Source organism: Streptomyces sp. SP18CS02 (genome assembly GCF_036322365.1).
Classification (GTDB): Bacteria; Actinomycetota; Actinomycetes; order Streptomycetales; family Streptomycetaceae; genus Streptomyces.
Genome location: NZ_JAQYXC010000156.1, coordinates 1 through 40,516, shown reverse-complemented (window position 1 = coordinate 40,516; position 40,516 = coordinate 1). Strand labels below are relative to the sequence as shown.

The 40,516-nt window shown below is 68.0% G+C and carries 25 protein-coding genes and 3 pseudogenes; 17 read left to right on the top strand and 11 right to left on the bottom strand.

Translation table 11 applies throughout. From position 1 onward, the window contains the following. Positions 1-401 (top strand): annotated as a pseudogene (locus tag PUR26_RS01430) (transposase); the annotation flags it as partial. A 317-nt stretch (positions 402-718) separates the two neighbouring features. Here PUR26_RS01430 and PUR26_RS01425 read toward each other — a convergent pair. Together PUR26_RS01425 and PUR26_RS01420 are read right to left on the bottom strand one after the other, a co-directional pair. Continuing rightward, complete coding sequence (locus PUR26_RS01425) at positions 719-1,426, bottom strand: tectonin domain-containing protein (RefSeq protein WP_329868383.1); 708 nt, start codon at positions 1,424-1,426, stop codon at positions 719-721. Between the two features lie 1,845 nt (positions 1,427-3,271). After that, a complete protein-coding gene (locus PUR26_RS01420) occupies positions 3,272-3,868 on the bottom strand; it encodes a hypothetical protein (protein ID WP_329868382.1) in 597 nt (198 codons plus the stop codon). Between the two features lie 1,305 nt (positions 3,869-5,173). Between PUR26_RS01420 and PUR26_RS01415 the strand changes: the two genes are divergently transcribed. Both PUR26_RS01415 and PUR26_RS01410 read left to right on the top strand, forming a co-directional pair. After that, entirely contained in the window at positions 5,174-5,320 is a 147-nt protein-coding gene (locus tag PUR26_RS01415) for a hypothetical protein (protein ID WP_329868380.1), read from the top strand. 197 nt (positions 5,321-5,517) lie between these two features. Then, the gene (locus PUR26_RS01410; protein ID WP_329868379.1) at positions 5,518-5,664 is read left to right on the top strand and encodes a hypothetical protein; all 147 of its coding nucleotides are present in this window, start codon (positions 5,518-5,520) and stop codon (positions 5,662-5,664) included. 65 nt (positions 5,665-5,729) lie between these two features. On the opposite strand, the gene PUR26_RS01405 is transcribed toward PUR26_RS01410, so the two are convergent. Beyond that, the gene (locus PUR26_RS01405) at positions 5,730-6,185 is read right to left on the bottom strand and encodes a hypothetical protein (RefSeq protein ID WP_329868377.1); all 456 of its coding nucleotides are present in this window, start codon (positions 6,183-6,185) and stop codon (positions 5,730-5,732) included. A 208-nt stretch (positions 6,186-6,393) separates the two neighbouring features. Continuing rightward, entirely contained in the window at positions 6,394-7,002 is a 609-nt protein-coding gene (locus PUR26_RS01400; protein ID WP_329868375.1) for a hypothetical protein, read from the bottom strand. 359 nt (positions 7,003-7,361) lie between these two features. Here PUR26_RS01400 and PUR26_RS01395 point away from each other — a divergent pair, with 359 nt between their 5' ends. Beyond that, positions 7,362-7,706, top strand: coding sequence for a CU044_2847 family protein (locus PUR26_RS01395; protein WP_329868385.1), 345 nt, complete (start codon positions 7,362-7,364; stop codon positions 7,704-7,706). Further along, positions 7,684-11,928, top strand: coding sequence for an nSTAND1 domain-containing NTPase (locus PUR26_RS01390; protein ID WP_329868373.1), 4,245 nt, complete (start codon positions 7,684-7,686; stop codon positions 11,926-11,928). The genes PUR26_RS01395 and PUR26_RS01390 overlap by 23 nt, the downstream gene beginning before the upstream one ends. Here PUR26_RS01390 and PUR26_RS01385 read toward each other — a convergent pair. Continuing rightward, positions 11,915-12,037 (bottom strand): annotated as a pseudogene (locus PUR26_RS01385) (IS5/IS1182 family transposase); the annotation flags it as partial. The gene PUR26_RS01390 and the pseudogene PUR26_RS01385 overlap by 14 nt on opposite strands. Positions 12,038-12,281: 244 nt before the next feature. Between PUR26_RS01385 and PUR26_RS01380 the strand changes: the two are divergent. The 5 genes from PUR26_RS01380 (at position 12,282) to PUR26_RS01360 (ending at position 19,176) form a co-directional block, all read left to right on the top strand. Beyond that, entirely contained in the window at positions 12,282-12,623 is a 342-nt protein-coding gene (locus PUR26_RS01380) for a hypothetical protein (RefSeq protein ID WP_329868372.1), read from the top strand. 399 nt (positions 12,624-13,022) lie between these two features. Then, positions 13,023-15,221 (top strand): dsDNA nuclease domain-containing protein, encoded by a 2,199-nt coding sequence (locus PUR26_RS01375; RefSeq protein ID WP_329868370.1) that lies wholly within the window; start codon positions 13,023-13,025, stop codon positions 15,219-15,221. Between the two features lie 307 nt (positions 15,222-15,528). Then, a complete protein-coding gene (locus tag PUR26_RS01370; protein ID WP_329868368.1) occupies positions 15,529-16,707 on the top strand; it encodes a dsDNA nuclease domain-containing protein in 1,179 nt (392 codons plus the stop codon). Beyond that, positions 16,691-17,260: a hypothetical protein gene (locus PUR26_RS01365; protein WP_191889232.1), complete on the top strand. Its 570-nt coding sequence runs from the start codon at positions 16,691-16,693 to the stop codon at positions 17,258-17,260. Before PUR26_RS01370 ends, PUR26_RS01365 begins: the two co-directional genes overlap by 17 nt. Further along, complete coding sequence (locus PUR26_RS01360) at positions 17,257-19,176, top strand: hypothetical protein (RefSeq protein ID WP_329868365.1); 1,920 nt, start codon at positions 17,257-17,259, stop codon at positions 19,174-19,176. Before PUR26_RS01365 ends, PUR26_RS01360 begins: the two co-directional genes overlap by 4 nt. A 101-nt stretch (positions 19,177-19,277) precedes the next feature. Here PUR26_RS01360 and PUR26_RS01355 read toward each other — a convergent pair. Beyond that, positions 19,278-21,921 (bottom strand): annotated as a pseudogene (locus tag PUR26_RS01355) (Helicase associated domain protein). Positions 21,922-22,723: 802 nt separating this feature from the next. On the opposite strand from PUR26_RS01355, the gene PUR26_RS01350 reads away from it, so the two are divergent. The 7 genes from PUR26_RS01350 (at position 22,724) to PUR26_RS01320 (ending at position 32,169) form a co-directional block, all read left to right on the top strand. Next, entirely contained in the window at positions 22,724-24,319 is a 1,596-nt protein-coding gene (locus PUR26_RS01350; RefSeq protein ID WP_443076927.1) for a transposase, read from the top strand. A gap of 7 nt (positions 24,320-24,326) precedes the next feature. Then, positions 24,327-25,109 carry an ATP-binding protein gene (locus tag PUR26_RS01345; RefSeq protein ID WP_329868361.1) on the top strand — a complete coding sequence of 261 codons (783 nt, stop codon included), beginning with the start codon at positions 24,327-24,329 and terminating at the stop codon, positions 25,107-25,109. A 2-nt stretch (positions 25,110-25,111) separates the two neighbouring features. Then, a complete protein-coding gene (locus PUR26_RS01340; RefSeq protein ID WP_329868359.1) occupies positions 25,112-26,326 on the top strand; it encodes a hypothetical protein in 1,215 nt (404 codons plus the stop codon). A 479-nt stretch (positions 26,327-26,805) separates the two neighbouring features. After that, a complete protein-coding gene (locus PUR26_RS01335) occupies positions 26,806-27,945 on the top strand; it encodes a nucleoid-associated protein (protein ID WP_329868357.1) in 1,140 nt (379 codons plus the stop codon). Further along, positions 27,926-28,927, top strand: coding sequence for a RelA/SpoT domain-containing protein (locus PUR26_RS01330; RefSeq protein WP_329868356.1), 1,002 nt, complete (start codon positions 27,926-27,928; stop codon positions 28,925-28,927). Before PUR26_RS01335 ends, PUR26_RS01330 begins: the two co-directional genes overlap by 20 nt. Next, entirely contained in the window at positions 28,924-29,553 is a 630-nt protein-coding gene (locus PUR26_RS01325) for a hypothetical protein (protein WP_329868354.1), read from the top strand. The genes PUR26_RS01330 and PUR26_RS01325 overlap by 4 nt, the downstream gene beginning before the upstream one ends. Positions 29,554-29,709: 156 nt before the next feature. After that, positions 29,710-32,169, top strand: coding sequence for a Helicase associated domain protein (locus PUR26_RS01320; RefSeq protein ID WP_443076928.1), 2,460 nt, complete (start codon positions 29,710-29,712; stop codon positions 32,167-32,169). Between the two features lie 229 nt (positions 32,170-32,398). Here the strand turns inward: PUR26_RS01320 and PUR26_RS01315 are convergent, their stop codons facing one another. From PUR26_RS01315 to PUR26_RS01295, 5 genes are all read right to left on the bottom strand, one after another. Then, entirely contained in the window at positions 32,399-33,676 is a 1,278-nt protein-coding gene (locus PUR26_RS01315; protein WP_329868353.1) for a Wadjet anti-phage system protein JetD domain-containing protein, read from the bottom strand. Positions 33,677-33,845: 169 nt separating this feature from the next. After that, positions 33,846-36,953 carry a hypothetical protein gene (locus tag PUR26_RS01310; RefSeq protein ID WP_329868351.1) on the bottom strand — a complete coding sequence of 1,036 codons (3,108 nt, stop codon included), beginning with the start codon at positions 36,951-36,953 and terminating at the stop codon, positions 33,846-33,848. Beyond that, positions 36,950-37,594: a hypothetical protein gene (locus PUR26_RS01305; protein ID WP_329868350.1), complete on the bottom strand. Its 645-nt coding sequence runs from the start codon at positions 37,592-37,594 to the stop codon at positions 36,950-36,952. The genes PUR26_RS01310 and PUR26_RS01305 overlap by 4 nt, the downstream gene beginning before the upstream one ends. Positions 37,595-37,597: 3 nt before the next feature. After that, positions 37,598-38,158 (bottom strand): hypothetical protein, encoded by a 561-nt coding sequence (locus PUR26_RS01300; protein ID WP_329868347.1) that lies wholly within the window; start codon positions 38,156-38,158, stop codon positions 37,598-37,600. Then, positions 38,155-39,435, bottom strand: a complete 1,281-nt coding sequence (locus PUR26_RS01295; RefSeq protein WP_329868345.1) for a hypothetical protein — start codon at positions 39,433-39,435, stop codon at positions 38,155-38,157. The genes PUR26_RS01300 and PUR26_RS01295 overlap by 4 nt, the downstream gene beginning before the upstream one ends. Positions 39,436-40,516 lie beyond the last annotated feature (1,081 nt).

Below are 40,516 nucleotides of genomic sequence, written 5' to 3'. Positions count from 1 at the left end.
GACGCCGGCAAGAAAATCAACGGCCGCAAGCGGCACCTGGTCGTGGACACCAAGGGTTTGCCGCTGTTCGTCATGGTCACCCCGGCCGACATGACCGACCGCAACGCGGCCAAGGAAGTGCTGTTCCGGCTTCGGCTGATGCACCCCGAGATCACCGTCGTCTGGGCCGACAGCTCGTGACCTGGGCGAAGACATACCTGAACCTGACGATTAAGACCGTCAGCCGCCCGAAGGATGCCTCCGGGTTCGTCGTTCTGCCCCGACGTTGGGTCGTCGAACGCTCACACGCCTGGATCATGCACGCCCGTCGGCATGCGCGGTACTACGAACGGCTCATCCAGCACTCGGAATCGCTCATCACCTGGGCCGCGATCACCATCATGACCAGGCGCATCACCCGCCGAAGTTCCCGCAGAAGCGGTCAGGCGAACTCTCGCGAAGCGCAACGGGACTGACCAAGACGGCGGTCACGGTCACCACCGCCACCCAGAAGTCGCCCGGATCCTCGGGCCTGGGCCGAATCCTCCCATCGCCACCGGAAGGCCGTCAGCGGAACCGCTGATGCCGTCGCCGGAGCAACCCAAGCCCGTTCCCGTTCGAATCCTGAGCTTGGCAAACGCGCGGCTCAGGATTGAAAAGAGGGATGTCGTGCTGTGGGTAGCAGTGTGGGCTCCCGACCTGGACAGGTCGGGAGCCCACACTGCTGGTGGGGCTGGGGTCAGCTCGGCTGGTCGCCGGTGTAGCGGTAGATCTCGCCGGCCTTGTTGACGTGCCAGGCGTTCCCGTCGGCGCCGGCGGCGATGTCGGCCGCGGTGCTTCCGGGGATCTTGGTCCACGGACTGGCGTCGTTGTTGGTGTACCGGTAGATGCTGCCGGCGGTGTCGATGCCCCACACGTTCGTCCGGGAGCCCACCGCGATGCGTGTCAGGCTGCCGGTGATGCTCTCCCAGGGGTTGGCGGACCCCTGATCCCCGGTGTAGCGGAAGATCTGGTTGCCTGCGTTGACACCCCACACCGTGCCGTCCGCGCCCGCCCCGATGTCGCTCAGCGCTCCGGGGATCTTGACCCACGGCCTGGCATCGAGGTTCGTGTACCGGTAGATGGAGCTCGCGGAGTCGATGCCCCACACGTTCGTCCGGGACCCGGCGTCGATACGGACCAGGCTGCCCGTGATGTTCACCCACGGGTCCGGGGCACCCTGGTCCCCCACGTACCGGAAGATCTGGTTGCCGCCGTTGACACCCCACACCGTGCCGTCCGCGCCCGCCCCGATGTCGCTCAGCGCTCCGGGGACATTGACCCACGGAGCGCCGTCATAGTTGCTGTACGTGTAGATGGCAGCGCCGGCGTTCACGCCCCACACCGCCGTCCTGGACCCCGCCGAGATGGCACTCAGTCCGCCCGAGACCTTCACCCAGTCCGCCATGCCAAGACCCTTTCCTCGCACCGATGTCGGCATCATCCTCCAGGGCCAGGTGAGTCGAAAAACAGACTGAACTCCTCTTCTAATATCAAACAAGCCAGTAAATCAGTGTTTCAACCCTTACAACCTTATGGCGTGGTGGGCTTGAGCGGCTCGGTGGGAGGCGTTTCGGCTGGAAGTGCTGTCCCGCCCAGGAGGGATCGACATACGCGCCGATCTCTGCCTCTGCACCGCAACCGTTCAGGGAACGGTCACGGTAACCGGTCCCGCACATAGCTCTCATCACGGACTGATGGCTCTTGGCCTGCCGATACGAGGTTCAGGAACAGGCACTTACGATGCGCGCCCCGCCCTGTGGACAAGATCCGCGCTCCGGGACACGGTACGGCCGTGACGTCGGTCACGGACAAAATGGGACTGCAAAGGGTTGATTTGCCTATACAGGGCGCTGAATAGCGAGTCAGGACAGACGTTGGTCAAGGGGTGCTTCTTCACGGTGGCTCCGGCCCGTGCTCAGATCCGCGCGCGGGCCGGACGACCGCCGACCCGGCCGCATACGGCCGGAGATACCGAGGCACCGTGCCCACCGAACCCATGCCTGACCCCGCTCACGAGGATCGCGCGGCCCGCGACCGCCGGCCTTCCGACGACGTGGGCCAGGTCCCGCAGGCCCCCTCCACGGGCCCCTCCATCGCCCCCTCCACGGCCACTTCGCCCGCCCGGCGCGTCTCCGCAGGTCAGCCCCGGAAATCAGGGCCCCGCGAGGCGTTCGACAACCCTCCTAGGTCTACAGAGGCATGGAAGCCGACCGGAGTGCGAAGGCAGGAAGTGCTGAGGGCTCTGGGAATCTTCCAGAGGGCTACTGCTGAACACCTGTGGCGGATGCTGCGACCCGCAGACCAGCACGACCGGTGCACCAGGGACACCCTGAACGCGTTGAAGGAGACGGGCATGGTCGGGTGGAGAGGCGTCTGAAGTCGGGACACCAGCTGGGGGTGCTCACCGAGACGGGCCACAAGGAAGCCAAGGGGCTGCTGCCGAGGAACGTACGGATCTCCGCGCTGTGCAAGCAGAAGTACGACACCAAAGGCAGGCCCGTCCCGGGGCAGGGCTACGACGAGCACGCCGCCGCCGTCACCCTGACCGCCGCCGTCCTGACCGGCGCCGGGTTCGGCACTTCCTGGCAGACCGAGATCGCCCACCGCCTGCTGTACGGCTACACCCAGTACGCCGACCTGACGATGCGCGCCCCGGACGCCGGGGTGCCCGCGATGCTCCTGGGTCGACCGCGTCACCGAACCCGTCGACAACCTCGTGGACAAGCTGCGCCGCTACCACGACTGGTTCGAACTCCCGGCGCCGAAGACGGATGCGGCGAAGGCGAAGGCGGCCCGGGGAACGGCGGTGCACGCCCCCCCGGCTGTGGTCGCACCTCTACCCGGCGACCGGCCGCGAGGGCCACGTCCCGGTCGCGTTCGTTTTCACCGGCAAGACGGCCGCGCAGCGCGAAAGCCGGATCCGACGCCTGGAGCGGGCCGGCCGCCCGTACTTCGCCGGCACCCCTTACCCGGGCAGCGGGGCGGGGATCACGGCGGTCGACTATCACCAGGCGGTGCCCGTGGTCGTCACCGAGCTGGAGCGCATCCTCCGACCCGGCCGGGGCCGCGGGCAAGGTGTGGCGACGGCTCGGGCGGCAGGAGTGGCAAACCTTGTCCGAGGCGCTGGACAACCCCGACGGCGACCGGCTGCACGCCGTGCAGTTGAAGGAAGCCGACCGCCGGCGGGAGGAGCGTGAAGCTGTGGCGAAGGAGGCGCGCCGCCCGGTGTGTGCCCGGTGCGGGGCGAAGTTCACCGACGAGCGCTTGGAGTACCTGCTGAGTCGGGGAAGGGTCGGGGCAAACCGTACCGACAAGCTGTGCGGGCCGTGCCTGGACGAGCACTTCGCCCGGCTCGAGGCCGAGCGTGCCGCGCGGCGGCAGGCGGAGGAGGACGCCGCGCGGGAGGCGGCCGAGGCGGAGGAAAGGGCGAGGAAGGCTCCTCCGGCTGCTGCGCGGCCTCGGCCTGGCGCTGCCCGCGTCCGTACAGCATCCGCACGGACCCGGGCTCGCTGGCGCCGGCGGGCGCCTTCTGACCGAGCAGGCCCGCCAGGTGCGCCCGGTCGTCCTCCTGCGGCCCATCGGCCCGGTTCTCCTGCTGGCTGAGCTGGAGGTAGCCGTCCAGGGTCTCCGGGTCCACGCCGACCTGCTCGCAGTACGCGGCGATCAACATGGACACCATGTTCATGGTGTCCGCCGCGTCCGTAGCCCGGTACAGGGTCATCCGCTTCCAGTCGCGTGCGACGTCCGAGGCCGCGTAGCTCAGGACCTCCTGGCAGCGCTCGACCGCCTCGTACACCATCTGGCTGACCGCGCGGCGCATCGGCTCAGGCATCGGGGTGTGTTGCATGGCCGCACGCTAGAGGGCCGCGTGCCTGGAGTCCGCCGTCGCGGCCCCGTGCTCACCCGGACGGACCAGAAGCCGCCCAATCTGAGCGGGTCAAGGGGTGTGGTCAACTGCGACGCTTAGTCACATCGAACCGGGGCTCGCTCGTGTATCTGTGAGGAGTCGGATGGTCGTGCCCGCAGTGCCGCGCCTGCGCCTGACGGCGGACTACGCCGCCGACTGCGGCTGCTACAACTCTTCCCTGCGCGCCCGCGTACATAGAGGAGGGATTTACCCGTCCGGGCACCTCGGCTTTCCGGCGAAGCGCTTTGCCCTGGCCCGTGTTCTGGAAGGCTGCTTTCCGTGCGCGAGGACGTCGACGAGTACCTGGCCGCACCCGGCCCTGCTCACCACTGAGCGGGGCCTTTTCCATGCCCGCGCCCAGCCGCAGACCACCCCGAAAGGCACAGCCATGCCCGACCTCTCTCACGCCCACGTCTGCCTCTGGCTCACCGGCGCCCGCCCTACCACCGGGTCCGGCGCTCTCACCCCGGCAGACATGCTGTCCCGAAGGCCGGCACCGCTTCCGACATCGTTCGCCGCGAAGGCCTCGACCTCGGCGACCTCTCCCCTACCAGCGCCGCGATCGGCTGGGCCGCCGAGGCAGAACCGGTAAGCCCACCGTGATGGAAGCCGTGACTCGCTTCGCGACAACGGGGCTGGGCATCCCACGCGCGACGGCCGTCGCGCACGCACAGGGCTGGGCAGCCTCCCGCATCACCGAGCCGGACGAGGCCGTGGAATGGATCAGGCTGTTGGGCCTCGGCGGTCTCGACACAGCGCTGCGCCTGCGACGCAAGGGCGTCACACCCGCCCATGGAGAAGACCCTGAGAAAGCGAGGAACAAGCCCGGCGCGACGCCCGGGCCGCGGAAGACCGCGTCTGGTCCGAGATTGGGTCACCCGCAGGCAAGCCTGGGACAGGGGCCTGAGGACTGGTGGCCGGCGCCGACGTCGCGCCGGCCACCAGCCGGTCAGGGAGGAAGGGGTGAAGCTCCTTCGGGGTCCAGCCGTCGAGGCTGCTGCCGTGGCGGGTGTTGTTGGTAATCGCCTGTGCAGGTGGCGCACTGACATGAAACCGAGAGATCGCACGAAATGCCGACCGGAGCCCGTTACCGGATGCGGACATTTCCGTAACTGATGGCTGTATCGGACATCGACATGCGGCGGACGTGGCCCTGACATTCACTGACAGTTACACCCACCCGTTCGGCGGTCAACCACAAGCCCTTCCGCCCTTCGGTGGCTGCTGCCGGGCATCGTCGACCAGATGCGGGCACACGCGAGGGCAGCCCACATCGACCAGCCCCTGCCCGAGGCCCGCGCCCAGCAGGCGGCGCTGCAGGTGACCGCGCTGCTGCCGCATCTGCGGGAGCTCCTCGAGCTGCTCCTGGCCCTCGGTAACCGCGAGGCATGACCAGCGCGGGGCGGGTCGGGACCTGCGCGGTCCGTGACCCGCCCCCGCGCCGACCCGCAGGGCCTTGACTTGGCCTGACGGCCGCGCGACCAACTCCGGCGGGGGTGTCAGCCCGGCCCGGGACACACCAGGAGGCGTGAGCAGAGCGCCGATCGTCGTGCACCGGCCCTCCAGCTCGGGCGGCCGGAGAGTCACCGGTGCACAGTCACGGCCAGGACGAGATCCTTGGCACTGCCTACGGCGGCCACGACCTGGTCGTGGTCCTCGAGGGCGCCAGAGTCGCCGACCCGGAGGTCATCTGGGACGACCAGCGGTGGGTGGAGTGGCGCGGCGGCCCGGCCTAGTTCAGCGCGCCGCCTGACGTCCGTGCCACCGGGTCGGGCAGGGCCCTCCTGCCCGACCCCGCAGGTCAGTCGATCAGGCTGTGCAGCCCTACCGTGCAGCCCGCGGCAGCGATGAGACCGGCAAGCACTGCCTTGGGGTAGGACTTCTCGGCGAAAAAGGTGAGCACGCCGACGCCAATACCGATGCCGACGGCTATGAAGAGGATCAGCGCGGTGCGCTGCGACAAGAGCGCCGGCTTCACGGCGGGGGCGGGTTCAGGCGTGCTGGGTGGATCAGGATGTGCGGACGCGGGGGAGTGCTGGTCCCGAGCCATCGGGATTCTCCTAGAAGGCGGAGGAGCAGAAACGGCGGACACCTGCGTGGTGTCGTCCGCGGGGGTGTGCGCCGCGCGGTCGGCGATCCTGCTGCGGCTCTCTGCCTGAGAGCGTCCCTGTGAGGCGTGAGCCCGGGCCCAGGGTGGCGTTTCCAGCGTAGCGCCGGTCGGCTCGTCTGCTGCCCCGGATACCTGGTGGGTGGTCATGGGCTTGTCTCCTAAGGTGAGTTCGGTTGAGCGAGCGGGACAGTGACAGGTCTCAGGTGCTTGTGTCTCGGCCTGGAGCGGAGGGGCTTTTTCACCCCCTTGCGCCGCCAAGGAGCCCCAGGACAGCAACGGCCGGGAAGAGATTTCCCGAGGGCATGACGAAGGCCCGGACCATCTGGTCCGGGCCTTGCCGCTCCTCATGTACCTGTTAGTCAGTCGAATGCCTCACCGGCAGACGGTCGCGAGCCAGCATCCGGCTCATCCCGTCTGCGAGGACAGCAGCCTGGCCCTCGTCCGCCTGCGCACCGACCACGACGGTGGCGGGGAAGGCCAGCGTATGGCCATCGCGTCGGGTCGCCTCGGTCGGCGTGGGCGTCGCCAGGTTCTTACGGGTCCGCGCCGTCAGCTTGCCCACCCGCCGCCGCGCGGCCGTCTGCTCCGCGCGGCTGCGCCAGCCGGACCGCTCGATGGAACCGAGGACGGAGGCGGTGCAGGCCGAGATCGCCTCCTCGATGTCGCCGCCGGCGCGCGCCAGCCACATGCTCACCATCCGGTTGTTGCCGTCGCCCGCGGCCAGGTCCTCGCGATGCTCGCTGAGCGCTCCGGCCCGTTTGCCGACGCCGCCGAGCAGGTTCGGCGCGAGTCTGTCATCGGCGGACCCGATGACACCGAAGAGCTCCAGGCCCGCATCATCACCCCCGAACAGCAGGACATCGACCTTGAACTCAAACTCCAGGGCCGTGACGACGACCTCGCTGCCGCCCGCGCGGCCAACCGCGAGTTCATGACGCAGCTCAACCGCCATCACATCGATCAACCAGACGGTCCACCCTGAAAAGCCGCGCCGCGCCGCCGGGCACATCCGCCCCCAGACAATGACGATAGGGACGTCGTGAGACGAGGTCCCCTAACCTATGTCCGCGATGCCTGTCCCCACCACCGCTCTTCGCGGGCCGTCAACTCGCCGTTGACCTGCCACGGGAAAGCATGCTGAAGGCCACATCGATAGCACAACGGGGTGCCCAACGGCTCCTGCCCGGTTGGAATTCCCCTCGGCCGGGCGGCATTCAGCGAACCGGCTTGTGAACGCGGAGCCTCAGCGTCTGCACTATTCCGTATGCCTCATACGGGGCGAGACGGGCACGGAGGGGACGCACGGTGGCGTACGTGGGCGAGATGCTGCTGGATGACGGTCAGATCGTGCTGCTGGAGGTGGCCGGCAACGGCCAGGCCGGCGTGCAGCGCGTTTCCCGCGGCGGCGCCGTCGCAGGGGCGGCCGAGACCCTCCAGCAGGCCCTCGCCCGGGTACGCCCCGCGCTGGGCGCCGTCCTCGACGGTACCCGCACCCTGCCGAGACCGCCCGGATCGGTGACCGTCGAGTTCGGTATCACACTCAGCGCCGAGGCGGGCGTGGTAGTGGCGCGGGGGTCGACCGAGGCCCACTTCACGGTGAGCATGCAGTGGACCCATCCCGAAGAGTCCACCGTCCCGGGGCAGCATGATGCTGAACACCGCACCTGACGACGAACTTCCGCGGGCGATCGCAAGGATCTGGGGCGCGGACGGGCAGGTCGTCGGCTGCGGCTTCCTGGTCGCGGAGCGGACGCTGTGCACCTGCGCCCATGTCGTGGCCAGCGCATTGGGAACCGACGAGAGGGACCCGGTCGGTCCGTCCCTGCCGGTGATGGTCGACTTCCCCCTGCTGACCCCGGCCTCGGCGCGCTTACGAGCAACGGTCTGCCGGTGGCGGCCGGTAACCTCCGACGGCGGTGGCGACATCGCGCTGCTGAACCTGGAGGAGGCCGTCGAGGGGACCGCTCCGGTCCGCTTCGCGGGCGGGACGGCCGTCTGGGACCACGCCTTCCGTGTGCTGGGCTTCCCCTCGCCCAGGGATGACCACGGCGTGTGGGTGGACGGCCGGCTCCGCGCTCCCGTCGGCAAGGGCTGGACGTCGATGGAGGCCCGCCCAGCACCCGGCGGGCAGCCCGTCGGACATGGGTTCAGTGGCGGCCCGGTCTGGGACACCGACCAGGGCGGGGTGGTCGGAATGACGGTGGCGGCCGAGACCGGCACGGGCGCGACGACGGCCTACCTGATCTCGGCGGCGCTCCTGCTCGGCCTCGACCCGAGCCTGAGCCCCTCCCCTTTCCGGGGCCTGGAGCCCTTCCGGGAGCAGGACGCGGAGCTGTTCTTCGCGCGGCGGGAAGACAGCGAACGGATCGCGCGGGCGGTGCGCCGCCAGCCGTTCGTCCCGGTGGCGGGGGCTTCGGGGGTGGGGAAGTCCTCGCTGGTCCGCGCGGGGGTGCTGCCGCTGCTGAGGGCGGCGGGATACTCGGTGACCGACTTCGTCGGACAGCCGGGGGCCGAGCCGGTGGGAGTCCTGCTCGCTGCCCTGCGGCATCAGTTCCCGCAGGCCCGGCTGCCCGAGGAGACCGGAGCACGGCTCACCCCGCATACCGCGGTCCTGATCGGCGCACGCGTCCTGGACCACTGCGGGCCCGCCGGCCACGTCGTCGTCCTCGACCAGTTCGAAGAGACGGTCGGCGCGGAGCCGGTCCATGCCCGCGATCTCCTGGGCACGCTTCTCACCATGGCCACCGCACGACACCCAGAAGGCCGCCACGTCCGTATCCTGACCACCCTGCGCTCAGCCTCCCTGGAAGACCTGGCAGCGGACGGCGACGCAGAACGCCTCAGCGTCACCGTCCAGATGGTCGCGCCGATGACCCCGTCCCAGCTCGGCGAGATCGTCCGCCGACCGCTGGAGGCCGTCCCAGGCATCGACTTCGAGGCTGGTCTCGCCGACCGCATCGTCACGGACGCCGGAACCGGGCCGGGCGCCCTGCCCTTGGTGGAGTTCGCCCTGGCCCGGCTGTGGGAGAACCGTGAGCACGGCCGGCTCACACATGTCGCGTACCGCGAACTCGGGGGCGTGGAAGGGGCGCTGGCCGCGTATGCGGACCAGCAACTGGCGCAGGTGTGCAAGGCGCCCGACGGGCCGGGACAGGGGGTGGCGCGCCGGCTGTTCGAACAACTCACGCTGCCCGACGGTGATCAGGGGTACGCCCGGGTGGCCCGCGCCTACGCGGCCCTGCCGCCCGACCTCCGGGTGGCGGCGCATGCCCTGGCCGCCACCCGGCTGCTGGTGATCGGCCGGGACAGCGGAGGCCGGGAGACGGTCGCGCTGGCCCATGAGTCCCTCGTACGGCAGTGGCCGACGCTGCGGGCCTGGCTGGCCGAGTCGAGAGCCTTCCGGGCCTGGCAGGAACGACTGCGACTGCGCATGCGCGAGTGGGAGGACGGCGACCGGCACCCCGATCTGTTGCTGCGAGGACGAGAACTTGCCACGGCCAGAGCACAGATGAGCGCGCACACGGCAGAGCTGGACACGACGGAGAGCGAGTTCATCGACCGCAGCCGAAGGCACGGGCGGCGCGCGGCGCGCCGCGGGCGAGCCGGGGTGGCGCTGATCGCGGTGCTGGCGGTGCTGGCGGGCACGCTGGTCTTCTTCGTCCGGTGGGAGATCGGCAAGGCCGAGCGACGCGAGCGGGAGGAGGCTGCGAACGAACTGGCGGACCGGTCGCTGGACCGTTCCGCCACGGATCCGGTCGAGAGCGCCGCCCTGGCCGTCCGTGCGCACCGTACGGCGCGCACGGACAAGACGTACCGGGCCCTGCTGAGCGCCTATCCCGCGATGTCGATGGTGCGCAGTGTCCATGAGGGATTCCTGGCGGGGCGAGTGGTGGCACTGGCTGCTTCAGCGGACGGCGGCCAGGTGGCCCTGCTGGAGGAGGACGACGACGGCGCTGTGCGGGGCTCCGTCGTAACCGGGCTGGCGGAGGGGAAGCCGGTGAAGGAGCCGATCAACGGCTTGCCCGAGGGCGTCGACACGGCCGCGGTCAGCGACGACGGGACCCGGGTGGCGGTTGCGGGACCGGAAGGGCAGGGCATGGTCTGGAGCGCGGCCACCCGCAGCGCAGTGGACCAGTGGCCCGCCCGGACCGGTGACCGAGGTAGGGAGAACCTGGCACTCGACTTCTCGGCGGACGGCCGACTGCTGCTGCACGCGACGCATGCGAAAGCGCAGGGATACTGCATGCACGGCGTAAAGGGGAAGCACGTACGGCTCCACGTGCGGGATACGGAGACGGGGCGCGATGCGAGACTCCCGTCCGGCCTGCTGCTCCCCGACCGGTGCCTGAACGACATCGCGCTGCCTGCCGGGTACCGGACGGACGGCCAGCTGATCCTCATGTCGGAGTCCGACGAGCCGCTCGGCCGCCCATACCGCGGCACCGTGCGCGTCCGTGCCCTGGAAGCGGGTCCGCAGAGGCGGGAGTGGGACGAAACAGGACTCGACTCGGTGCTGGTCGGTGCTGGCGGCCGGGCGCTGGCAGTGCGGAGCTCCGTGGAGTTCGACGGCGCCTACCGGGATCCCGCCACCGGCAGGAGGACTGGGATGGCGGGGGCATACCACGCGGAGGACCGCCGGGACCGGACGGGACGCTTCGTAGGGGACGACGCGGGGTTCGCCGTCCTGTGGCACGACACCGTCAGCGGAGCGGACCATGTCACCCTGGACCCCTCCGACCCTTCCGCCTGGGACGACACCGACTGCCCCGAGAGCGGCGCGAACCTCGTGACGCGAAGCCCAGGGCACGGTCCGCTGCTACACGTTCTGTGTGGGCGGGACCTGCTGTCGCTCACCATGCGTCCCGCGCCGCGCCTGCCGGCCGTTCACTCGGCGATCCACGCAGATTTCGCGCCGTCCGGCCGGTCTTGGGCCGTGCTGGGGAGTAGCACGGCCTCGGCCCTGCCGCAGCTGCGTTTCACGGTCTCCGTCTTCGCTGGCGAACGCCTGCGGGAACAGCGGATCACTCCCGTCGGCGTGGCGACCACCGAGCACGAGAGCCGGGTTGTCCACAGCGCGGACGGCCGGCGACTGGTCGTCTGGGGGAAACTGGGGTGGGTGCTCTACGAGGTGCGAGCCACCGGGCTGAAGCCGGTGAAGCACCACCTGGAGGCTCCTGCCGACCCGGATCGCGATCCCGTGGTCCGGGACGTGCGCGCACTCGGCGGCCAGGACTTCCTGCTCCTGGACAAGCACGGCATTCGGCAGCTCCGCGAGGACGGCCGCACGGCACCCGTGCACGCGCCCGACTGCGGCGAGCGCAACCCGCGCAGCGTCGCCTACTGTCTCGCCATCGCGGTGTCCCCCAAGGCGGACGGAACGGCGTGGATGCTGCGCAGGGACGGGACGCTGACGTCGTGGGACCCGGACGATGGCGGCGTACGGCGGCACACCGTAGCCGTCGGGCTGCCGGCGGACGGATTCGAGCCGCGGGGCCTGCGCTTCCGGGACGACGGGAAACGCCTCGCCGTGGTGCTCCGTGACCGGACTGCCGTACTGGACCCCGCCACCCGGCAAGTCGAGCACCGGATGCCCACCCCGCTCATGTCAGGGATCGTCGCCTATGCCAGTGACGGGCACATGGTTTTCGTGAAGAAGGAGGAAGGTGTCGCGAACTTCGGGAAGGTCGAGGTCTGGTCGGACAACGGCGCCGAGGCACTGGCCGATTTCGGAGAGCTGTGGACTGAAGGCGCTTGGCGTTTCGACCACGGCACCCTCCACACCGCCGGCCGCTGGGGCTCCTGGGTCTTCCCGCTGGACGAGGACAAGCTCGTCGCCCGCCTGTGCCGGGCCCTAGGTTCTGTCCCTTTGGCCAGCGTCGGGTCCAGATGAGGATGCTGGCGAGGTGGAGTGCGGCCTGGTAGGCGATGGCGAGTTCGTCGGTGCGTGTGGCCAGGCCGCGCCACTGCAGGCGGTGGATGCAGCCCTCGTCCAGCTCCCGGCCGATACACGGTGCGTGCCGATCACCGGTGGGGTGATGGGCTATCTCCCTGGACAACAGGCCGCCCCGTACTCCTTCCCCTCTCGTCACAGGCACTGATCCGACGACAGCGGGGCCGGACAGGATCACCCTGCCCGGCCCCGCTGCCGTTCCCGGCTGCTCACCGGCTGAGACGGATGCGCGGCCCCCAGGCGAACTCGAGGTCGTCCAGGAAGACGGTGGACCCTCGTCAGGGGCCGCCGGTATGCGGCAGGGCCAGGCCTGCGTGCCGGTCGTCGGGGACTGGTGCCTGACGTCGAAGAAGCCCTCAACGGGCTTCATCGTCCCATGGTCGGTTCACGCCTCGGCTCTCTACGACATCCTCGAACAGGTACGCAACCGGCTGCTGGAGTTCGTTGCCGAACTGCGTGCCACTCTGGAACCGGGAGAGCAGGAGCCCACGGTGGGCCAGGTGCACCAAGCGGTGCAGACGATCAACATCACTGTCGGCGACTACTCGCCGGTCCACGTCATCGCCCCCCACCGCCGTAGTGCACCGGTCAGCTTTCCCACCCGCCCGCGCCACCGTTGGTGGCCTCAACGCTGACCCGTAGTGCGCGGCACGGAACGCACGGGAAAGGGCCGCACCGGACCGCAGTCCTCCAACGCGACCTCCCGTGCGACGTCTCGCCAGCACATCAGCCGCTCACTGCACGCAGGATCGACGAAGCGCGCCATCAGGTGATCGCCGGCTCCCTCCGCGAACTCTCCGCTTGCCTCGCCGCCTTGTCGCCTCACGTCTGACAGCCAAATGCATGCCGGGCGGCCGGGTACGTGATCCGGCTGCTCCCACCCCGAACGGGTGAACACGCCGCGATCCGCTGCCGAAGAGGGAGACCTCAGTGAGGGAAGGACATGCTGGCTTCACGAGTTCCGCCGAAGTGATCGACTCGCCAGTCGAGTACCGCTTACGCTGCGTGCTTGAGGAGAGTGGGCTGGGGGGTACATGGTTGATCCGATTGCGACTGCTGCCCTGAACGATTCGGGTTCGGTGACACTGCGAGGCTACGAGTACCAGACTCATGTGGCTGCACAGGCCATCCTGGAGATGCTCGCTGATGAGGCAGTACGGCATGTGACATGCGAGCACATTGAGGACGTCATCATCGCCCGCAGTGAGGAGCAGGCCGAGGGCGGTCTGTTGTGGGAGTTTCAACAGATCAAGATGCGGGAAACGGCCACTCCCTGGGCATTCAGAGACGTGCTTGCAAAGAGGCCGTTGCAAAGCCTGTGGCGTACGTATGGAACGTTGAAAGACCAGGGGCTCTCCTACAGGCTAACGGCTGCCGTTGAGGGATTCCTTGATCCTGCCGACGCGCTCGTTACTGCTCTTGCGTACGGAGAAGGGGCCGACAACGAGCACTGTATGGAGCGGGTGACTGCCCACCTGAAACCTGACGCCAAGGAGGTCTCTGCCTTCCTAGGCCTGATCCGTATCCAGGAACTTCCCAGGAGCGAAGACATCGAGGAACGTAACGTCGCGTTCCTTCACGAACTGGGCTCGCCTTTGACCGGTACTGAAATTAACGGTCTCTACGCCGAGCTAGTGCACCGTGTCAGGAAGGCGATGCAAGGCCGCCTGGATCCTCGGTGGACTGAGCAATCAGGCGTGCAGGACCTGCCTGCGGGGCTGCTGGGGAAGCGCATCGGGCCCAGCGCGGTTGCCGACATCCGACAGCGCCTGCAACTACCTGATCGCATGCTGTTGACCGGCTTCTCACAGCGCGGAGGAGTCGACACAGCACAGATCAGTGAAGTGCGGAGTGGCGCAGCAGCCCCGTACGAGGCACGCGGTCTGCGCAAGGACTATGACTGCGAGAAGTTCCCCTTCCACCGTCAAGAGGACGGCATGGCTGACGTCTTCTACGCGACGCACAAGCCGACCGGCATGCCCGTCGTCCTCAAGAAGCTACGCGGCCAGTACCCGCACCTCGGCAAGAAAGCCCGGATGACCCGTGAGATCGAGGTGGGCCGTCTTCTGAGCGAGCATCCGAATGCGATGCCGGTCTGGGACGCCAGCGCCGACGGCACGTGGTTCGTCATGCCCAAGGCGCAGGCTGTCGCAACGGAATGCCTCGATGACCTCAAGGATCCGGCCGTACTACGGGACCTGATTGAGAGCCTGTGCTCGGTGCTGATCGCTGCGCATGGGATGCAGTCACCGGGCGCCCCCCACGGGTGGATACATCGGGACATCAAGCCGTCTAACGTACTTCGGCTTGATGGGCGATGGGTTCTTGCCGACTGGGGCATTGTGCGTCGTCCGCCTGGCCAGACCACGCATGCGCAGCGCACTCGGCTTGGGGCGAGCATGGGATCTGAGGGCTTTGCCGCTCCGGAGTTGAGCTTCGATGCCCACAGTGCCGGTCCGCCGACTGACGTCTACAGTTTGGGGCAGCTGATCGGCTGGGCGATCACACGCAGGAACCCGCAGCAGAATATTCCACTCATACCGGACTCTGGGCCCTGGCGCGCGGTCGTCCGAGGAGCAACGCGTACGGACCCCGGGAGACGGCCGGCAACGGTGCAAGCGTTCCTTGACCTCATCGCCCAGGAGATCGACACACCCCCCACGCCGCCCGTAGTACATGCCGAAACGCTCCGTGATGCTTTGAACGATGGAGCAGCCAATGCCTCAGAGGAGTTGGTGGCCCTGGTGGCTACCCACCCCGACGACGCTGCTCTGTACTGCGACGTACTTCTCAATGTTGATCCTGTGGCGCTCATGCCGGCGTTGCTGGCTGACCCTCCCCGAGCCCTTGAGATTGTCCGGGCGATGCCCGACCTTCTGGGCACACACCGCTCAATAGAGCGTGGTGAAGTCGACGCCGTCATCCTGTGGCTGTTCACCGTCGCACGCCACGCCGCTAATGCTGCGCAGTTGGATCTCCTGGAAGTTTGCTGCAACGGCGCCTTCATCTGGGACGCCTTGTGGGACCAGTGGAGGCCGCAGGATGAGATCAGGCCCTGGCTGCGCACCCTGACAGGGGATGCCGCCGGCTCAGTCGCAGGAGCGCTGCGCGACCACCCCGACTGCGCACGCCACTTCTCCTCACTGGCCAACGAAATGCGAGTCGATCAACGGATCCGCTCGGCAGTCTCACCACCTCCGCCGGGCGCGACCGGCACCGCCGGGTCAACGTAGGGGGCGGCGCGACTATGCCCGGTACCTCGTCTTCAGCGCGCCCCGGTGTGGCTGGGCCGGGTCGAGTGACGCTGGGAACCATAGGCAGGCGTAGTCGACTTCGATGGTGCTGAAGGCTTCGTCCGGCCAGGGGGCGGTGTCGTTGTCGGTGGTGATGAGCTGGAGGCCCGAGCCGTAGGCGTCCGCCGAAGAGGGACCCGTCCTCAGTGAGGGAACAGTGGCTCCACGAGTTCCGTCGAAGTGATCGACTGACCAGTGTTGTACCGCTTACGCTGCGTGCTTGGGGAGAGTGGCCTGGGGGGGGTATATGGCTGATCCGATTGAGACCGTTGCTCCGGACGATTCTGGTTCGGTCACGCTGCGGCGGTACGAGTATCAGGTTCATGTGGCTGCGCAGGCCATCCTGGAAATGCTCGCTGACGAGCCGGTACGCCATGTGACCTGCGAGCACATCGAGGACGTCATCGTTGCCCGCGGCAGCGAGGAGCAGACCAAGGGCGGCCTCTTCTGGGATTTTCAGCAGATCAAGACACGGGACACGACCACGCCCTGGGCGCTTACGGACGTTCTCGCCAAGGGACCGTTGAAGAGCTTGTGGCGCACGTACCGGGCGGTGAAGGACCAGACGCTCTCATACGGGCTCACAGCTGGGCTGGAGGGCTACCTCGATCCCGCCGACGCACTCGTTACCGCTCTCGCACATGGGGGAGGGGCGGATAACGAGCGGTGCCTCAAGCGGGTGACAGCCCACCTGAAGGCTGACGTCAAGGAGGTCTCAGCCTTCCTGGGCCTGGTCCGCATCCGGGAACTGCCCAGACGCGAGGACATCGAGCTGCGCAACACCGCCTTCCTCCACGAGCTCGGCCCGTCCTTGACCGGTGCGGAGATCACCGGCCTCTACACCGAACTCGTACGCCGTACCCGGGAGGCAATGCAGGGCCGTTTGGGCCCGCGGTGGGCCGAGCAGCTAGCGGTGCAGGACCTGCCTGCGAAACTGTTGAGGAAGCGCATCGGCCCCGGCACCGTCGCAGACCTCCGGCAGCGTCTGATGCGCCCTGACCACGTACTGCTGACTGATGTATCGCAGCGTCTCAGCGGAGTCGAAACAGCGTTGGTCCGCAAGCTACGCCGGGGCGCGGCGACGGACGATGTAATCCAGGAAGCTCAGATGGTCCGCGCGCATGCCGACATTCACCGTATGAAGCAGCAGTCCCTGGGCACGTGGCCGGCTGACCCGGCCATCGAGGCGGACCTGGACGAGCGGCTGCTGCTGGTCGCGCGCCGCACCATCCGCAGGCACGCGGCAGATCCTCGCCCAGCGAACGCCATCTTCGACGGCCTCCAGACCACTCTCGAAACCAGCGCCGCTACCCACGACCGCTGGCCCCTCTATGCCCGGGACAGCGTGCTGCTCATGGGCCGGGCGTGTGCCATCTCCGACGAATGCCGCTTCGACTGGGGGACTGGCCATGAGTCTCCTGCCTGATATCGCCCCGCCCCCCACAGCGCCCCCGGAGTATCCAGACGGGCTCCCTCCTTCCGCCGACGCCCAAGCCAGGCTTCTTATCCTCATCGACGCCTTCTCCGAGACAGCAGCATCCAAAGGCATCGAAGGCCGGATGAAGCTCGCCAAACTTGACTTTCTCCTGCGCTACCCCGAGCACTTCAACCATCTGATGGCCGAGCGCCGACCCGACGCCGACCCAGGCGACGATCCGTGGCTGACAGGAGCCATCGAGCAGAGCATGATCCGCTATCGCTATGGCCCCTGGGACCCCGCCTACTACGCCCTCCTTGGTGCTCTGACAGGCAAGGGCCTCATCGAGCCCAAGCACGAGAACGCGGTCGCGACCTACCGCACCACGCCAGCCGGAAGAAGGGTCGCGCAGGCCCTTGCCGAATCCGAAAGCTGGCGCCCCGTACGCGATCGGGCCCGGCTCCTGCGCCGGCACTTCAACCTCACCGGCACCACTCTCAAAGACATGATCTATCGAGCGTTCCCCGACATCGTCGAGGCGGACTGGGGGACACAGCTGTGAGAATCCGGATCGAAGAACTGCACCTGGTCGGAACCAGCCGCCGCATCCGGTTCGAGCGTGGGATGAACGCGATTACTGGCGCCATGAGCGGCGGTAAGACGGCGACGATCAGCTGCCTTCGGGCCTTGCTCGGCGCCGATGTAAGCGTCGTCCCCGAGCTCCGAGGGCGCACCATGGCCGGCACCGTACTCATCGGCGACCGCCGCTTCCGCATCGTCCGCCCCCTTGTCACCACGACGACCGCCAAGGTCGATATCGCCGAGATCGGAGGCCAAGAGGAAGCCTGGCGGTTGCCGGCCAGCGAACTCCAGGCCGGCTACGACCACACCTTCCGCGACTGGCTCCTCGACCGCCTCGGCCTGCCTCGCATCAAGGTGCCGCGAGCCCCAACCGACCAAACGAGCCCGCTTGTCCCCGTGACGGCAAGCGACTACCTCATGTACTGCGTCCTGAGACAGAAGGAGATCGACGCTTCTGTCTTCGGCACCGCTGACAACCACGCGAAGAACATCAAACGCCGCTACGTCTTCGAGATTCTGTACGGCATCCATGACCCTGAATCCACCGGACTTCGGGAACGGCTTCGCGAAGTGTCCACGGAGCTCGAGGCCCTCACTGCGGACTCCGTCACCCTGGAACGACTCTTGGCTGAGACAGCCTTCGGCTCACAAGCCCAGCTGGAGGTGCAGCGCACAGCCACTGAGACCAAGCTTCGGGCGGCACGCACAGCGGATCAGCAACTAACGAGTGAGCTCACCGACCCTTCCACGGTGACCTTGCGCTCTCGGATTGCTGATGCTGAAAGCGAACTCGCGCGCATCGACATGGCTACCGCCGCGGAATCTGCGGCGGTAGCCAACCTGCGCGAGCTACACGACCAGCTCATCGCCCAAAGCCGTCGCCTCACCCGCGCACTCGTCGCGGAACGGCTTCTCAACGACTTCGAGTTCCACACCTGTCCCCGATGCGGATCCGGCATCCCAGAGCGCGGTGACGACCACACCTGCCGACTGTGCCTGCAGACCCCTCCGCAGACCGCGGCACCGTCATCCCTCGCCAGCGAGCAGGACCGGGTGATCGAGCAGGTTTCGGAAACCAAGCAACTCATCGAACGCAGCACGAAAAGAATCGAAGAACTCCAGGCCGCACGCGCAGGCCACGCCCGTCTCCGCAACGACCTCGGAGCACAGCTAGACCGAGCCACGTCAGCCTTCGTCAGCGATCAGACCGACCGCATCCGCGCCACCGCCGCCGAACAAGCCCGGCTTGAAGAACGCCTGATCAGCCTGGAACAAGCCCTGTCGTTGTACGAGCGTTCCCAGAAGCAGGCACGCCGCATCGCCGAGCTTGAGCAGGAACAAGAATCTCTCAACGCGAGCATCGACGCTTCCAGGCACAGCAACCCTGCCGTCCAAGAACGACTGCGGAAACTCGACGAAGCCTTCGAGACGATCCTCCGCGCCTTCGACACCCCACGATTCGAAGAACCGGCAGGCACGTACATCAGTCGCAAGACGTACCTGCCCATCGTCGACGGCCGGTCCTTCTCAGACCTTGGCTCTCAGGGAGTGGAAGTCCTCGTCAACGTGGCGCACGTCCTCGCACACCAACTTGTTGCCCTGCGTGACAACAGCATTCCGCTCCCGAACATCCTGATCATCGACGGCCTCAGCAACAACGTCGGCCACGAAGGCATCGATCTCGAGCGGCTACGCAAGATGTACACCACCCTGCTCAGCGCTGCCCTCCAGCATATCGATGACCTGCAGATCATCGTGGCGGACAACGATCCCCCGCCCATCTCGGGAGTTCACCGCGCGCTAAAACTGTCGGACACCGATCGCCTCGTCCCAGAAGCGACCGCCGGGCAAGAGGCCCCGGCCACAGAAACTGATCAGAGTGGCGACAGCAGCTGAGACACCAGTCGAATCTGCAACCCGCAGTCCCGGCAGGCGTTCCCTTGGGGACTGCGGGCTCGGCGCTGTCTGGTTAGCGCACCGATGGGTGGGTGCCAGAGTCATGCCCAAGCGATGCCCAGTTCCCGTAGGGCGTCGAGCTGTTCCTGGGTGAGTTTGTTCCGCCTCGATTTGGTGTTCGATACCCATACGCCGAGCTTCACCACCACCGGCTCCGTCTCGCCGGCGACCGTGAACTGTTCGGTGTGGCCCCGCGGGACCGGCCGGCCCGCTCCTTCCCTCTCTACCCACTGTGTGAGGGCCGCGAGTCCGCGCTGGAACGCCTGCTGTCTCGCCCCGGGACGGGCCGCCGGGGCGGGGGAGGGCGGCTGCTGGGGTTTGATGCCCAGCCTGGCAAGCCGTTCCTGTTGCTCCTGGGAGAGCTGTTTCCAGGTGCCCGGCTGGGTTTGCCGCTGGAGCCATCGTCCGATGTCGTCGCCCTCGAACAGCACCCCGGGTGCGATGTCGGGCAGGCTGCCGTCGGCGTCGACCAGGTCTGCCAGAACGCGGTGGTGGCGTTGCCAGTCCAGTGGCCAGGAGCAGTTCCAGTCCGGGTCGATCTCCGCGAGCTGCGCGGCCCGGGTCTCCGTGCGCTGCGGGTCTTTGCCGAGGCCGTCTTTGCGGCGGAGGTTGGCGAGGAGCTGTCCGATGGCCAGCTGCTCGGCGTCTGCCGCGCCTTCGCCCCATAGGGTGTCTTGTCGGGGTGCGAGGTGTCCGGTGGCCCGGTGGTAGGTGCGGAGTGCGGCGAGTTTGGTTTCCCATGCTTCGTCGCCGGGTTCCCAGACCATTCCGGCTTCGTCGAGGAGGGTTTTGCGGTGGGGGTCGAGTTCTCCGGCCCGCAGCGCTTTCCGCTGTTGGTGGACCCATCGGCCAAGCGGGAACGCTTTCGTCGTCCCGACTGCGGTCTCGACGTCGTAGGCAACGGCGTGCAGGCCGGTGATGCCGTTCTCGGTGCGCCACCGGAGCAGGGCTTGGTAGCCCTCGAGCCAGACGAGGGACTGGGGGCGGATGACGCGGCAGCGGGTGAGGGCGGCGATGTCGGCGGCGTCGCGGGGGGAGGCGAAGTTGACCACGACCGCAGTGACGCGGTCGATCTCCTGCTGCGCCTCGCTGTCCTCACCGCGGTCTGCTCCTGCTGCGCCGCGGTCAGGGTGGACGTGGAGGCGTCGGCGTTCGGTGCTGCGGGTGAGGGCGTGGGAGGCGAGCTGGTCGACCATGCGTTCCGAGTGCGAGCGCAGGGCTTGGAGGATGTCGACGAGGGGCTGGTAGCTGGCCGAGGCGACCATGTCCTTCGGGTCCTCCCCGGACTGCAGGAAGACCGGGATGATGATCCGCGCCGTCTTCACGCTGCCGTCCGGATTCGGTCGCAGCGCCCGTCCGATGTTCTGGACGATGTCGACCTGTGAGCTGCGTGAGCCGACGATGCACACGGCCTCGACGCCGCGTAGTCCGGTGATGTCGACCCCGACCCCCAGGGCCCGTACCGAGGACAGGAACGCCCGGTGCACCCGCCGGTTCTGAGCGTCGACGCCGTTGGCGAACCGCTGGATCACCTCACGCCGGTGCGCGATGGGATGGTCCCCGCACAACCAGTCGGCCCATACCCGCTCCGCAGGCACATGACGGCCCTCTTCCAGCTCGTACAGCTCGGCGTCGATCGATGACGTAGGCAGTTCCTCCGCCCTGGCCAGGGCCGCCGCGGAGGCCTCGGCGGCATACAGCTCGGCGGCGGTTGCCGGCATCTGCTCGGCGAACGCCGCGGCTTCTTCCACCCGCTGGTGGAACACCATGGTGGTGTGCAGATTCCGCTGCGCCGCGTGCTCGAGCAGTGCGGCCTGGAGCAGGGCCGTGCGCCGGCCCCGCAGCGCGTCCTCGGACAGCCCGAGGATCGGATCGGGGTCGCGGATCTCGAGCACGTCGATCTCGAAACCGGCGAGGATCGAGCGTTCCATCGCCTCCGCCAGCCCGAGATCGAAAAATCCGGGTGCCGTACGTGCGGGAGTCGTCCTCCATCGACGCGATCACCACCTCCCGCCCGTCCCGCCCGCGCTGCGGCCGGGGCGCGGCGAGGATCCGCGGGGTGGCGGTCAGGTAGAGCCGGAAGTCGACAGGGATCCGGCTGTTGTCGTGGATCACCGCCCACGGCCGCCCCATGGCCCCCGCGGTCATGTGCCCCTCGTCCAGAACAGCGAGGTCGAACGGAGCCATCCGCTGCCCGTACAGCCGCTCCCCGCCCGCCAGAGCCGACTCCAACGGCCCAGGGACAGTCCGGCGACCACTGACATCGGCGGGATCTTCACGGTCCACGAGAGAGGCGTACGTAGCGAACACGACCACCGGCCCGCTCCTGGCCCACAGGGCGAGCTGGATCGGGTTGGTGGTGGTGCGCACCCCGAGCTGCTCCAGGACCTCGTCCTTGTCCACCGAGCAGACCGCGATCATCGGCGCGCGGTGCCCGACCCGGCGCCAGGAATGAGCTGTCTGCACGATCAGATCCAGGGTGGGCACCATGACGAGGATCCGGCCCTCGGGGAAGCACTCGAGCGCGCTCGCAGCGGTGGTGATCGTCTTGCCGGACCCGGTCGCGGACACCCCCATGGCTCGTGCCCCCTCTGTGGGCACAGATGATCTTGCAGAAAATTCCACCCATTTACGAAACGCCGACTTCTGGTCGACCTGGTGTTCCATGAGCTGGACCCCGAACATTCCCTGCCTTCCCTTTACATAAATTGTTGCTGAATCCCAGGCAGGCGGGGGACGGCCTGCCTGGGGGCCGACTGAAACCCCAGGTGCGCCGATCGCGTCGTGGACCGCCCTGGGGCTCCTGCCCGCTGCGGGCTGGAGCCCGAGGCCTCATGGCAGCCTTGCTGCGGCAGACCACGGCCTCATCCACAGGACAGCCCCCAAGGTAGGGGTACTTCTCACCCGGCCGTATGCTCACCGGCATGATTCACCCCGTTGCAGGGCCCCCTACATGGAGGCACCCGGTTTCCGCCCTAGCGCTCGCCTCGCTGATCGCGCTCTGCTGGTACGCCACGCGACCGGTGTATGCAGACTGCGTGTATTTCGGCAACTATTCCATCGAGGAAGCTGTCGAATCCGGACAATGCGACCCTCCTCAGATGCGGTGGAGAACATGGTGATGCTCGGCTTTTGTTTTTCAGTGGTCGGGTGTTCTGTTTTCAGTGTCGGGTTATGCCTGGTGGCGGTGGGTGAGGCGGGTCCCTGCTGAAGGCATCGCGCCGATCTGGGGCTGAAGAGTGCTGCTGAAGTGTGGGTGATCCTGATGCCGGGTCTATAGCGGTAGACGACCTCGGGATGTCTCTGTATCGCGTGGATGTCACTTCTTGGAGTGACGTCGTGCGGTGTGTCTGCTCGTGTGTGTCGTGGCGGGGTCAGTCTGCGTCTGACGGGTACGGCGTGTCAGAGGGGTGGGCTGGTGGACGCGGAGGAGAGTTCCGGCTCCTGTGACGCGGTAGTCCCGACTGGAGTGGGCCGTGAGGTCGCTGTGGGTCGGCTGCTGGCTCTGGATGGGCGGGGTGAGTTGCGTACGGCGCATGTGCGGTTGGTGGCGTCCGCGCTGAGCGTCTCGGAGCGTACGGTGTGGAACTGGCTGTCGGTGGCGCGTTGTGAGGGCAGGACAGGGCCGCGTCCGCGTTCGCGGTTCACTGTGACGCGGGAGATCCGGGAGCTTCTTGCGCTGTGGGGTGGGAATGTCTCTGCGGTGCACCGGGAGCTTGTCGCCCGTGCGGCGAAGGCCTCTTCACCGGATCCGGTCCCGTCTCTTTCGGTTCTGCATCGTGCTGTTGTGCGGGATTTGTCGGCGGGTGAGCGGGCGGGGTTGCGGTCGGGTGAGGCAGGCCGTCGGCGTCATGACGTGTTCGGGAAGCGGCCGCCGGTGTACCGAAATGCCTGCTGGGAGGGTGATCACAAGAGGGTCCCGGTGCGGGTGGACGTCGAGGGGCAGGCGGTGTGCCCGTGGGTGACGTGGTTCGTCGATGTGGCGACGAAGGTGATCGTGGGGGTGGCGGTCACTCCGCATGAGCCGGCCCGTGACGCGGTGCTGGCGGCGCTCAGGGCGGGGATCAGCCGCGCCGATCCTTACGGGCCGTTCGGTGGTCTGCCCGGCAGGGTGCGGGTGGACCGGGGCAAGGAGTTTCTGTGCCGGACGGTGGCGCGTGCGTTGGGCGGTTTCGCGGTGCCGGTGGAGGACCTTCCGGCGTATACGCCGTACCGCAAGGGCACCATCGAGGCGCTGAACGGTGCGGTGGAGGAGATGTTCCTGGTCTCGCTTCCGGGTTACACCCGCCGCGCCCGCCCCGTGGGTGTGCATCGCCGCGACGAGGTGGGCGACTTGCTGTCTTTCGCGGACTTTGTAAAGGCGCTGCTGGACTGGGTGGCTTGGTGGAACGCCGAGCACCACCCGGCAGGCCTCGAGAACAACAGGACGCCGCGTCAGGCGTGGGAAGCAGACGTGACTCCTGTGGAGGACGTGCCCGAGGAGCAGCTGGCGTTCTTCGCCCTGGAGGACGATGGCAGGGTGCGGAAGATTTCGACGAGCGGTGTCAGATGGCGGCGCCGGTTCTACATCGCGCCGTGGATGGTCGGCCATGTCGGCACACGCATCCGGCTGCGGTATCTGCCGCACTGCGACGGCCAGATCGAGGTCTTCTCAGCCGAGCATCCAGACCACCATCTGGGAACCGCATACCTGGCCGAGGAGGCGACGCCCGAGCAGCGCAGAGAGCTCAGCTCGGTCAGGGAGAAGAAGGCTCGCGCATTGAAGGCCGACTTGAAGGCGGCGGAGAAGCTGCGCCGCACTCGCTACACGGCTACCACTACACCGGATGTTCCTCGTCCGCGGCGGACGGTCACCGGACAGCAGGCCCGGGCGGAGGTTGCCCGCGCGAAGGCGACCGATCTGGCGGCTCGGGCGCTGCCGGACCTGATCCCGCCCCGGGATCCTCCCGCAGGCTGGACCCGCCCCCGCCCCCGCCCCCGCCCCCGCCCCGCCTCCGCCGCCCGGCCACGCCCGGATACCGCACCGCGCCCCCTGGCGCCGGATGACGCAACCGGCACCGCCCCCGCTTCGCACGAGGAGTGACATTCGGATGGCTACCGCTGAACGCAAGGGGCGTCTGCCCGGGGAGCGTGAGGATCACTTCATGCGTCTGCCGGGCGCCCAGATCGTCTCCACGCGGGCGCTGCTCACGGCGCGGGAGAACATCCGGGCCGCGATCGAGGCGAAGGCGATGATCTGCATTTACGGGCAGGCCGGCAACGGCAAGTCCTTCGCGGTGAACGCCTCGCTGCGGGAGCTTGCACCGTCACTGGCGCGCCGGATCCAGTTCCGGGCCCGCCCCTCGACCCGGGATTTGCGCCACGAGCTGTTTCACGCCCTCGGCCTGCCGGGCCGGCCGCCAGCGCATGCGATCGAGTTCGACCGCATGCTGCGCGGCGCTCTGGAGGAGCCGCGGGTGCTGGTGTGTGACGAGGCGCAGTGGCTGTCCAAGCTGTGCTTCGAGTACCTGCGCTACCTCTGGGACGACACCGCATCCGACCTCACCATCGTCTTCACCGGCGGCAACGGTTGCTTTGAGATGCTGCAGAGCGAGCCGATGCTCGAATCCCGGGTCTATGCCTGGCAGGAGATCGGCCGCATGCCCCTGGACGAGGTCTGCACCGTCATTCCCGCCTTCCACCCCGTGTGGGAAGAGGCGGACCCTGACCTGATCGCGGTCTGCGACCAGGAGGCCGCGCACGGGAACTTCCGGGCCTGGGCGAAGATCACCCACCACTTGGTGACCGGCCTGAAGGAGACCGGCCGTAAACGGGTGGATGAGGAACTGCTGCGCTGGGCCTACAGCAAACTCTCCACACGGCAGGCCGTCTGACCATGCTCAGCTGCGACAACCCACCCCCGGTCACCGTCATCCTCGACCCCGGCGACGACCTGGTCCACACCCGCGCCGCCCTGGCCGTACACGCCCCCGAGGCCGGACGGCTCACCGTTCACCCCACACCCGGCACTGACTCCGCGCTCACCCTGGCCTGCGACGTCCTCGCTGCCCTGGACAAGCCCGTCCCCGTGCCCGGCTACCGCCAGCTCGACACGGCTCCCGCCTGGACGCTGGCGGCGGCCTGGATCCTGGCCACCCGCACCAGCCACCTGATGCTCCTGCGCGCGCACTTCCTCACCCCTCACCGCCTCAAGGCCCTGCTGCAATTACGCCACCGCACCGGTTGCCGGCTGGCTCTGGTCTGCCACACACGCCACGTTCCCGCGCCCGTCGGGCGAGCCCTGGCCGGCGTTGATCACCATGTCGCGGAGGCGGCCGCCCTCCTACCCGCGGCAGAACCGCCCACCGCCACGCCGCCGGAGCCCGCCACGCGCAGGCCGTTGGCCAACCGGTGGCTCAACCTGCCCGCCCTGACCACGCTCAGCGCTTTCGACTCCGCCACCCGCCCCTGCCAGTGCACGGCGCCCATGGCCGAAGACCGGGACTTCTTCGCTCCCGTCCTGCCGGCTCTCACCGAGACAGAGGTTGCCCACCGACTGCACCGCGCCACCGCCCACCCCTATCTAGCAGCTGAGCTGGCTACCGCCGTCTTCACCGCGGCCTCCGTCACACAACTGGCCACCGCCCACGTCCGCGACCTCGCTCCGGACGCCTCCACCCTCATCCTCCACGACGACGGACTACGCCAGGGCTGCATGACCCACCACGTCCCCACCTGGGCACGCCCCCTGCTGCTGGCCGCCGCCTTCACATGGCGGCTAACCTCCGGAACCTGCGGTGCACTGTTCACCGACCCCCTGGGCAGCACCGGCCTGCCCGGCCTGACGGACTTCGCCGAAAGCTGCAAACTACGCCCGCCCCAGCCGCCCCGCCCCAAGCGACGCAAGGGCTCACGGGCGCCGTCGAAGCCGCCGAAAACGATCTGGCCCTTCAGCCCCGCCCACTACGCCCTGTCCTGGGCGATCCGAGAGCCCGACCTCATGCAGGGCTGCCCTCACCCTCCGCCCCATACCCGGCGCACGATCGATGCGTACAAGAAGGGATGGCCGCCGCCCTACTTCGGCCAGCGTGCGCTGCGCCCGCCGCGCTGACCTTCGGCTCTCGAGGGCGCATGGGCCACCTTGGTTTTCAGCACCGTGAGCCGCGCCTCGTTCTGTGGGTAGCCTGTCGTTGATCGGCGAACGACTGCAGACAGCTCAGCGGTGGACGTACGGTGTGGCGTCTTCACAGTTGTGTCATAGCTTGAAGTCAGGACTTGACTCATCATCCCGCCACCGGATCGTCGAAGTGTCCTGTAAGACCACTTTATCCTTCTGTGTGTTCCGCAACCGCCCGCGTCCCACGTGCAAAATCGGTCACGCATATACGTCTTGGGAGACGCGAGGTGTTATCAGCCACTACGCTCACTCATGACAGAGCGTGAGCAACACGGCCTGCGAGCGTGCTGTGCACGGCGCTTTCTGGGTGTTCCGGACGAGCATCCTTCTCCGCAGCGGCCCATCTGGGACCCGTGCCTGCGGCTCTCCCCGGCGCCGCCAATCGGGGCGCCTGGCCATATACCGAGGTAGACATGCGTACGGATTTTGGTGAACTCGTCATCGAGCAGGTCATCGTGCATTCGGTGCCCACCCGGCCAAGGAACGACCCCAGGGACTACACGGTCGAACTCAGTGATGAGGCCAGCTCACTGACGGACAAGGTCCAAAGCGCGCTGGAACGCCGACTGATCAAGATCCTGAACTCTCACGCCTGCTCAGTGACAGAAGATCCCGAACCCAAGTCCCCGCTCCCGGACTGGATAAGGGACTTTATGGCAGACGAGCAAGACCTTCTCGAGGTATCCGGCCATCTGGCCCGCCACCTTCAGGACTGCCAGACCGGTGTCAACTCCCGCGGGCTGCTGGTGGTCGCCTCGGCCCGTCTGGCCCGCCAGCGCGCCCTGCTGCTGGTCAAGTTGGAACAGGAGACCGGTATGCAGGCGCGGCGCATCGGTGAGGAGGGCAAGCGGACCTTCGACGTCCAGTTTTTCGCAGACCTCCTGTTCACAGAGAAAGCCAACGTCTTCAAGCTCGCGCTCTTCACAGCCGATGGAGCCGAGACGGATCTGCTGCAGGGATGGGCCGCTGACCGGCAGCGCTCTAACAGGCGCATGGCCGGCTTCTTCCTGCACAATTACCTCGGATGCACGTTCACGGAGGACCCCGCCGAGATGACCGGCCGCTTCCACGAGGTCGCCCTCAAATGGGTGAACACTCGTCTGAGCGAGCCGACGGACGCTCACACCCGCGTCGAGTACACCATGGCCGTCCTGGCTGAACTCAAGAGCGCTCCCGAGAACCTTAACCCCCGGGACTTCGCCGGACGGCATCTCAAGGGGGACCACCGCTACGAGTTCCTCACGCACCTCGCCGAGAACGGCATCCCCGACAGAACCTTCGCCAAGGACACCACGCTCATCGATGCACGCCTGCAGAAGATGCAGGTCAATTTCGCCAGCGGCGCCTTCCTCGTCGCACCGCTGGACACCGTCGACGAGACGGTGACGTTCGAGGCTCTGGAAGGGGGCGGAACCAAAGCCACCGTGATCGGAGAAGTCACCGCAGCCCGCGGCTTCTCACCTCCGGGAGGCCGACCCAAGAAGACGGCCCCCGCCGCGCAGAGCGCCGAAACCGACCGCCTGGACGACAGCCGTGATACTGACGATCAATGAAGCCTTCCACCGCTACGTCGCCGAAGAACCACGGATCAAGGAAGCAGCACGGCAGACCGCAGACCACCTGCGCCTGAGGACCGTCCGGGCCCGACTCGACTGCCAGGTCACGCACCGCACTAAAGACGTAGGGCGCTACGTAGCCAAGATCCACCGCAAGCGCTATGAGGACCCGTGGAAGGACGTCACCGACAAGGTCGGCGTGCGGATGACAGTCCGCCACCCCGGCCTGTTCGACGACGCCCTGTCTCTGGTCAAGAACACTTTCGGCGTGGACGACAGCGTCGTCCAGGACTACCGCACCATGCTGCCCGGCCATGAGGAACGGTTCGAATACCCCCGGCTGCACGTCCAGGTTCCCGTCGTAGGCGGCTACAAGGACCCCGACGACCAGCCGTACGAGTGCGAGATCCAGATCCGCACCCCCGTCGTCGACGTCTGGGCCAACGACTACCACCGCCTCGCCTACAAACCCCCCGGTAACCTGCAGGTCCCTTCCGATGTCAGTCGTGCGCTGTACCGTGCATTTGCCCTGGTAGAGCTGTATGACGCAGAGATCGGTCGGGTGATGGACGCGCTGGAACAGCACCCTGGCTTCACCCGCGGCAACAAGCTCCTCGCCGAGACAGAACGCATCTACCGCACCTTCGCCCACCACTCCTTCGACAGAGAACTGTCCCACGAGGTCATCGAGACACTCCTGAAGACGGTGTCCGGTGACATCACCGACTACGGCTACCGACTGGTGACGTTCACCGAACGATGGCGGGAGCGCTTGGAGCGTACCTACCGGCAGTTCGGTCCGACCAGCGACCATTTCCTGCAAGACGGCCGCTACATACTGGCCTCACAACCGGAAAGCCTGATCATCTTCGAACGCCTCGACCACGACAGCTTCACCCTGGTAGATCGCTGGAACGAAGGCCCATTCGACGAAACCATGCTCTACGACATGGCAGAAGCTTGGGGGATAGAACTGTGACCCGACCGCCGCAGCCCGAGCCCTCCGCGGTCGTAGCTGCTACCGCCATGTTCGTCGAGGTCCTCGTCGTCGGCATCGGCTTCCTCACCGGTCTGGGCATCCTCGCCACGGCCATCGCTGGCCCCGACAACAGCCATCGGCTGGCTCCCGTGGCGGGCACGCCCCTCGCGGTCGGTGCGGCTCTTGCTTTCGCTTACGCTCTGGGCATCCTGATCGACCGCGTCGCCGACACCGTCCTCGCCCCCGCGCGTCGCAGACTGCGTACCCAGTTCTTCCCCACGTCCGCCGCCTACGCCCAGGCGCGCCTGAAACTCTCCGAGATCCCTGCTCTGGTCGCCCGAGCCGACTACGCGCGTTCCCGCCTGAGGATCTGCCGCGGCTGGGCCCTCAACAGCATCCTGCTTACCCTGGCCACCGACCTCGCACTCGTGCGGTACTCCGTCGAGCACCGCGCCCTACTCCTCGCCACGGCCACTGTGCTCGGAACCCTGGCCACAATCGGCTTCTACGCGTCGTGGCACACCATCACTGCCACCGGCTACCGCAAACTGGCCGTGCAGACCGCGCCTGCCGCCACGCCGACCGTGCCCTCCCAACCCCCGGCACCTGTGCCGCAGACTCCCTGATCGCGCGCCGGAACTCACCACACACCCGGCGAAGGCAGAGAACGCTGTGACGGCGGGGGAGAACTGACAGAATCGGATGACGCTCCCGCCATGGTCGGCCCCGCACGCCCGGAGACCTGCATGCAACCGCCCCCACTCCCGGACCCCGATCATCAGCTGCAGCCGCTGACTGCCCGGGACCTACCCGCACTGGGGCTGGAGCCACCGTCACGCCGCAGACGGCCCAAGCCTCTCCCGCTGCACAAGGACCAGGACGAAGCGCTCCGCAGGATTCTGAAGCATCTCCATCGGACCGGCACCCGCGGCCTGTATGTGGCGGCGACCGGCACCGGCAAAACGCTTGTCGCCAGCCGCGCCGCGCACCAGCTTGCGAACCGAGTGCTGTTCGTCGTCCCTACCCTGGACCTGGCCGCGCAGACCGCCCTCGCCTTGCGCCGCGATGGCCACCACGGGCCCCTCGTCATCGTCTCTTCCATGGACGCGGCCGCGCATGACGTCCTGAGCGCGCAACACATCGCCTCCATCACCGACTACCGCCTCCTGGCCTCCTTGCTTGCCGCTGTCGGTACCGGGTGCGATGCCCTGCCCGGCCTGACGGTGATCTGCACCTACGACTCGCTGAACAAGATCGAACAAACCCAGCGCACGGGGTACGCGGTGCCGCCGTTCGACCTCGCGGTCATGGACGAGGCACACCGGATCGCGGGCCGCGCGGACAAGAAGTGGGCCCTCGTCAATGACGCACAGCGGATCCGGGCGCATCGCCGCCTCTACATGACCGCCACGCCCCGTATCTTCGCCGCTCCCGAGCTAGCGGAGTCCGCCGACCTCACCCGCCCACGCCGCCGGCGCCCGACAAGCGAGGAGCTGGACGCATTCGCCAACTCCATGGACAACGAGGCGGTCTACGGCAAGAAAGTCTTCGAGTACCCGTTGGCGCAGGCGGTCGCCGACGGTCGGGCGGCGGACTACCGCATTGTGGTGCCCACCCTCACCGACACCGACCTGCGCCGCCGCCTGAATTTGCCCGCCCCCGCCTCCGCGACCCCGGGCGAGGACGGGAAGGACGACGGCGTGCTGCGCACCACCGCCCTGCACCTGGCCGTCCTGCGCGCGATGACCGAGCACGGCCTGAAGAAGGTCCTGGTCTACTTCAACCTGGTCTCCGACGCGCGCCGCTTCGCCCGCGAGCTGCCCCACACCTTGCGCCTGCTCCGCCAGAATGATCCCGGCCTCGCTCCCAGCATCGACCCGAAGCTGCTCTTCGCGCACGGCGAGCACACCCCCGCCCAGCGTGCCGACATCTTCACTGAGTTCCGCACCGCCGATTGGGCGATCCTCGCCAACTCCCGCCTGATCGCCGAAGGCGTCGACATCCCCAGCGTGGACGCGATCGTCTTCGCCGATCCCACCCGCAGCGTCGTGCGCTGTGTCCAGGCCCTCGGCCGCGCCCTGCGCCTGGACGTCAGCGGCAAGACCGCCTCACTGATCGTCCCCGTCTACATCCCGCCCGGCGCCGAGGCTGAGAACATCCTGGGCACCGCCTACGAACCGGTCTGGGCGATCGCCTGCGCACTGGCCAGCCACGACCACCGCATCATGGAGCGCCTCCCGGACAAGGCCAACCGCCTGCCCAAGGAGACCAGCGACGTCATCCAACGCCGCTGGCACTTTGACTTCACTGTCCACCCCGAGCGCATCGCCCAGGCGATGGACCTGGCCTCCTTCGACCCCCGCGACCCAGCCGTCTCCCGCTCTCGCCGCCTCGGGCTCGCTGCCGCCCGGTCCTACCGCGACCAGTACGGCCACCTCGACGTCCCCGCCGACTACACCGACCCCACCGGCTACCGGCTGGGCACCTTTATCACCACCATGCGCGACGCCGCCCGAGCCGGCCGCCTCGAAGCCGACTGGACCGCCGAACTCGACGCCCTGGGCATGATCTGGGACAAGCACGACGCCGCCTGGCGCTCCCGCCTAGCCGCGGCCGCCGACTACCTGCGCGCCCACGGACACCTCGCCGCCCCCGCCACCACACCCGTCGGAGCCTGGCTCGCCGAACAACGCCATCTCGCTGGCAAGAACGCCCTCGATGCGGCCCGCGCGGACGCCCTCACCGCCCTAGCCGCCGACTGGCGCCTCCCGCACGGCGCGGACTGGCACCGCAAATACCACCTGCTGCGCGCCCACCTCGCCTCCGGCGCTGACCCGGCCACCCTCACCCGCGACACCCAGCTTGCCGGCGTAAAGATCGGCTCTTGGCTGACCCGTCAGCTCACCACCTGGGCAACCCTTGATCCAGGCCAGCACCAGCTGATGACCGCCCTCGGCCTCACCCTGGAGACCAACCCGCTCACCCCTGCTCGCCGCGCCCGCCGCACCTTCGCCCAGACCGTCCAGCTCCTGGAGCTCTTCCTGCACCGCGAAGGCCGCACCCCCGCCGCCCGCGAGACCATCCGCGTCGACGGTGACACCGTCAAGCTTGGCGCCTGGCTGGCCAAGGCCCGCCACAGGCACCGCTCCGGCCAGCTCCCCGAAGCGGACGCGCGCATGGTCGCAACCCTCTTCGACGGGGACTGGACGATCGAGGACGCCGTCCCGGCCGTCCTGATGTAGACGCTCGCCGTCGGGCATGCGGGTTCGGGGTGGCGCGTCCGGTGTGACGGGTGTCCTTCACCCGCGCACGAGGTGCCCTGAATGCTGAACGAGAGGCCCTGGCTGTGGCCACTCAGGACGGCGTTCTGTCCAGGCCCGTCAGGTCAACCGTGCGAGGAACGCTGCTCCTCCACCTAACGGCGCTGGCTGAAGGGTGAAGACGGCTGCGGTAACCGCAATTATGGACTGATCATCGAGTGTCCTCAGTGTCGGCCTGCACTGCAGCTTTCCCGACGATGCGCTCGAGCGTGCCGGGTAGCGAGGGCAGGACGGCGTCGTAGAGGGTTTCGTGCTCACAGCCGTCCCCGCCGTTGCGGGTGATCTCGGCGGCCAGGGCGCGCAGAGCGAGCGGCCCGCTGACGGACAGCTCCGTCGCGAGCTTCAGATTGTCCGCTCGTTTCTCCGGTTTCTGACGGTACTTGGTTCCGCTGCGGTAGAGGTCGACATCCATGCCCACGGGAGTGATGCAGCGGCCGGTGCGTTCGGTGAGATTGGCGATGATCCGGATGCCATGGGCGTCCAGGTCCTGCCAGGCGGCGACCGGCAGGGGAGCCATGGCTTTGAGGAAGGCGACCAGACCGTGCGTGGCGTAGCCGGCTCCCCACACGCACAACCACCGGTCTGCGATGTTCGGAAGCTTGCAGACCTGCTCGAAGGCGTCCTTGTTTTCGATCAGGAGCACGCCGATGGCGTTGCTCTCGATCAGACCGAGGCTGAGCAGACCGTGGGCGGGCAGCCCCAGCCATGGCCTGCATGCGGCAGCGTCAGCGATGACGGTGCCGACGCACCAGCGCAGTGGCCCGCGCATGCGCAGTTCGGTCTCGCTTCCTTCCAGGGCCTGGTCGAAGGGCATACCGACCAGGTTCGAGAAGGCCTGCCGACGCTGCAGGGTCCACGGGTTCTTCGTATCACGCAACGCCTTGCCCGCCAGTGCCTTCGCGGTCAGCGGCTGCGGACTCGACCGTGCACGCCACCACACGACGGCCGTTCTGACCGCCACCTCGTACACCCGCCAGTCCTCGGTGCCGGCAGCACTGCTGGAGGGAACCTTGAGCGTGCAGCCTGGCGGCGTGGCGGTCAAAAGAGCCTGCTCCGCGGACAGCTCGGGAACGTGGGACATCATCTGCACGAGTTCGGCATGCAGTTGCACCGGGTCGGGGTGGCCCCGCAGCTCCGCGAGCTTGTCCTCGCGCAGGGCGGCCCAGGACTGCGTCAGCCGCCAGCTGTCCGGGACGAAACCCGTGGTCTGGACGACCTTGCAACGCAGGATGACCGCGCCGCAGCGGATCAACGACAGTGCTGTGCGCCAGGCGGCGTCGCCCTTTCCGAACTCGGCCTCGATCGTGGACCACCGTTTGTACGTGCCGGTGGTCAGGACCCTGATCAGATCGCGGGTGGACAACTCGACCGGCGGGTCGAAGGCTTCCACCGGTTCGGCGGCGACCAAGTCGACCCGGTCCGGCTTCACCCGCTTCCTTCGGTCGACGGGCACGCGCGCACGGACATCGCTGCCATCACGACTGGTCCGGGGCACCGTGACAGCGACGACTCCGGCGGGCAGGGCACGCAGCCAGACCTCGCGGCGGCCGTGAGCTTCGCCGATCAGTAGTGGAGGCCGGCCGGGAGGCCGAGGCGCGTCAGGCATGGGACCGTCCCGCGGTGATCCAGTCGGCGGTCAGTTCCACACGCTGGCCGTCGGGGTCATATCCCCAGGCGCGGGTGGGCTGGTTGTACGCGTCGGACGAGGAAGCATGGGTGAACCACAGCAACTCGTCACAGACATCGGCTGCGTCCACGAGAACGCTGTCCTGGCAGGTTCCCAGAATCGTCAGATGCCGTTGGCGGGCCACATCCCGCAGCGAGGCGAGCATGTCCTTGCGGTTGACCTCCCCCAGGCTGTTGCCGAGCTCGTCGAGGATCAGCACCCGCCCGCGCGTGTCGGTGTCGGAGAGCAGGGCGGCCAGAACCAGTTGAATGGCATACACCTTGACCTGCGCACCGTTGGCATTCGTCCGGTATGGCACGTGTTCACCACGGGCGGAGCGTTTCCAGCAGGGCGTGACGTGCCAGCGCCAGGGCCGCGCCCCCTCCGGCCGCTCTCGGGCAATCTGCAGCTTCGCGCCGTCTCCGCCGCGCTGGCGGTCCAGTTCGTTGAAGGCCCGGCTAATCTCCTCCAATAGCCCGTCGAGGTGCCGCTCGATCATGTCCTGCAGCGTGTGCAGCGTCCGGGCCGTGTTGGCCGCGCCTTCAACCAGATCCGCCTGGATCTGCTGCCGCTCGGCACGGTCGGCTTCGATGCGAGCTGCCGTGACCAGGTCCCTTTCGGCATACCCGGACAGCCGGATCCGTAGGGGCAAGGTCATGTCGTCATAGAAGACGCCTGGCACGGCGGACTCCTCCTCGTCGGCGAACTCGCCCCGCAGCCTTGCGGCGCGGTGCAGGTCCTCGTCGACAGCGGATGGGACGTCGCCCGGCAGACCGTAGTGCTCGTAGGCGATACGCACCTGCTGCTCCACCTGGCGTCGCAATGGCCCCAGCCTGGGGGAGGGGGAGGTGACATCGGGAAGCTCCAGGACAGCGGCCGCCTCCTCGACGCCGGCACCCCACAGCTGCAGTCGACGAGAAAAGGCGATCTGGTCCCGGGCGTGCTCGAGTGCCTGGTACTCCGTGCGCCGTTCGGTGTGTGCCCTGCGGTCCGCCTCCAGGTTCCTCCTGGCTACTGTTTTCGCCTGATCATGCGTGGCCAGCGCTGTGTGGGCGCGTTCCCACGCCTTCTGCAGCGTGTCTTCCTTGGCCGAGGCATCCACGACGGCCCTGTGGGCGGCTTCCACGGCAAGGGCCAGAGCGCTGTCCTGCTCCTTCAGCTCATCGAGTCGTTGCGCGGCCTTGGCGGCCTCGTACTCGATCAGGGCGCCCTCGTACTTCGCCTCGGCAGTCCTCGCACCAGCCTTCGCGGTGCTGGCCTCACACCTGTGCTGCTCCAGAGCAGAGCGGGCCTGGGCCAGCCGTGCAGCCCGCCCGGCCACCGGGGCGTCGAAGCCGCCGACGACTGTGAGGGACAGCCCGGTATCGCGGGCTGCCTCCGGGGCTCCGAGTACCTGCATGCGCTCGGCGAGCGTGCCCAGAAAGCCACCAAGTGCCAGCCGGGTGCGCACTCCCTTGGGAAGGGGAGGGCAGGCATCTACAGGGTCGGCCTCGACGATCAGCGCGCCCGGCAAGTAGCCCAGCAGCGTACGGGCCCGCTCAGCCTGGCCGTGAGGAACGACTACGGCGTCCCGCCAGGGCCACAGCCGGCCCTCCCACACAGGGCGGGCCTCCTCTTCCAGCTGTAGCTGGTCCATCAGCCCCACCGCACCGATTTGGCCGTCGAGGACCTCGATGGCGTGCCCCGCCGATCCACTGCGGCCCTGTTCGGCGGCTTCCACCACCTGCTCGGCCACCTCGACCGCCTTACATGCGGCCCGGACCTTCTGCCGAGCGTCGGCCAGTTCGTCCAGGGCCGCCTCCACCGCAGTGTGCGCCGCCTTCACCTCCGTCCCGCGCCAGAGCGCGGCCTCAGGCCGCAGACGAGCCATCTCCTGGCGCGCCAGTTTCCGCGTGGTCTCGGCCTCGGCGTGCGTGCTGCGGGCATCGTCGGTGATCTGGCGGGCGTCGGACCTTGCCTGGCGGGCCTCGGCAGCGGCAGCGGCGACCTCGGTGTCTGCCTGCAGCTTGTCCATTTCTTGCCGGGACTTCTCGACCCGCTGCTGCGCCAGCCGCACCTGCTCCTGCTTATCCTTCAGCTCGGCCGTCAGCGCATGTTCCTTCTGAAAGGCCTGCAGACAGGACGCGGCCAGGAAACGCTGCCACGCACGCTGTCCCTCCTCGAGCGCGGCGCGCGCCTGGGCGCGGGCCCGCACGCCCTGCATCGTCGCCTCGGCCTCCGCCTCGTCCTTCTCGTGCTGCGTCTGCACCTGTTGCAGCGTCAGAGTCTGTTCCAAGGCCTTGCTGCGGCGTGCGCTCTCCTGCTCCAGCAGATGGGACATACCGGACAGCGCGATCAGGGCCTCCCCGATATCGTGCGGCTTCATCGAGGTGAGTTGCTGACTGAGCAGCGACGGGACCGCGGGGCGCAGCGGGGTGTCGAGGTAGGTCAGGCAACGGGGCGCATTGCCGTAGAGCACCTCGGCCATGCGGCGAGCCGATAACGCACGACTCGGGCCGAGTTCCTGCCACAGTGCGTCTGCCCGCTGGACGCGCTCGGCGTCGGTGAGGGCATCGGCTACATGGATGCCGTCGACCCAGTTGGCCTGCACGTAGGGAGCGGAGGCCGCGATCCGCACCCACACCGTCAGCGCTCCTGCCGCAGGGGCACTGGGGTCGTCAGCGAAGACCCCGACCACATAGCCGTGGGAGGCAGCCGGCATCTGCTGCGCACGGTCGACTCCGGCGGCATCGGGCTTGAACAGGATGCCGCTGGCGTGGCTGCCGTGGCTGGACTCGAACCGCCACTGAGGGTCTGCCAGAAGCAGCGAGACGGCGATGAGAAAGGACGTCTTGCCAGAGCCGTTGGAGTCCTCACGAGGACCCACGCCGGACACGGCGACGAAGGTGTCGGGAATCACCGGCACCGCGTGCGTGGTCAGGCGGGCGATGTCGAAGGTCTGCACGGCGACGAGGTGTCTGGCGCCGACGATGCCGCGGTGCTCGGCCAGCGCCGCAAGCGTCTCCTCGCCCAGCCCCTCGTCCTCCCACTCCGCGTTCACCGCGCCTCCAGCTCTTCCCGGCCCTGTGTGCAGCTCGTGGTCTGCGCACGGCGCCGCCTGATCGACTCAGCCAACGCACCCGTCGGCTCGGCCAGCAGCACGAGCTGCTCGAACAACGCCGTCTGCACGGCGGGAGTCAGCCGCAGAAACTGCGGGCCGAGCACCACTCCCGATCCCGCGGAACGGCGCACCAGATCAGCCCCCATCAGACGGCTGAGCGCCGCATCCACGACACCGTCCGCCACCGAGGACTGCTTCAGATGCTCTCTGCTCACCGGTATGCCCTGGGTCCACAAAGTCTGCGGCAGGACACGGCCCTCCGACCGTGGGACCGCGACACTGAGCAGCATCACCAGGGTGAGCACGGCCCGGTCCTCCCGGGGGAGGACACCGATGCCCTCGACCGCCAGCCGCTGCCGCACCGTGTCCTCATAGCCCGACAAATAGCCGTCAGCCACCGCCAGCAGGGCACGCCCCGACGCGGCCAAGACCTCCTCCACCACCATCCGCAGTGCAGTCTCCGCCAAGGCCCGGAAACGGCCCGCCGGTACCGGCAGCCGGGCGGTCTCCACCGCGCACACCGCTGCCCGCACGTCCGCCCTGCGGTGCTCCGACAGCGCCTGCAGCAGTACTGCTTCCACGTCCTACTCGCTCTCCACCCCAGGCAGACACGTATAGCCGCGCCGCAGTTCGTCGATGTCACGCTCGGCCCACGCGGCCACCAGCGGCCCCAGACGCACCATCCCGTTGCCCCTATCCGCGGACAAATAGCCGAATGCACGCAGCATCCGCAGCGCATACCGGTACGGCGCCGCCTGCCTGGCCGGCCCGACATCTTCCGGCATCAAGCCGTCCGCAGGAGCCGCAGCCGCGAGCACGTCCTCCTCTGTGACCGCCTCTCCCGGATAGAGACGCTGCTGCGGATCCGGCCAACACAGGCGCAGTGCCGCTCCCAGGACCAGCAACTGCGTGGGGGTCGCCGCCCGGTGCGTCTCGGCATCCCAGGTGATCCCGCTGACCGGTTCCACATCGAGGGCCCAGCGGACGATGACACCGCGCCCGCCGTCCGGCAGCCGGACCGGTACCAAGCGCCGCTCGACCATCTCGGCAGCGTCCTCGAGCAGGGCCCGGTCGCCAACTCCGGCCAGGCTGGCGAACACCCGAGAGGCACGCGCCCGCGCCAGCAGATAAGCAGCCTCGTTCACGCCGGGTCCTCCTGCGCCCAGGACGCCTCGCCCCCGGCCTGCGACACGTCGTCGGGGACGCGATACAGCACCAGGGGAGAGGCGTAGCTGACGGGGCCGTCCGAGCTCACGAGGACGCTGTGGCCGACATCCACGAAGAAGGGGACGGCGGGGTCCGCCGACGCCTGCAGCAGGTCGACCACAGCGATGATCGCGGACCGCCACGGCCACGCGCGCAGCACGTCCGTCGGGTCGGCCTCCTGCCGGCCTTGGAGGTGCTGCTCGGCCGCCGCCGCCCGTCGCCTGCGCATCTGCTGCACCCTGCGGCGGGCCATCTCCACCGGGTCGGGGCCGGGAGGCAGAGCCGCAGGACGCTCCGGACGCCTGCGGGGCGGCGGGGGCCGCCGCTCCTGCGCCGCGATCAGCACTTGGGCGGTCGTGATCTCCGCGCCAGCCGGATCGAAGACCACGCCGGCGAACACGTCCGCCAGCGCGTCCACCGAAGCGCTCCGGGCGGCCGAGACATACTGCTCGGGCAGCAGCATGCTGAAGTCCCGCCGCGCACGAGCCTGTTGAAGCAGCCGGTCAAAGAACTCCTCCACCGCAGCCGAATAGCGCAGAGCTTCGTCGATCAACCGGGTACTGGACGCCCGCAGTGCGGGGAAGCGGCTGCTGACCGCATCGACGAGCAGGTGCGCATGGTCGAGGAGCGGAGCCCCGGACCGATGGTGGTGGCGCTCCTTCTCGAGCTCCTCGATGGTCTTGGAGTGCACAAGTTCCAGCAGGTGGCCTGTGTGGATCGCCAGACTACGCCGCGCCCGCAGCAGTCTGGCCGCGAGCTGCTGCTCGCTCAATAGCCCCTTCTGGAGGTCGTCCCGAGCCCGATCCAGCAGCGTCATAATCTCCTCGACGCCGCCGGCCTCCGTCAGTCGTTCGAAAACCAGCAGAGCCGCGGCGCTGGTCGGGTTGAAGACATAACGCCCTTCATACGCCTTTCCGCGACGCTGCCTGAGCAGACCTAACCCCGTGAAGACCTTGAACCGACTGTTGAACACTTCCTCCGGCACCAACGGCACGCATGCCGCCGCGATCTCCGACCGGGTCAGGCCCCTGTCAGAAGCCAGATCGCCGAAGGCGTCATGAATCGCCTCGGCAAGCCGCAGCGACAGGGGATCCTCTGTCACCGCAGCCACGTCGGCGGCCACGGGAGCCATGAACGGCCGTACGTGCTCCATCGACACGCCACCGTCGGGTGCCACCACATCGGCGAACAGATCACCCTGCTCGCCCCCGCTCATTCTTGTAGGCAAGACACCCCCCTGAGCATGACCCCACCCAGCCCTCGCTCCAGGAAGATAGAACCTATCCGCTGACAGGATTCACCGCTGCCGCATTCCCAACTTCCCTCGCTTCAGTGAGGGACGGCACAAATAGCACAACTCCGCCGCCCTGAGCGGCAAGCCGGGCCGGCACACATTGACGGCGCCGGCGGACGCCCGCCGCCGAGCCACGCCTACAGAGGACGTCGTCCCGTACGGCTCTGCCACGCACTGCGAGCGTCTTCGAGTGTGACAGGCACCTCCACATGCCGACTCTCAGGCTGTTGAGCCGAGACCCAACCAGCACGGGGAACAGCGCACCGTTGGAATGACGCGCCCCGCCAGCTAGTGCCTCGTCCGACCGCGGCGCGGTGCCCACGACGAGATCATCGAAGTAGCTCGAGATGTCCGCCGGGACCCGAACCGGCGCACCGCCAAGTCACCTGTCAAGGAGGCCCATTGACCCAAGACCAGGAAACCTGCCTCTGCCCCACCCCCTGGCCCCGCCTGATCACCGTCATCGAGCAGCACGAGTACACCGCCACCCCCGCCCCCACGCACAGTCCCGCCTCCGCGCTCTACCTCGCCCACTGCGCCGTATGCGGGACCGCCCTACACGCGCCTCTGGAGACGGGTGCGTGCCCCGACCCATACCCCTCGGGGCAGCGGCACGTTCCAGTCCGGGCCGCCGGCATCAGCGAGAGACCACGCGGAGAGCCTTCAGAGAAGGTATGAGCGCGAGATCCGGATTCACCAAAAGTTCTCGACTAAGGAAGCACCGCCCGTGCCCCTGTTGCTGCCAGCCATTGGGCCGCGAAGCGGGCCAGGACTCGAAGGCGAAGCCGGAGAGGCCCAGGGCAGGGAAGCGCAGCGCCCCTGCCCCGTGTTGTTGGAGCGAAGCGGAGACAACACAACTCGGCGAAGCCGAGCCCCCGGTCCGCAACGCGGACCGGCCTCACTTTCCCAACTCACAACGCGAAGCGTTGTGTTGTTCAACACCCCCGCGAAGCGGGGGTGTTCGCTGGGAAGCTGCGCAGCAGCTTCTTACCCGCTCCGCGGG

Coding starts and splice junctions, on each gene's coding strand:
- PUR26_RS01295 (WP_329868345.1), bottom strand. CDS start 39,435: ATGAGCGGGGGCGAGCAGGGTGATCTGTTCGCCGATGTGGTGGCACCC.
- PUR26_RS01415 (WP_329868380.1), top strand. CDS start 5,174: ATGCGGGCACACGCGAGGGCAGCCCACATCGACCAGCCCCTGCCCGAG.
- PUR26_RS01375 (WP_329868370.1), top strand. CDS start 13,023: ATGGTTGATCCGATTGCGACTGCTGCCCTGAACGATTCGGGTTCGGTG.
- PUR26_RS01405 (WP_329868377.1), bottom strand. CDS start 6,185: ATGACCACCCACCAGGTATCCGGGGCAGCAGACGAGCCGACCGGCGCT.
- PUR26_RS01335 (WP_329868357.1), top strand. CDS start 26,806: ATGCGTACGGATTTTGGTGAACTCGTCATCGAGCAGGTCATCGTGCAT.
- PUR26_RS01390 (WP_329868373.1), top strand. CDS start 7,684: ATGATGCTGAACACCGCACCTGACGACGAACTTCCGCGGGCGATCGCA.
- PUR26_RS01395 (WP_329868385.1), top strand. CDS start 7,362: ATGCTGCTGGATGACGGTCAGATCGTGCTGCTGGAGGTGGCCGGCAAC.
- PUR26_RS01345 (WP_329868361.1), top strand. CDS start 24,327: ATGGCTACCGCTGAACGCAAGGGGCGTCTGCCCGGGGAGCGTGAGGAT.
- PUR26_RS01420 (WP_329868382.1), bottom strand. CDS start 3,868: ATGCAACACACCCCGATGCCTGAGCCGATGCGCCGCGCGGTCAGCCAG.
- PUR26_RS01425 (WP_329868383.1), bottom strand. CDS start 1,426: ATGGCGGACTGGGTGAAGGTCTCGGGCGGACTGAGTGCCATCTCGGCG.
- PUR26_RS01340 (WP_329868359.1), top strand. CDS start 25,112: ATGCTCAGCTGCGACAACCCACCCCCGGTCACCGTCATCCTCGACCCC.
- PUR26_RS01365 (WP_191889232.1), top strand. CDS start 16,691: ATGAGTCTCCTGCCTGATATCGCCCCGCCCCCCACAGCGCCCCCGGAG.
- PUR26_RS01380 (WP_329868372.1), top strand. CDS start 12,282: ATGCGGCAGGGCCAGGCCTGCGTGCCGGTCGTCGGGGACTGGTGCCTG.
- PUR26_RS01370 (WP_329868368.1), top strand. CDS start 15,529: ATGGCTGATCCGATTGAGACCGTTGCTCCGGACGATTCTGGTTCGGTC.